Origin of the sequence: Mitsuokella jalaludinii (assembly GCF_928722185.1) — a bacterium.
In the GTDB taxonomy this organism is placed as follows: Bacteria; Bacillota; Negativicutes; order Selenomonadales; family Selenomonadaceae; genus Mitsuokella; species Mitsuokella jalaludinii.
The window spans coordinates 2,242,595-2,299,467 of record NZ_CAKMXA010000001.1 but is presented as its reverse complement, the minus strand read 5'-3'; the positions used below and the strand labels follow the sequence as shown (position 1 = coordinate 2,299,467).

The following is a 56,873-nucleotide window of genomic DNA, read 5'->3' as shown; positions in this document are numbered from 1 at the left end:
CATGATCGTCGCGATTTCCAAATGGAAGATCCATCCATTCCTCTCCTTGATGGGGACATCTCTCCTGCTGGCCATCGTCGTAGGCTTGCCTCTCGCGAAAATCCCGGGCATCATCGGTGCTGGTTTTTCCGGAACCTTCGCCAGCATCGGCATCGTCATCATCCTCGGTGCCTTGATTGGGCTCATCCTGGAACGCACCGGCGCCGCCATCCGGCTGGCCGACGTCGTCATTCACTGCGTAGGTGAGCGCCATCCACAGCTGGCCATGATGCTCATGGGCTGGATCGTCTCCATCCCTGTTTTCTGTGACAGCGGCTTTGTCATCCTGAACCCGATACGCAGGGCAATCTGCCGGAAGATCAAGGGAATCAGCCCTGTCGGCATGGCAGTCGCCCTTTCTGGCGGTCTCTACACCGCCCATGTGTTCATCCCTCCGACGCCCGGACCAATTGCGGCGGCCGGATCTTTGGGCATTGCCGACAATCTTGCCGCGGTCATTCTCGTGGGCATAGCAGCTTCAATCCCCGCACTCCTGGCCGTCTACCTCTTCTCCCTCTACATCGCGAAAAAGAACATCCCTGTAACCGAGAGCAGCGAAGAAAATGACGCAGATGAACGAGATTATGATGAACTCGTCAAGAGTTTTGGGCAATTGCCCAGTGCAGCCTCTTCCTTTGCGCCCATCGTAGTCCCGATCCTGCTCATGGCCCTGGGCTCCATCGCTTCCATGGTCGGCATGCAGGGGGCGATTGCAACCGGCATCAAGTTCCTCGGCACACCGATCATCGCTCTGACGGTCGGCCTGTTGTTTGCCGTTTACCTGCTGTGTGTGACCGGCAAGATGAAGGATTTCTACCATGTCACCGACGAGACGATGAAGACCGTCGGCCCCATCCTCTTCATTACGGCAGCCGGCGGTGTGCTCGGCAAAGTAATCACTGCAGCAGGTTTTGTCGAATTCATGAAAGCAAATGCTGATTTCCTCGCCAGCGTCGGCATCTTCTTCCCCTTCCTGATCTCAGCCATCCTCAAGACAGCACAGGGATCTTCTACCGTTGCCATCACGACGACGGCTGGTATCATGGGCATGTTCTCGGATTCCGCATCCATGATGACCGCCCTGGGGCTGAACAGTGAAATGGCTGCACTGCTCACCGTCATGGCAATCGGCGCCGGTGCCATGACCGTCTCCCACGCCAACGACAGTTACTTCTGGGTCGTCACGAATTTCACCGGCATGGATCCACAGGACGGCTACCGTACACAGACGATGATGCGGCATCGTTTCCATGATTGCCATCTTCCTCGCATCACTCGTCCTGCTCTGACAATACACCCATCCATATCTACGATCCACGACATGCTAGAAAGGACATATCATGAACATTGTAATTGCGATTGACTCATTCAAGGGTTGTATTTCCTCTGTCGACTCCGGCAGGCTCCTGAAGCAGGCCATCGAAGATGTCTATCCCGACGATGCCGTCTCCGTATTCCCGCTGGCCGACGGCGGTGAAGGGACGGTAGACGCTATGACACAGGGGCTGAATGGCCGCATTGTCAAGGTGCCTGTCACCGGGCCACTCGGCACGAAAATCGAGAGCCGCTACGGGCTCCTGCCGAACACGAATACGGCTGTCATCGAGATGGCGGATGCCTCGGGGCTTCCCCTTGTGCCGCCTGAAAAGCGCAACCCGCTCCACACGACGACGTACGGGCTCGGCGAGCTCATCCTCGCGGCTATCGACGCGGGTTGCCGCCATTTCATCATCGGCATTGGCGGCAGTGCGACCAACGACTGCGGCCTCGGCATGCTCACGGCACTCGGCTTCCGCTTCCTGAAGGCAGACGGCAGCCGTGCTGGGGTCGCAGGCGGAGACCTCGCCGATGTGGCGCAGATCGACGCGCGGCAGGCCGACTCCCGCCTTCAGGATTGCACATTCGAGATTGCCTGCGACGTCACCAATCCGCTCTGCGGGCCAGAAGGCTGCTCCAATGTCTTCGGACCGCAGAAAGGGGCCACGCGGGAAATCGTCGCACGCATGGACGACGACATCCATCACTTTGCCCAGCTGGCCGAAAAAGCCTGCGGCATCAAGGGACAGGAGATGGCCGGAGCCGGTGCCGCCGGCGGGCTTGGCTTTGCCTTCCACACCTTCCTGCATGGCACACTGACCCCAGGCAGCGAGCTCATCCTCTCGGCCATCGGCATCAAAGAGGCACTCTCCAAGGCCGACCTGCTCGTCACAGGCGAGGGGCGCATGGACAAGCAGACGGCTATGGGCAAGGGCCCGGCCGGTGTCGCCCAACTGGCAAAATCCTGCCAACCCCATTGCCTCACCGTGGCCCTCTGTGGCTCTGCCGCCCGAGATGCCGAGCGCATCAACCAACATGGGATTGATGCATACTTCCCCATCCTGCACGCCCCCATGACACTGCAGGAAGCCATGGACCGCGCGACGACCGAACAGAATCTCCGCCAAACCGTCCAGCAGGTCATGCACCTCATCCACCAAACAGTCGCATCGCGCGCATGAAAACAGCGCCGCCAAGATGAAACTCACCTTGACGGCGCTGTTTTTTGTCCAATCACAGCCATGCACGGCAGCTGTGCGCTCCATCCCAGGGGACAGACCGATGCAGTCAAACATCAAAATCCGTGACGATCTGGGATCCTGTGCGCTTCTTGGCCAGGTACATGTAGCGGTCGGCACGGGATACGAGTGACTCTATCGTATCCTCTTTGCGGACGGCTGTGATGCCGATCGAGGCACGGCAGACCACCGTCTGACCATCTTCGATCAACTCGCAGTTGTTGGCAATCTTCAAGAAGCGTCTCGCCGCACCCCGGATGTCGTCGAGCGTCTTCAGATGAAGCAGGCCCACGAATTCATCGCCGCCCCAGCGGCAGAACTTATCGGCCTTTCTGCCGTACTTCCGCAAAGCAATGCCGAGCCTGCGCAGGATGTCGTCGCCGACGCTATGGCCGTACGTATTGTTGATGTCGTGGAAATTATTGACATCGGTGAAGAGCACGGCAAACGGCTGCCCCGTCCGCCGATAGATCTCCATCGATTCATCGAGACAGACCTCCATGAATTTCCGCCCGGGCAGGCATGTGAGCGGATCCCGCGTCGCCGTCTCATAGATGGCCCGGATGAGTCCCTGATCATAATCCACATCCGTCAGCGGGACAAAGAACGAGATGAGCTTCTCGACCTTGCCATCTGCTCCCTTCAGCGGCGCCAACGTGTTGCGGATCAGGATATCCTTGCCGTTCTTGTGCCGCATGAACATCTCGAGCGACTTGGCTCTTCCCGTCGCACAGGCAATCATGGCCGGGCAGTGGGCCCCCTCAATACGATCACTGTTGGTAAACGAACAGCCCAAAGGCATGTCGACACACCGCTTCCCCTGCATTTCCGCAGCGGAGAAGCCAAGGATACGCTCGGCAGCAGGATTCCAATAGAGGACCGTGTGATTGGGGCGCAGGATATAGCAGCCGATTGGCACCGCATCCATCAATTCCTTCAGGATGCGGTTCTCCTCCGACAAATTGCCCAGATTTCCCCGAAAGGAATCCTTGACCGGCTCGAAGCGCTCCAGTTCCTCTCGGCAGCGGTCCTGCTCCTCAGTCGGGATGCGCAGCACCTGCATCGCCTTTGCCAAGGACCAGCCTGTACTCTCCATGAGGTGTTTCAGGTCTTCTCTTGCCCTGTCGTGAAGTCCATCGCGGTAAATCTCCTCGCTCAATTTGCACATCATGCCTACCCCTGCCTTTCTGTTGCCCTACACTCAATACTGTTCCAGGAAGGTGTGCTCCTCGCCTGCCTGCTTGTACTTCAGGACGGTGTCGAGATTGACATTCTCGAGCGCATGGAAGATATTGCCGGGAACCTGGCTGTTCGTCTCGGCAAGCCTTGCGATGAGCTTCTTGACCTCGAGGCGCTTGGAGTCCGTCGTGCCGTCCGTATGACAGGTCGAGCACGTCTCGGTGAACTTGCAGGCGCACTGGATGAAGTAGAGGCCATTGTCATCGCGCCAGCGCTTGATATCCGCCTCGTGGACGTAGTAGAGCGGGCGGATGAGCTCCATGCCGGGGCAGCTCGTGCTCTTGACCTTCGGCATCATCGTGCGGACGGCGCCGGAGTAGAGCATGCTCATGAGATTCGTCTCAATCACATCGTCGAAGTGATGGCCGAGCGCGATCTTATTGCAGCCGAGCTCGCGGGCCTTGCGGTAGAGGTAGCCGCGGCGCATCTTGGCACAGAGGTAGCACGGCGACTCCTCCACATGGAAGACCGACTCGAAGATGTCCGTCGAGAAGAACGTCAGCGGCACATGGAGGAGCTTCGCATTCTCCTCGATGATGCGGCGGTTCATCTCGTTGTAGCCGGGATCCATGCAGAGAAAGATGAGCTCGAACGGGAACTTGTTGTGGCGCTTGAGCTCCTGGAAGAGCTTCGCCATGAGCATCGAGTCCTTGCCGCCCGAGATGCAGATGGCAATCTTGTCGCCGGGGCGCACGAGGTCGAATTTGCAGACGGCTTCGACGAACTTCGTGGAAATCTTATGCTTGAACTTCTTGCGCAGCGAGCCCTCAATGCGCTTGAGGCACTCTTCATCCTCGGCCGCCTCAGCCGTCTCGCGCTCCAGCTTCCGCTGCAGCCAGAGCGCATAGCCGCCCTGCAGCGAAACGGCGGTATATCCCTGCTGCCGGAGATTCTGCGCGAGGCCCAGGCTGATTTTTCCCCATATGCAGATGCAGACGATGAGCTTGTCCTCGGGCAGATCGTATCCGCCCTGCTGCAGTTCCAACGGGTTGAGGTTCTGAGCCCCCGGCAGAGAGCCGCGCTCAAAGGCCACTTCATCGCGGATGTCGACGAGCTCGACCTCATTCTCAGGCAGCGCGGCCAATTCTTCCACAGTGATTTCCTGTTTCGTCTTCCAAGCATCAATAAAAGCGGTCATATCCATACATTCTTCCTTTTCGTTTCGCGATTGCACAATCCTGTGCCGTATCTTTATATTGTACCACAATGAGCCGCCAAATAGCCAGGATAGATGACCGAAATCGGGATGACCTCACCCGATGTGGATTCTACCCGCATGACGCCATTTCTCAGGCACAAGAGCGGCTGCGTCTGCATCGACCAGGACCGTTACCGCGCGATGCAGCTGCAGGATGGAAGCAGGCACCCGGGGCGTGACCACCCCGCAGACAGCCCGATGAACGGCCTCGGCCTTATCCGGGCCGCTTGCGAGCAGGACGACGTGCTTTGCCTTCATGATGGCTCCCATGCCGACACTGATCGCCTCGCGCGGCACGTCCGCAAGGCGCGGGAAGAAGCGTGCATTCGCCTGTATCGTATCGTCACTGAGATACGCCCGGTGCGTCCGGACCGCAAAGTGATCGTCCGGTTCGTTGAAGCCGATATGACCATTCCTGCCGATACCCAGGACTTGCAGGTCGATGCCGCCCGCCGCCTCGATCCTCGCATCATAGCGTCCCGCCTCAGCCAGGACATCTCCTGCCATGCCGTCCGGCAGGAAACAGCGGGCGGGGCAAAGATTGACCTTTGAAAAAAGATGCTCCTGCATGAAGGCGTGGTAGCTCTGCGGATGTGTCGGAGAAAGTCCGATATACTCATCGAGATTGAACGTGGTGACGGCAGAAAAATCCAGCTTGCCCGCTGCATACCATCGGCAAAGCAGATGATAAAGCCCCAGCGGCGTACTTCCCGTCGCCAGCCCCAGCACCGAATCCGGCTTCTGGCGAATCTGCCCGGCCACGATTTCCGCTGCCCGGCGACTCATCGCCTCATAATCCTCAACAAAAACGACATCCATTCTATCATCTTCCATCTTCACTATAACAATTCTCCAAGACATGCCTTACCCGAAGACATGGAAGACCTTTGCCATGCTCAGCCTGCATAGTGACGGATGATGCGCGTGACAGCGGTGAGATAGGCGCGGCCGAAGAGGTACAGATGGTTGAGCAGATGGTACAGATTGTACAGGTCGCGCCGCTCCGAATAGCCCGGTGCCAATGGTGCCGCCTCTTGATACGCATCGTAGAACGCTGGCTCAAATCCGCCGAAGAGCTGCGTCATCGCGATGTCGAATTCGCGATTGCCGACCGCCGCGGCCGGATCGATCAGCACAGCCTCGCCGTCCGAGCCGAGCATGACATTGCCGCACCAGAGATCGCCGTGCAGCAGGGACGGATACGCGGGTTCCTCCAGATACGCCTCGAGATGATCCAGCAGATAGCGCGCCCGGCGGCGGTCTTCCGGCGTGAAGTACTGCTGCGTGAGCTCCAGGCGCGGCAGGAGGCGCTGCGACCGGAAGAATTCCCCCCAGCTGTCATGGACCCGGTTCTTCTGCCGGATTGAGCCGCTGTAATTATTCTCGTAAAAGCCGAAGCGCCTGCCCTTCGTCCAGGCAGATGTGTCCGCCCGATGCATCGCGGCGAGCATGTGGCCGAGATTCTGCCAATAGTCGCGCCGCGGCCTGGACGGACGCACGTACGTCATGAGCAGGAAGGACTTGCCGTCTCCATTCCGGCCAAATGCCAGTACCTCCGGCGTCCTGGCCCCCGCCTCGCGCATCGCCTTCAGGCCGTCCGCTTCCACCGCAAAGAAATCATCCGCCACATCCTCATGGCACTTCATAAAGAGATCACGCCCATCCTGCAGCACCAGATGATACGCCTCATTGATATCGCCGCCCGAGACAGGTGACTGCGCTACAATCCTCGCCTCCGCGCCAAACAGCCGCTTCAGGCACGTTTCCAGATCTTCCTGCATAACGATTCATCCTTTCCTGCATGCTTCATCCAAACAGATATATCCTTCGCGACAAGCCCGCGTGATTCCTGCATACAAAAAGCCCCACCAGCTGATGCCGGTGGGACTTGTATGTTCGTGTAAAGCGAGTGATTAACGCTTCGAGAACTGGATAACGCCGAAAAGCCCTTATTTATAAGGATTCAACAGTCTCTTTGTATATTGTGCGTATAGTTTATCGCAACAAGCACAGTGCGATGGACGTTACTAGGATTCCAGATGATTGACAACGCAAAAATTACCACAGCACAATTTTGTTACCACATGCAAACGAATCTGTCGAACTTGTACGCAAGTCTCAGTCAAATAGTTTGATTGATTGGTATCCATCAATATACAACGCTCTCGCCATCGGCTGGCATATCGTAATTCACGACGCCACGAGAAGCCAGGCGGCCGCGCATCGCATGGCGAGTGATGGATGCATGAGCAACATTGTCCATATGCGTGATATAGAGTCTGGCATCAGGAGCTGCAAGTGACACATTCCAGACATCTTCATCCCCCATGATCAGACGGCCATTCTCGAGAGTCTCCGCTGCACAGGCATTGAGGGCGATTACTTCTGGTCGGAATTTCTCAATGGTTGCAGCGACTTCCTCATACCAGATGGTATCGCCAGCAAGATAGAATGTCTTTTCGTCTTTTGCTTCAAAGAGGACGCCCATGGCATTCCCGCAGGGGAGGTAGGTGCCGTGGCGAGCGGGAATCTGACGGATGATGGCATCTCCTATTTTCATCCATTCTTTCGGAAGGATGGTGATCTCCTGAAATCCAGATTTCTTCAGGACAACCGCATCTTCTTCGTTCTGGCAGAGAATGGGTACAGCCTTATCGAGTGGGGCGCCTACAGTACCGTCGGCGAAAGAAATGTCAATGTGGTCCGGATGGAGGTGCGTGACGATGACGCAGTCGACATCTTTCAGGATTTCTTCTGTAGACATGGGAAGGTCATAGAACGGCATCGGCAGATGCTCCTTCACCTGGTCAGGGATATTGTAGGGATGCCCGGGCACGTCGGCGACAGTGAACATGTGGCTCGGGGAAAGCCAGGGATCGATGAGAAACGTCTTACCGGCATATACCAGACGGTTAGTCGCGTTGCGGATCTGTGTGATTTTCATAGTATGCAAAACCTCCTCGTTCTTTATATGCCTCATTATAGCGGAGTCATGACACAGGGAAAAGAAGATAAAGAGTGGATTGAAGCAACGATATGGTTGCGCTATAATGAGCACAGGAGGTGCGCTATGAATCAGAAACAGCTTCAGTATTTCGTAACCGTCTATCAGACACAGAACATAAAGACAGCCGCAGACAGGCTATTTGTCTCAAGGCAAGGCGTGAGCAAGGTAATCCGTCTGCTTGAGGAAGAGCTGGGGCAGCCGCTTTTTGTACGCAGCATAAAAGGAGTCATGCCAACAGACTACGCAACAATCCTGCTGCCTCATGCAAAACGTCTCCTAGAGGAATACGACGCCATACGCGGCCTCCACACGCTCGCGGCGCAGTCAAAAAGTGTGGTCACCATTCATGCACTCGACCATGTGCTCGCCTATCTCGGTGCGCCCCTGATCAACGACTTCCATGAGGCGTATCCTTCCATCATTCTCAGCATCGTAGATACGACAGATGCCATGGCTCTAGCCGCATTGACGGCGCAGCAATGCAACTTTGCCATCGTAACGGGGCCGCTGGACGAGACGCGTTTTGAAGGAATCCCCCTCTTTTTCAGCAATTACAGTGTACGGATGCACAAATCACATCCTCTGGCGAAAAAAACATTTCTGACCTATGACGACCTAGACGGTCAGACCATCATCAGCAAAGGCCGTGCCTATGACTGCTTCCGCCACAATATCGACCAGCACATCCTCGTGCCCGGCCGACAGATCCACATCCTTGCGGAAACGGCTGATGAAAACATCATCCGCGCGCTTCTCCTTGAAAACAAGGCCATCAACATCGGCTACGACTATGCGGATGCCCTATACCCACATCCAGATATCGTGAGCCGAAGACTGAAAGCAGAAAATGGCGGGCAGATGATCTATCTCGTAGCAAACCTGCAGGTCCGCACGACAAAGGCAAGCCGCCTTTTCCGTGACTTTCTTTTAGAGTGGATACATAAAAAAAATCCCACCAGCTGATGGGATCTTGTGTGCTCGTATAAAGCGAGTGATCAACGCTTCGAGAACTAGATGTCGCTGAAAAGCCCTTATTTTGATGCGCAGCATCTCGATCAGGCTGTCCTAGGTCTTGCGATTGCCGAGGTACAGCATGACTACATTCAAGAGATTGTACTGCCACTGCTCCGCGCGATACTACAATACCTTTACAAGCTCGTCATTACTCCTACGCTGCGCGTGCTGAGGGGCAGCCTTTGCTCCTGCCGCGACGTAGCCAATAGGCAACAACAGCAAAGGCACTTCATTCAGTTCCAGCTGGAAGGCATCCGCCGTCTTCGTCACCGGGAAAAAGTTCACCCAGCAGGACCCGATACCAAGTTCCCAGGCTTCCAGCATCATGTGGGTGGCAACGATGCTGGCATCCTGCTCTCCGGCCCGGATGCTGTGTTCAAAAGGGTTGACCCATTCTTCGTCCTTGCGCACCGTCACCATCAGCACCACCGGCGCATTGAAGGCGCAACGCGTGAGACCCCGGATTTTCTCCAGTGCTTCTGGGCTCTGGAGGACATATACTCGATACGGTTGGTAGTTGTGGCCGGTAGGAGCTATGCGTCCCGCCTCCAGGATAGCGTCCAGTTTTTCCTTTTCGATTGGCTTGTCACTGAATTTCCGAACCGAATATCTTTCCTTGGCCAACTCCATGAATGTCATGTATTCTCATCCTTTCTTCTCATCGGCTTTGTCAGTCTCTTTACATATTGTTTTATCGCACCAGGCACAGTACGATATCTGCCGTTAATGCTGCTTCTTCAGCGCCTTCTCGTAATGATCTCTCGCCTCAAGCGGGATGCGCAATGCCTGCATCGCTTTCTCCAAAGACCAGCCCGTACTCTCGATGAGGTTCTGCAAGTCCTCTTTCGCTTTATTGAGGGTGCCAACATTGACTCCATCATTGAATCCACTGTTATAGACGCCTTCGCTTAAGTTGCACATCTTACTCAACTCCTTCGTTTCATACTCTGTCAGACAATGTCATTTATCCTGTCATTGATGATAGAGTTTTGTTAGCTCCTGTTTCAGTGACCCCTTCTCTGCATACGGAAGAGTATCGAACAAGCGAATATTATTCTTCTCAATGTGGATATCCTCACTGAAGCCAAGAATATAACGCAAACAAATACGATACAGCAGTTTACAGCTTTTAAGCCGCTTGCCCATCGCCCCAAGCCAAGGCTTGCAAGGCTTTGAGCAGAGCGCTTGAATTTATGCTACTTTGGGCTTTGGACACCAAAGTGGCGAAAAATACTTCCTTGTGGATCTGCTGACTCAGCGCGTGCCGCAGCTCCTGCGGGCTCTTGTCCCGGTAGGCGCTCAGCTTCTCGTCCTCGTATGGCAGGATCTTCATGAGAGCGTGCCCGGCATTCGTCAGGTTTAGCAGGTGCTCAATCGCAGTCTTCGTGCGAACTTTGTAGCTGCCGAGCTCCCAGAACATCTTCTGCTCGTAGTAGTTCGTCTCAATGCCCCAGCGGAGTTTGTAGAGCTTAAGCGGGTAAATCGCCATATGCTTGGAGCTGGTGTTGCGGAGCGTCTTGTTCTCCTGCCAGGCAATGCTCATGTGCAGGGCCATCGGATCTACGGTGCTGAAAAAGAGACGGTACGAGCCGCTCTTGCTCAGCGTCACATAGGCATGAACGGTGCGGTCACCGAAGATGCGTGTCTTCACCAGACGGTGGGCGACAAAATAGTCGTCCATCCGACAAAGATAATTTTTGAGATCATCGGCAATCTCATCCAGCATCAGTCGCTTGCCGTACTTCGGCGGACGGCCTCGGCGGCCTGCCGTCGGACCCGGCAGTTCGAACATCGCCGTATCATGACGTGCATTGCAGATCACGTTGAGATTCGGGTAGCGGAGTGCATGCGCGAGCAGCTCACGCTTGGCATACCAGCTGTCGAAGAGCAGGATGACCTGGCGCTTTTCAAGGATTGGCATGACTTCATCGAGAAGCTGGCAGGCAAGCGTCAGCTTCGAGGCTTCGCCGTTGCTCATGACGTAGCCAATCGGCACCGCGATATAACGGATCTGCTGCTTGCCTGCGTTCTCATGGAGGACCGGCACGCTCATCGTCAAGCTGACAAATGCATGGCCATTGAAATAGGACTTGCCATCGTGTTTGGCGTGGTCGTACAGGATCCCTACACCGTCGAAGTGCTTGCCTCACTTGGCAATGGACGTGTCGTCCACGCTGAGCAGGATAGGCTCCTGCCGCAGTGCCTCTGGCACTATGGCAAACGCCCGCAGCGCCAAGGCCTGGCGAATGGATGCATCCGTGACGAGGCCGTTGCCAAGGGCACGGTAATAGCTGTTGAGCGATGTGTCCGTCTGCTTCGACAGGAACTGCCGGAACAGGCAGCGCACCGACGAAGCCGACTCCAGAGCCAGCTGAGCAATGAGAAGCCACGCCAGCAAATGGCGCGTCGGTCTCGTTGCAGCGAGAAACAAGGAAGAAAAAATCGTCAAGAGTTTGTCAACTGTTGACTGACTGGTGTATAATTGAGACATCACGTAGCACCTCTCGTGTTTGGTTTGTGGTGAATCTATTATACACCAGCAGGGGCTACGTGATTTTATTATGTCTCAAAAGCTGTAAACTGCTGTCAATCATCAAGTCTTATCTGTCGATCATAGTTTTCGATCCAGTCCTGACTTCTATGGTCGAATGTCCGAATATCGATATGATCGCCATAAATATACAGCGAATTCGTCCAGATATGTTTCCTGTCCATATCGCTATTGTGTATATTCATGATCCGCAAGCCATACATATTGATTTCTGGAGCCGCAAAGCTGTCATTTGTAGCCGGTGTATGCGTATGTCCCGAAATCCAGAGACGCACTTGCGGATTGGACATGAGCAAATCATGCAGCTCATTGACCGGTTGAGCCACGGTCGATTTCTTGTTCACCGAGTTGTTATAGTTCAGCAACGTCCCCATGAGTGGTCCATGGAAGAATATCAGCGTAGATTGCGGGTGCTCTGTCAAATCGTTCTTTAGCCAGGCGAACTGTTCAGCACCTATCTGCGTAGGCAATGGCCCCTCTGTCGCCAAGAATATCAGATGACATCCGCCAAGCTCAAGACTGTAATAGGGTTTCGAAAGTTGCCAGAACTCGCAGAAATGCTGCAACTTGCGCCGCCTGGATTCGGCATCACCTTTCACGAGCTTGCCGTTCTCATTCGGTTCATCCTCATACAGAATCTCATGATTGCCATCGATGACGTACAGTGGCACCTTGACACTTGAAAAATACTGACGAATGAAATCATACTCACTCGGGATACTATAGCGGGCCACGATATCGCCCACAACCGCTATGCTATCGACATCCGGCCAGGAATTTATATCGGCTATGGCGCGCAGTTTAGCCGCTACGATAGCCTGACGCTTCGCTTTGTCCGGATGCTTCTCCACGCGCACCGGCAGATGTGGGTCACCGAGCACAACGAGACGTTTATAGGCACGCTCGCTCCCCCACACTGGCATCCAAGATTGCCACGGCCACAAATACAAGGCTCCAGCTCCCAATAGTGCTCGTTTTATGAATGTACGCCTGTTCATCATGCATCTATCCATCTCCCCAACAAGTGATAAGACAGTAGTTTACCACTAAGCAGCTACTTCATCATCCCGCGCCAATGTCTGCGAAGCCTCCAACTTTTATCAATTATACCATACCGTCTTTTAGACGTACAACCACAGCTGTGAAAAGCTGCGACTCTTGCAGGATAAAGTTTTTTGTGTTATGTTGGCGATATAACGTACGATTTGGAGTGATATAAAATGAATAAAAGCCAGCTACATGGTGAGCCAGGACGGTCTGGCAAAGGCTTACGGGGAGCGCTAACAGGCCTGCTTGGAGCAGCGTTGCTATGTATTCCTGTGCCAGCATTGGCCTGTACGCTTTATGCGGCGCAAGGAACGGCTGTGGCAGACGGCGGTACGATAGCAGCAAAGAACCGCGACTGGCGGCCGCAGGAACAGTCACTGCATCTATCGGAACCTCGCCAGCCAGGCGGTTATCGTTATTATGGTCTCTATGGTGGGCCGTTCGAGCGTCATCAGCTGCGTGGCGGTGTCAATGAGGCGGGACTCGTGGCCTATTCGGCGGCAGTCAGCTCGGTGACGAAGAAGCAGAAGGCCGCAGCTGCTGAAGCTCATCCGCCGGTCCAAGGAACACTGCGCAAGGTGCTGGAGCGCTATGCAACGGTCGAGGAGACGGTGCAGCATCCGGAACTATTCCAGGGCGTGCGATTCGTCATGCTGGCTGACCGCAGTGAGGTCGCCTGGATAGAGGGGGGGCTGGACGGAGAAGTGCGCATAGAGAGGCGTCAAAATGGCGTCCTGGCCCATACCAACCACTATCTGATCGCCGATCTGGCGGCGCAAAATGAGAAGTATTATGAGAGCAGCCATAAACGCTATGACCGGGTCATGGAACTGCTGCAGACTCAAAAACAGTATACGCTCGCTGATTTCATTCGCATCGGCGAGGATCAGACCGCCGGTCCGGTCAATTCGCTATGGCGTACAGGCGATGAGACGAGCCATACACAGACAGTGGCTCAAATGGTAGTCTGGCTGCGTCCGGACGGAGATTTCACGGTCTATGTGAAATACCGGGCCGCAGCTGACGCTGCCGGACATGAGCAGACGGTCCGACTCACGAAACAGGAGATATTCGACAATATCACACCCCAATAAAATAAAATTTCACCACAGTCAGTGCTTTTTGATGAGCCGTCTGTAATGCGCTTCCTTATTGGGTGGAATCTTCAATACGCGCATTGCTTCATTCAAGGACCATCCTGTATTCTCCATGAGGTTTTTTAAATAATCTGCCCGAATTCTCTCATTCCCCTCTTCAAAGCCTCTTCGAAATCCTTCCTCATATAGTCCTTGAGTCAGCTCGCCCATATTTCTATATTTCTTCAACTCATCCTCTGTCATCCAGATGCCATATTCTTCTTCAAATGGACTTTTTTTGCTCAATACAATCACCCCAAGCTCTCATAAAACCTGCGAATAAATCCTGCCATCAGAATGCGCCGCTTCTCAAGGAAGGCCTTGTAATCATTGCTATCCATGTTCATGAACTCCTCTGGCACACAGTTTTCGGCAAGGTTTTTCTTGAGGTCATCTGCATCGGTGATTCCACCATACTGCAACTCGCCGTTGGCAATTTGCTCCTTCATTTTTGCCATGTACACGCATGGTGCATCATTCTTGATCTTGATGTTGATTTCCGACTGCGTATAGACGTAATTAGCAATCTGATTGTAGTCCCTGCGGTTGTTGATGCCGTTCTTCTGAAGATACCTCTTCGGGAAAATATGGTGAATGTCGCCACACTGCTGAATCAGCGATGATACATCGATCTGCTCAGACAGAAAACCTCGGGAGCCCGCTTTCACCTGTGCCATCAGGAACAACAAGAAGTACGGGCTGCTGGATACGGAAGTATCCAATCTCTGGACAAGCACCGTATTCCAGAAGGCATCCGACATCTCGCCTTCTTCCGTAGTTGCAACAAACTTTTCGGGATTCATTTCTGTAAAGCGCTTGATATCGTAGTCCATCGCGGATTCAGGTGAGCTAGAATAACGCCCCGTCAGCATGGAAAGAACAATCCACTTGCGCACCAGCTTCTCGATTAGCGCGGCGTTCATGCCTCTGTCCCTCAACGTGAGATACAAGATATATCCGAAATTCAGCACGTTCTGTGAACGGACGAGCGATGTATCAATAATCCCAGTAGACTTGACAATCATGATGTAGCGCTTGAAGTTAGTTTCGTTTACAAAATTCTCTACGCCTTGACGAAGCTTATGAAATGAATCTTCTGCGATGCTTTCCAGATTCTCTCTCGTCTCAAAATCACGGCCAGATAAAAGACTGACCAGATCTGCAATCTTTCCTCGCATGAACTTGTGCGTAAAGGAAACCCGCAGTACATCAGTATAATCTGGGACATAGATGTCCTCTGTCTCATTGACAACCCATTTTATTTTCTGCATTCCACCAGATTCGACAAATTCTGTATCGTTGGCGGCGATTGCATCATAGTCCACCGGACTCCGCATAAAATAGTAGAAATAATCAATCATCTTTCTGGTATCATTTCCGCCGTAAAAATCATCGGCTGAAATCTTCGACATGGCAAAGTCAGCCTGCGACAAAACGACGCCCTGCGAATTGATTCGGATAAAAATATCGGTCACTTCATCGATTGTGAGTGTCTGGCTCAAGTCCGTAACGCCTATGCTGATATTGTAGATGGATTTCAGCTTGTTGATTGCAGACGCTACTTTCTGTTCCTGTCCGGCCAAATTGTTCACTTGACAATAATTTGGGATAAAGGACCACTCCGAAAAAGTTGGTGTGAATATCTCAGCTATGTCAGGAATCCATCTGCAGCAGTTTACAGCTTTTTGAAGCACAATAAAATTGCATAGCCTCCTGATGGTGTATAATGAAATCGCTAAACCACACTAACACCCAAGAGAAAGGCTATGCGATGACTTCATTATACACCGAGAACTCCGTGATTGGTAGACTCCTGACGATTTTTTCTTCTTTGTTCCCAGCTGCGACGAGGCCGACGCGCTATCTGCTGGCGTGGCTCCTCATCGCTCAGCTGGCTCTGGAGTCAGCTTCGTCGGTGCGTTGCCTGTTCCGGCAGTTCCTGTCGAAGCAGACGGATGCGTCGTTGAACAGTTATTACCGCGCTCTTGGCAATGGGCTCGTCACGGATGCATCCATTCGCCGGGCCTTGACGCTGCGAGCGCTTGCCATAGTGCCGGAGGCGCTACGGCAGGAGCCTATCCTGCTCAGCGTGGACGACACGTCCATTGCCAAGTGGGGCAAGCACTTCGACGGTGTGGGCATTCTGTACGACCATGCCAAGCACGATGGCAAGTCCTATTTCAATGGCCATGCCTTTGTCAGCCTGACGATGAGCGTGCCGGTTCTCCACGAGAACGCGGGCAAGCAGCAGATCCGGTATATTGCGGTACCGATTGGCTACGTCATGAGCAACGGAGAAACTTCAAAGCTGAAGCTTGCCTGCCAGCTCCTCGATGAAGTCATGCCAATCCTTGAAAAACGCCAGGTAATCCTGCTCTTCGATAGCTGGTACGCCAAGCGCGAGTTGCTCGCACATGCTCTCAGCTATCCGGATCTCAACGTAATCTGCAATGCACGCCACGATACGGCCATGTTCGAGTTGCCGGATTCGACGGCAGGCCGTCGCGGCCGTCCACCAAAGTATGGTAAACGCTTGATGCTGGACGAGATTGCCAATGATCTCACGAATTAACTTTGCCGGATGGACAACTATTTTGTTGCTCACCGTCTGGTGAAAACGCGCATCTTTGACGACCATACCGTCCATGCCTATGTGACGTTGAGCAAGAGTGGCTCGTACCGTCTCTTTTTCAGCACAATAGATCCGATGGCGCTGCATATGAGCATTGCTTGGCAGGAGAACAAAGGACTCCGCAACACCAGTTCCAAGCATATGGCGATTTCCCCGCTCAAGCTCTACAAGCTCCGCTGGGGCATTGAGACGAACTACTACGAGCAGAAGATGTTCTGGGAGCTCGGCAGCTACAAAGTTCGCACAAGGACTGCGATTGAGCATCTGCTGAACCTGACGAATGCCGGACACGCTCTTATGAAGATCCTGCCGTACGAGGACGAGCGGCTGAGTGCCTACCAGGACAAGAGCCCGCAAGAGCTGCGGCACGCACTGAGCCAGCAGATCCACAAGGAAGTATTTTTCGCCACTTTGGTGTCCAAAGCCCAAAGTAGCATAAATTCAAGCACATTGCTCAGGGCCTTGCAAGCATTGGCTCGGGGCGATGAGCAAGCGGCTTAAAAGCTGTAAACTGCTGTATTCTAATCACGAGCCGCATCTTCGTCATCATCTCGGATGCCATGCGCTACGAGGTCGCCGCGACGCTCGCGCAGGAGCTCGAGCGCGACATCCCGAGCGAGGTCCAGCTCACGAGAGCTACCAGTCCATGTTCCCGAGCATCACGAAGTTCGGCATGGCAGCGCTGCTGCCGCACAAGGAGCTGACAGTCGCGCCAGCGGGAAGCGGCCTCGCCGTACTCGCCGACGGCCAGTCGACCGAGGCTCCGAACCGCGACGCTGTGCTCAAGGCCGCCAATCCGAAGAGCGTCGCCCTCAAGGCCACGGACATCATCGCCATGAAGCGCAGCGAGCGCTCTGCCAAGGTGCGCGGCATGGATGTCGTCTACATCTACCACGACACCATCAACGCAGCCAGCCACACGGACGACAAGAAGGTCTTCCCCGCCTGCGAAGAGGCCATCGCCGAGCTCAAGAACCTCGTGCGCATCATCGTCAACGAGTTCACCGGCACGAGCATCCTGCTGACAGCCGACCACGGCTTCCTCTACACGATGAAGCCCCTCACCGAGGACAGCAAGGCAGGGAGCGGTCTGCAGAAGGACCAGGTCATCGAGCAGGCCCGCCGCTACGTCATCACCACACCGGACGCCGAGTCCGATCACCTGCTGCCCGTGAACTTCATGAAGGGCGCTGCGCCCTACAAGGCCTTCGCGCCACGCGAGCAGAGATCCGCCTGAAGATCAAGGGCAGCGGCCTGAACTTCGTCCACGGCGGCGCCAGCCTGCAGGAGATGGTCGTGCCCGTCATCGACTTCAAGCACATCCGCTCCGACTCGGCCGCCTACAAGAAGCACGCCGAGCAATACGCCATGAAGCCCGCGAGCGTCCGACTGCTGAGCTCTGGCCACAAGGTCAGCAACATGAGCTTCAGCCTGAACTTCTACCAGGTCGAGGCCGTCGGCACAGGCTTCATCCCCGCGAACTTCGACGTCTACTTCACCGACGCCTACGGCAACGTCGTCAGCGACATCCAGAAAATCATCGCCGACAAGGTCAGCCAGGAAAATGCCGACCGCATCTTCCGCTGCACCTTCAACCTCAAGGCAGGCGACTACAACCGCAATGCCGAGTACTTCCTCGTCATCCACAACACCGACAACGGCGAGATCGTGCAGAAAGTCTCCTTCCAGATTGACACCGTCTTCCAGAAGGATGACTTCAACTTCATGGAGTGATTCTCTGCAAAAATCAAGGAGCCGCATGACAGCACGTCATGCGGCTCCTTTCTTGCACAAAAAGTCCCACCGGCCAAGGACCGGTGGGACTTGTATGTTCGTGTAAAGCGAGTGATTAACGCTTCGAGAACTGGGAAGCCTTGCGGGCTTTCTTGAGGCCATACTTGCGGCGCTCTTTCTCGCGCGGATCACGCGTAACGAAGCCAGCCTTCTTGAGGGCCGGACGGAGCTCTGCGTTCATTTCCATGAGCGCGCGGGTGATGCCGTGGCGGATTGCGCCAGCCTGGCCCGTGACGCCGCCACCAGCAACGTTTGCGATGACGTCGTACTTATCAACCGTCTCCGTGAGGTTCAGCGGCTGACGAACGATGAGTTCGAGAGTCTTGAGACCAAAATACTCTTCCATGTCGCGACCATTGATCGTGACTTTGCCCTCGCCTGGAACCAGACGAACACGGGCAACGGACGATTTTCTGCGGCCAGTGCCGTAGTAGATGACTTCTGCCATGTGTTATGTTCCTCCCTTTCCAGATTAGCGGATGTTCAGCTCAAGCTTCTCCGGCTTCTGAGCTGCATGCGGATGCTCCGGGCCAGCGTAAACGCTGAGCTTGCGGTACATCTGAGCGCCGAGACGGTTCTTCGGCAGCATGCCCTTGATTGCATGCTCGAGAACGCGCTCCGGGAAGCGCTCCAGCATGTGGCCAGCCGTCGTGAACGTCGTGCCACCCTGGTAACCGGAATGACGGAAATACGTCTTATCCGTGAGTTTCTTACCCGTGAACTTTACTTTCTCTGCATTGATGACGATGACGTAATCACCCGTATCAACGTGCGGAGTAAAGGTCGGTTTATTTTTACCGCGAAGAACTTTTGCGACTTCAGCTGCGAGGCGGCCGACAGTCTGGCCTTCAGCGTCTACAACGTACCATTTGCGCTCGATATTGGATGCATTTGCCATAAACGTTGTCTTCATGCGATTTCCCCCCTAGAGTTTTTTCAATGTCAATTATTCATGTAGTATGATGTATCGAAACAGGCTTCCGGGGCTAATGGAAACGCTCGTCCATGACATCACATAGAATTATTCTAAAGAAAAGTCCCGAGAAAGTCAAGGGATTTTTCACCAGAAAATAAAATTAATCCACAGTCCCCTGTGCATACTTCAGATGTCCTGTGCCATTGAGCAGTTCGACTGTCGTGCCGTGCTCGGTGTACGTCACGATGTTGACGGCCGTGTTGAACTGGCGGATGGTCCAGACGTACTTGAGGTCCATGTGCAGGGCGGCCGTCAGGATGGTGCGCAGGATGGCGCCGTGCGCAAAGACGGCAACGGTCTGCTCAGGGTGGCAGGCCACGATCTTCTCGACGGCATCGAGCGCACGCTCGCGCAGCTTCGGGAAGCTCTCACCGTGCGGGATCTCGAGGACGTCGGGATGCTGGAAGAAATTATTGAGGGCATCGGGCCACTTGGCGACGATTTCGTCGTACGTCAGGCCCTCCCAGTCGCCGAAGTTGAGCTCGCGCAGCTCGGGGCGCGGCTCGACTGTCAGGCCGAAGCGGTCGGCGACGCAGCGGGCCGTCATCATGGCGCGCACGAGGTCGCTCGAGTAGACGGCCTCCACCTTGTCCACGGGGAAGTGTGCCGCAAGCTTCTCAGCCTGCTCGATGCCGAGCGGCGAGAGTGCGATGTCCGTCTGGCCCTGGTAGCGGCCGAGCACATTCCACTCGGTCTGGCCATGGCGCACAAAAATGATCTTTGTCATAGGAACTCTCCAATCCATCCAGAATCTATCCAAAAATAAGGTCATGGGTCCATGCGGTCAAAATCCCGCCAGGCGGCGAGCAGTGCCTCGTTCTCTGCGCGCGTGCGCACGGCGAGGCGCAGGAAGCCCGGCGCTAGACCGGGGTAGTGCTGGCAGTCGCGCACGAGGATATGGCGCGCGCGCAGATACTTTACGAGCCGTTCTGCCCGCTCCGCGGGAGCAAGCTTCACGAGGATGAAGTTGACGCTCGGCGGGAAGACGGTGACACCGTGCAGAGCGGCCAGTGCCTGAGCCAGGCGCGCCTTCTCCCCTGCGATGAACGCGCGCGACTCTACCTGATAGGCCGTGTCGGCAAGCGCCGCCACGCCCGCGGCCTGCGCGAGCACGTTGACATTCCAGACGTCCTTGGCTGCCTCCATCCGCGCGAGCAGCGCGGGGCTGCCGATGGCGAAACCGAGGCGCAGGCCGGGGATTGCGAAGAACTTCGTTAAGGAGCGCACGAGAAAGAGATTTTCTAGACGCTCTTGGCGCACGGTAAAGCGCGCCTCATCCTCGCGGAAGTCGAGGAAGGACTCGTCGACGACGAGCTGTGTGCCGAGCGGCAGGAGCTCCCGCGCGAGGTCTGCAATGGCCTCGCGCTCCACGAGCGTGCCCGTCGGGTTGTTGGGGTTGCCGATCACGATGCAGTCGGCCTCGACGCGCCGCGCTTCCTCTGCCAGGAAGATGAGGTCCGGCTCGAAGCCCTCCCTCTCCTCGAGCGGGCTGTACGACACGGCAGCGCCCGCGGCATGCGCGGCCCGCTCGTACTCGCTGAAGGCGGGCACAGGCAAGAGGACACGCTTCGGCCGCGTGACGAAAGCGTAGAGGTAAAAGAGTTCCGCCGCGCCGTTGCCGAGGATAAAGTCGCCGGGAGCCCTGCCATAATAGGCAGAGAGGGCCGTCCGAAGCTCGCGCATCGCGGGGTCGGGATAGTGGATGACCCCGTCGAGATGCGCCGCGAGGGCCTCTTTCACGCGCGGCGAAAGGCCGAGCGGATTGATGTTGGCCGAAAAGTCAAGCCATGGCTCTCCATCTGCCGTCGGCTCATAGACATTGCCGCCGTGGACAAAGCGAAGTTCTTCCTGCATCATGCATCATCCTTTCTCATATATTCTATACCACCGCTGCGCATCAAAGAGATGCCGAGGCAGGTGAGCTCGGGAAACTGCCGGACAAGGTGTGCCGAGCGGCACTCGATCTGCCCGCGCGCCATCTGCGATGGCCAGATGACGCCGATGACCGTGCCGCTGTGCGCGGCCACGAGCCCCAGAGCACCAATGTCCCTCGCCTGCTGCAACAGGGCTTCGAGGCAATGTTTTGGCAGTCGTGCCTGATTCCAGAGCGCACTCTGCGTCGCGGCCTCTGCCATGCGCCTCTCTCCCTCTGCCAAAGCTTCGAGCAAGTCCGTCCAGGGACGGCTGCCGCGCTCTCCCGCTATTGCAGCACAGGCATGGCAGTCGGCCGTGTCGACCGTGCCGCCCGTATCGAAGATGGTCAGGTACGGATGCGAGAGACGACGGTAAACGCGCTGCACGCGCCCCGTCACCTGATTGAGGCAGACGATGCCCGGGAGGAAGACGGCGTCCGTCGGCTCGACCTGCACGGCAAGGTGCAGGATGGCCTCGGGCGCGAGCGGCCGCCCGAGCGCAAGCGATGCGGCCGCGAGGACGGCGGCGATGTCGGCGCTCGACGAGGCCATGCCCTTGCCCCGCGGCAGCTCGGACGTGAGCTGCATGCCAAAGGGAAATTTCTCGATGCCCGCCTCGCGCAGGTAGAGCTGCAATGCGCACCGCGTCTTCTCACCGAGGCCGATGAGCCCCTGCAGGGAAGTTGCGGCCCTGACTGTCGTATAGCGCGCGATCGGGCAGGTCACGAGGAAAGGCTCGCCGCGATGCCAGCCCTGCAGCAGCTCACCGCAGGACCCCGGCACTCGCACTGTGACATCCAACACTTCCATCACGTCCATCGAATCCATCACATCCAGAGGAAGCAGCCCGCGCGGTCAAATGGGAGCACGGCGAAGAGGAACAGGACGAAGAGCACGAGCACCTCTGTCATGAGCTCGATGGCGCCGTAGACATCGCCCGTCAGGCCGCCGAGCTTCTTTTCCGCATAGCGGCCAAACAGGAAGGCAAAGAGCAGCCCGATAAGCAGGGCGGCGATGGCGGCAATACCCCACGGCGCGACAAAGACTAGCGAAGTCACGAGGCCGATGAGGACTGCCCTGCGGTCGGCCATCGCCGCAAAGGCCTGCCCCATGCCGCTCGGACGCGCGTACGGGAAGTGCGCGACGGCAAGAAGCATGGCCATGCGGCCGATGATGGGCATGATGAAGATGCCGATGAGCAAGACGGGCGCCGGCAGGTCGAGCAGCAGCGACCAATTGAGCAGCAGCAATCCGGCAAACGCGGCGACGCCAAATGAACCCGTGCGGCTGTCCTTCATGATCTCGAGCATGCGCTCGCGGCTGCGGCCCGAGAAGAGGCCGTCCACCGTGTCCATGAAGCCATCGGCGTGCAGGCCGCCTGTCAAGAGGAGCGGCAGCAAGACGAGGATGGCCTTGCCCGTGTAGGACGGCAGGCCGAGGAAGGCCAGGCAGGCGAGTGCAGCCAGCAGGTAGAGCGCGCCGAGCACGACGCCGACGAGCGGGAAGAAGCGCGTGCTGCGGCCGAAATCCTCCGCCGTCAGGTTCTCCTGCCGGACGAGATGGATGCGCGTGAGGAACTGAAGTGCAGTCAGAAAGCTTCGCAATGTGATTCTCCTTTAATATCCCATGCACTTCAAGAGCGCATAGGCAAAGATCAGAAAAAGGACGGTCGCCGTGTACATCATGCGGATGGCCTCCATGATGTGCTTGGGGGCCGTGCGCTCGATGGCCTCGCCCATGTAGGCGCGGAACGACTTCTTGCCGAAGTACGAGTTGATGCCGCCGAGCCGGATGTGCAGTGCACCGGCCACCGTCGCCTCCGCATAGCCGCCGTTCGGGCTCGGGTGCTTGGCGGCATCGCGGCGCATCATCTGCATGGCATTGCGGGAGTCGAAGCCCAAAAGCCAGGCTGAGATGATGAAGAGCACCGCGGTGATGCGCGCGGGGATGTAGTTGAGCACATCGTCGAGCTTCGCCGCGGCCTTGCCAAAATAGAGATACTTCTCGTTCTTGTAGCCGATCATCGAATCCATCGTGTTGGCCGCGCGATAGAGGAAGGCCAGCGGCACGCCGCCGATCACGAAGAAGAAGAGCGGCGCGATGACACCGTCGACCGTGTTCTCGGCGATTGTCTCGACGGTCGCGCGCGCGACCTCCGACTCATCGAGCTCCTCTGTGTCGCGCCCGACAATCCAGCCGACGGCCTTGCGCGCCTTGTCGAGCTCATTCGTCAGGAGCAATGCGTAGATGCCGCGGCCGGCCTTCGCGAGGCTCTTGGGCGAGATCGTGAAGGCGAGCAGCAGAGCCTCGACGGCCATCGTGCCCCACTCCCACGGAATGGCGTACGAGAGGTAGATGATGCCCGCCGCCACATCGTAGGTGATGAAGAGCACGAGCAGCACGAGGATGGCACCGCAGAGGAATTTCTTCTGGTCGCCGTCCGCCTCGCGGTAGTAGAGCCGCTCGAGGAAGGAGATGAGCTTGCCGATCAGCACGACGGGATGGAAGCGCGAGCGCGGATCGCCGATGATCGTGTCGATGATAAAGGCAAAGATCGCAACGTTCATTCGCACTCCCCCCTATCGCACTGCTCTTCTGCCATCTCCGCCATAATGGCTCTGACTCTTTCCATATCCAAGGCGCTCTCGACGACGTCGGCCAGATGCTCGTAGGCGCGCTCTTTCTGCTGGCGGCGATTGCGCTGGATGGCGAGCGGCGGCAGGCCCTTCTGGATGCGCAGCGTGTTGATGAGCTGGCGGCGGAAGGCATCGTCGTCGAAGAGGCCGTGGATGTAGGTGCCGAAGACAAGGCCGTCCTCGCGCAGCGCACCGTCCCAGCGGCTCGTCTCCCCCCTCTCCGCATGGATGTAGAAGGGATGGCGCACGGGCGCAGTGAACTCCGTCTCGCCCATATGGATCTCGTAACCGGCCATCCCGCGGCCCAGAAGCGTGCAGCCAAAGAACTCCATGCCCGGGCAGTCGGCCGTGACCTGGCGCGTGTGCTTCTGATCGGCAAAGGTCGTCTTCATCGGCAGATAGCCGAGTCCCTTGACCTCGCCGTGCTCCGACTCCACGCGATGCGGGTCGGCAATTGCTTCGCCGAGCATCTGGTAGCCGCCGCAGATGCCGATGAGCGGCGTGCCCGCCTCGACGCTCATGCGGATGGCCGCCTCGAGGCCCGACTCGCGCACGAAGAGCAGGTCCTCCGTCGTGTTCTTCGAACCGGGCAGGATGATGAGGTAGGGGCTGCCGAGCTCTTCTGGCCGGCGCACATAGGTGACTTCGACGTCCGGCTCGTCGGCGAGCGCGTCGAAGTCCGTGAAGTTCGAGAGCTTCGGCAATTCGATGACGGCGATGCGGATCTCGGCCTTCTTCTCCTGCTTTTCCTCACGCTCTTCGAGCGAGACGGAATCCTCGTCATCGATGCCCATGTCCTCGATGTAGGGCACGATGCCGAGCACTGGCTTGCCCGTCTTCTCCTCGAGGAAGTCGATAGCTGGCGTGAAGAGCGAGACATCGCCGCGGAACTTGTTGATGACGAGTCCCTTGACGAGCGCGCGCTCTTCCTCATCGAGGAGTTCCAGCGTACCGACAAGCGAGGCCAGTGCGCCGCCGCGGTCGATGTCCGCGATGAGCAGCACGGGTGCGTGCAGGTATTTTGCCACGCGCATGTTGACGATATCGTGCGACTTGAGGTTGACTTCAGCGGGGCTGCCGGCCCCTTCGACGACGAGCGTGTCGAAATCCTGCTGCAGGCGCGCGAGGGCCGCCTTGACCTCGCCGAATGCCTCGAGCGAATAGCCGGCATGGTACTCCCGCGCGCTCATCGTGCCGATGGAGCGGCCCGCGAGGATGACCTGCGAGCGGGAATTGCCCGTCGGCTTCAAGAGCACGGGATTCATGTCCACCATCGGCTCAAGGCCGGCTGCCTCCGCCTGCGCGACCTGCGCCCGGCCCATCTCCAGGCCATCCTTCGTGACATACGAGTTGAGCGCCATGTTCTGCGCCTTGAACGGCACGACGCGCCGCCCTTCGCGGTAGAAGATGCGGCAGAGCGCCGTCGTCAGGATGCTCTTGCCAACGTGCGAACTCGTGCCCATGAGCATAATGGATTCCAAAACCATGCCTCCTATCTGTCTTATCTGTCTCACTGGAACATATCACTTGATGCGCAGCGGGATGCCGCAGAGAACGGCGTAGACTGCATCGGCAGCCGCGGCGAGCTGCTGGTTCGCGAGGCCCGCGAGGTCGCGGTAGAGACGCGCGAGGCGGTTCTCCGGCACGATGCCGGCCCCGACCTCATTCGTCACGAAGATGACTCCCGTCTCTTTTGGCAGCCCTCGTACCGCCTCGACAAGTGCTGCCATCTCGCCCTGCACGAGCACGGTCAGGTGCGCCTCATCATACGGCTCCGCCTCGCGGCAGAGCATGTTGCTGAGGTAGATGGTCACGCAGTCAAAGAGGATAACGCCGTGCTCCCGTCCCGCCTCGCGGATGACTGTAGCTGCCTCGCGCGGTGCCTCGTACGTCTTCCAGTCAGCGGGCCGTCGGCTGCGGTGCAGGGTGACGCGGTGCGCCATCTCCTCATCCCAGACCTCGGCCGTCGCGATGTAGGCCACGCTGCCACCGCTCTCGCGGGCCAGCTGCTCGGCAAACGCGGACTTGCCGCTGCGCGCGCCGCCCGTGACGAGGATCATCTTGCCCATGAAGTGCAAGCCTCCACAAAGTGAGCAGCGGCCTCCGGGCAGCCGGCGAAGTGCAGGTGCAGGTAGCTGCCGAGCACGTTCCCGCGGCTCGCGCCCGCCTCATAGCGCTCGCCCGTGCGCAGCTTCTCGAAGCGAAGCGGGCGCTTGCCCTCGACAGCGTCCTCCGAGAAGTGGAACTCGTGGCCACGCAGCTTCGTGCCGGCCTTGCCGAGCACCTTATCCCCCATGAGCTCGGCCTCGACGTAGCCGACCATCTGGAGCTTCTCTTTCATCGCTGCCTTGCCGGGCAGCACATCGCACATCGCGTATTCCGTGCCCGTGAAATCCTGGAGCGAGTGCATGAGGTACATGTAGCCGCCGCATTCTGCGTAGATGGGCATGCCCTTTTCCGCGGCCTTCTTGATGGAAGCGCGCATTGCGGCATTTTCCTGCAGCTTCGCGGCGAACATCTCGGGAAAGCCGCCGCCGAGGAAGAGGCCGTCGACATCCGGGAGCTCTGCGTCGTGTAGCGGGCTAAACGGCACGAGCACCGCACCTTCATGCTCGAGCACGGCGAGGCTGGCCGGGTAGTAGAAGGAGAACGCCTCATCGCGCGCGATGCCGATGCGGCACGAGCGCTCCGCCACCTGCCCGAGGTCAAACGGCTCGGCCTCGAGCTCCGGCGCGAGGCAGGCGAGGTGCAGGATGGCCTCGATGTCGAGCGACTTGGCGACGGCCGTGCCCATCGATTCAATGGCCTGCCGTTCCTCTGCATTCTCGGCGACGGGCACTAGGCCGAGGTGGCGCTCCGGCATCTTGAGCGAGTCATCGCGGTGCAGCGCGCCGAGCACACGGATGCCCGCATCCTTCATGGCGCTGCGGATCATCTCCTCGTGCGTCGCGGAGCCGAGGCGGTTGAGGATGACGCCGGCGAAGTCGACCTCGTGGTCGTAGTCGCGGAATCCCTGCGCGATGGCCGCGGCCGACGCGCCCATCGACTTGACATCGAGTACGAGCACGACAGGCGCCTTGAGCAGCTTGGCGATGGAAGCCGTCGAGCTTATGCCCTCGCGGCCGCCGTCATAGAGGCCCATGACGCCCTCGATGACAGCGATATCCGAGCCGTCCATCGCCTTGGCGAAGAGCTTCGGCAAGACCTGCTCCGGCACGAGCCAGCTGTCGAGGTTGTGAGCGGGCCGGCCGCTGGCCATCGCGTGGTAGCCCGGGTCGATGTAGTCGGGGCCGACCTTGAAGGACTGGACCGCAATGCCCTGCTCGCGCAGCGCCGAGAGAAGCCCCGTCGCGATCGTCGTCTTGCCAGAGCCGGACTGCGTCGCGGCAATCACTAAGCGTGGAATCGAATAGCGCATGATAAACCTCCTGATGAATGACTGAATCCTATCGAGACGTGCATCTGGTACATCTTACACAAGAAAAATCAATCGCGGCTGTTGTCGATCTCATAGAGCATCGCGTTGACAGCTGCGGCGGCAATCGGACTGCCGCCCTTCGTGCCCTCGACCGTGATATAGGGCACGAGACGATTCTCGGCTAGTGCCTTCTTGGAGTCGGCCGCGCCGACGAAGCCGACGGGGATGCCGACGATGCAGGCGGGGCGCACGCCCTCTTCGCGCACAAGGCGCAGGACCTCGAAGAGCGCCGTCGGCGCATTGCCGATGGCGACGACGCTGCTCGTCAGCGCTGCGCCAAAGCTGCGCATGGCGGCAAGCGAGCGCGTCACGCCCTGAGCCTTGGCCTGCGCCGCGATCTCCGGGTCCTGTATCCGGCAGTGGACCGCTCCGCCAAATGAGGCGAGCTTGCGCTTGTTGATGCCCGTGCGGACCATCTCGACATCCGTGTAGATGTCCGCACCGCCGCGCAGAGCCGCGATGCCTTCCTCCACCGCCGTCTCTGAGATGCGGATGATCGGCGCGTATTCGACGTCGCCGGCCGCGTGGATGATGCGCGAGTATACCTTCTTCTCGGCTTCGCTCAGGGAAAGTCCCTCGATGTACGGCGCGATGAGCTCCATGCTGCGGCGCTCGATTGCCATCGGCTGCTTGATAAATTCCATCATCAATCCTCCAGATTGTTCACAAAAGAAAGGACATCCTCATAGCAATGCACGAGGCGGTCGTACGCGAGGACAGGTCGGTCGATGACGACGACGGGCAGACCGAGCTCGACGGCCGCCGCGATCTTCGTGTCCGTACCACCGATCGCGCCGCTGTTCTTCGTCACAATGACGTCCGCCCTGTACTGGCGGAACATCTCCCGATTGAGCGCTTGCGAGAATGGCCCCTGCATGGCGACGATCTGCTTCGGCGAAAGACCAAGACCCTCACAGAGCGCGATGACTTCGGCCGTCGGCAGCACGCGCGCGATCAGCGTGCAGTCCGAGAGGGCCGGCGACTCGGTGAACTGCTGCAGGTTGCGGCTGCCCGTCGTCAGGAAGACGACCCGTCCGCGCCGCGCCGCCGCTTCAGCCGCCTCCTCGTACGAGTGGACGAGGCATATCGCCGCACGCCACGTATCCTCGAGCTCTGTCAGCGACCGCTCGTAGCGCAGATACGGGATGGCGAGCGCACGGCAGGCCGCCATTGCGTTCTCTGAGACGTTCACGGCATAGGGATGGCTCGCGTCGACGAAGCAGGATGCCCGGTGCTCGCGCAGGTAAGACTCCAGCGCCTCACGGTCCAGTGGCTTGTCGTTGATGGTCAGTCTCTCGCTGCCGCAACGCTTGAGCAGCTGCTCGCCGTAATGGCTGACGACAGAGGCCGTCACACGATGGCCCGCGTCGAGCAGCAGCTTCGTGAGTTCGCGCCCATCCTGTGTCCCCGCTGCGACAAAGATCATAGACCGCTCTCCTTCCTGCCGTAGCCGCGCGGCGTCAGCATCCATCCTTCCTTGACGTATGTCTGGGAGTTGCCGATGATGACGAGCGAGAACATGTTGATCGTCTCCTTCGTGAAATCCGCGAGCGTCGAGATGGCCTTTGACTGCTCCGCACGGCTCGCCGCCGTCACGATGCCGACAGGCGTCTCAGGAGCCCGGTGCTTCAGCACGATGCGGCGGATCTCCTCGATCTGCTGCACGCGCTTCTTGCTCTTCGGGTTGTAGAGCGCGATGACGAAGTCGCCGGCCGCCGCCATCTCCGCGCGCTTGCAGATGGTCTCCCAAGGCGTCAGAAGGTCCGAGAGGCTGATGACGGCGAAGTCGTGCATGAGTGGTGCGCCGAGCACAGAGGCCGCTGCGTTGACAGCCGATACGCCGGCGATCACGCCGCCGAAGTTTGGCCTCTTTGCTGCATCTTTCTGCAGCACGAGTTCGAGCACGAGGCCCGCCATGCCGTAGACGCCGGCATCGCCGCTCGAGACGACGACCGTCTCCTTTCCCAAAGCAGCCGCTTCGACTGCCATGCGGCAGCGGTCGATCTCCTGCATCATGCCCGTGCCGATGATCTCCTTGTCCGATTTGCCCGCGAGCAGCGGCTCAATCAGGCGGATGTACGTCGTGTAGCCCGCGACGACCTCCGCGCGCTCGATTGCCGCGCGCGCCCGCGGCGTCATGTCGAGAAGACTGCCCGGGCCAATGCCCACTACTGTGATTCCTGCCATATTTACTGCTCCTTGTTCTGCCATACGAGTGCCACCGTCACTCTCTCAAATCTTGTCTTGCCGAGCGCCATGCGCCCACCTCCTGCCGCAAGAGCCGCCGCCTCACAGACGTTGCCGATGCCGATTGTCTGCCGCACGAAATCGGACTCCGCGAGCCCGTACCGCTCGATGACGGGCTGCAATTCTTCATTCGTGTAAAAGGTCAGCGGGATGCAAAGCTCTGCCGCTGCTTCGTGAAGCCCCCTCTCCTCCTGTTTGAACACAGTCGACGAGAGCGAGCTGATGGCCGCGAGCGGCATGGCGATGCGCGAGACGGCCTCGCGAAGTGCCGCGAGTATCGCGTCCCTCGACGCCCCCTTGCGGCAGCCAACGCCCGCGCGCAGCATCATCGGGTGCAGGAAGAGTCGGCCTGCCCGTCTCCCGCAGGAATCAGGGCTGATGATGACCTGCATCCCTTCATCCTGCTCTGCCGCGCCAAAGTCGCAGACGGAAAGGCCGCGCTGCCGCAAGGCCCCTTTGTAGAAGCTGGCCAGATGACAGCGGGGATCGACGTAATAAGCGACAGACCTTCCGCGCAACAGGGCGCTGTTAACGGCCTGGATGGCCTCGTGCGGCTCGGGAAAGAGACCGAGTTCCATGCCCAGCGCGTCAGGCGCCACGATTCCCTCGACATCGGTCGCCGTCGTGATGACAGGCTCTGCGCCGAGCGACGCTGCGAGCTCACGCGCCAGGCGGTTCGCCCCGCCGACATGGCCTGAGAGCAGGCTGATGACGTGCTGCCCGCGCTCGTCGAGCACGAGGACGGCGGGGTCCTCGAGTTTGCTCACGAGGTGCGGCGCGATACTGCGCACGGCGATGCCAGACGCCATGATGAATACGAGCGCATCGTAGCGCGCAAAATTCTCCTGCACCGCCGCGCGCAGGCGCCCGAAGGTCTGCGCCCCCTCGACGGGATGGCGGCTGCTGACAAAGAGCACAGCCGAACCTCCTAAGGCAAGCTTCACCCGCATTGCCATCTGCGCGCCCGCCTCTGTCAGCGCAAAGACGGCCGTCCTCATCGGCTCGCCTTGCGGAACATGTGCGAGAACTCCGGCGCGTAGAGGCGCGAGAGCTCGTAGTCCGCGCCGAGGCAGCGGCTGACAACGATCATCGCCGTGCGGTCAATCTTGGCCTCAGCTGCCTGCTCTGCAATCGTCGCGAGCGTGCCGCGCACGATCTTCTGCTCAGGCCACGACGCCTTCTGCACGATGGCAATCGGCGTGTCCGCCGCGTAGCCGCCCGCCATCAGTTCAGCGATGACCGTCTCGAGCATCGTGATAGAGAGGAAGATGCACATCGTCGCCTGATGCGCGGCGAGTGCGCGCAGCTGCTCGCGCTCCGGCACAGGCGTGCGCCCGGCCTGACGCGTGATGATGACCGTCTGCGAGATGCCGGGTAGCGTGTACTCCTGGCGCAGAGCAGCGGCCGAGGCAAGGAACGAGCTAACGCCCGGCACGACGTCGTAAGCGATGCCTTTCTTCGCCATCGCATCCATCTGCTCCTGGATGGCCCCGTAGATGGCGGGATCGCCCGTATGCAGGCGCACCGTCATCCTGCCCGCGGCCTCAGCCTCCTCGATGACCGCAAGGACTTCCTCGAGCGTCATCTTCGCCGAATTGTGGATGACGGCGTCCTCGCGGCAGACACCTAATAGCGCCGGGTTGACGAGCGAGCCCGCGTAGATGACGACATCCGCTTCTTCGAGATAGCGCCTGCCCTTGACCGTGATGAGCTCCGGGTCTCCGGGGCCGGCTCCAACGATGTGTACCATGAACTAGACCTCCTTCGTGCAGGTGATGATGTAGACGGGATTCTGTGCATCGGCCATGTCGTAGGGTCCCACACGGCGCAGGCGGCTGACCTGCACTTGGATGGCCTCGTAGCGGTAGACCGCCTCATGCGCATGGAGGTAGTCGAGCGCCGCCGCCAATGTCTGCACAGTGATGCAGTTGAGCACGAGGCGGCCGCCCTCGCGCAGCTTTTCTGCCACACAGTCGAGTATCGATGCGAGATGGCCGCCGCTGCCGCCGATCAGCACGGCGTCGGCCAGCGGCAAGTTCTCGAGGCCAGCTGGTGCCTCCGCCTCAATGACGGATAGATTCTCGAGGCCGAAGCGCTCGCCATTCGCCTCAATGAGGCGGATGGCTTCTTCTTTGCGCTCGACGGCATAGACATGGCCCTCTGGCGCGAGACGCGCCGCCTCGATGGAGAGCGAGCCCGTCCCCGCGCCGATGTCGTAGACGATATCGCGCGGCCCGATCTGCGCCTTGACGAGCGTCAGGATGCGGATCTCCTGCTTCGTCATCGGCACCTTGCCGCGGACGAATGCCGCATCCGGCAGTCCCAGCTTCATTTGCAGTCCCCCTCTTTCTTTTCCGTCTCGTCCACCGCGATCAGGATGACGCCGCCCAGCTCAGGCAGTTCCTGCGCCTCGGACAATCGCGTCGCCACGATCTGCTCGTCCTCATAAGAAAGACGCGCACAGATGAAGAGGCGCGTCTCTGGCGGCCAGCCGTGCGCGAGCAGCACAGCCGGTATGGTCTTCGATGTGAATGTCCTGTCGGTCAGCATGCCGAGCACACTGCCGGGATGATAGGCGAGGCGCTCTGCCGCGGGCTTCCTGCCGTGGAACGACAGCAGGCGCGCCTCATGCCACGGCAGTGCAAGCCGCGCAAAGGCCAGCTGCATGGCGCTGAGCCCCGGTATCACGCGGAGGCACGCGGGCGGGAAATGGCGGCGCAGCGCGTCGAGCAGCGAGAAGTAGCCCGGATCGCCCGAAACCATCACCACGACGGATGACAGCTCCAGCTTCTCGCGGATGAACTGCATGACAGAATCGATGTCGCCCGTCACGGCCATCGTCAGCTGTCCTTCGCCCTGCGGCCGCGCGAACTGCGCGAGCGCGCGCCTGCCGCCCACGAGGACCTTCGCCTCGCGGATGGCGCGCTCTGCCGCCGGCAGCATGTAGTCGGGATGGCCCGGGCCGATGCCGGCCACGATGATCTCATTCATGTTTCTCTCCTGCTCCTATTTGCTGATATGCCAGTGATACTTCTCCCCGATCTCGCGCGCCGTCTCATCCATGCCGAGCAGCCTGCCCTGCAGTGTCACCATGGCGACGCCCACCTTCATCTTGCCGAATAGGTAGCGCTCGGCGCGCACCGAGGCGCGCTCCGCGATGGCACGGCAGACTGCCTGCTCGAGTCCCGCTTCGCGCAGGACAGTCAGGGCGTCCTCCGTCGTATTGCTCGCGAGCACGCGGCGCGCGCCTTCGGTGCTGAGCCCCGCGGCTGCCGCATAGGCGGCAATCGTCTCGAGGCGCGCATCTGCGATGCGGTTGTGTGTGTAGAAGACGCCCGCTGCCACCTTGCTGAGCTTGCCGATATGTCCAAAGAGCATGACGCGGGCAATCCCGCGCTCCGCAGCCCTCTCGAGCATGAAGCCGATGAAGTTGCTCGTCTGCACGAGCCGATCCTGCGGCAGGCCCCATGCCTTCGCCAAGTTCTCGCCGATCTTGCCGGGCACGAAGATGAGCTCCTCTGCCCCAGCCGCGCGCGCGACATCGATCTGCGGCACGAGCGAGTTCTTGAAACCCTCTTCTGACATGGGCCGCAGGACACCCGTCGTGCCTATGACAGAGATGCCGCCCTTGACGCCGAGCACGGGGTTCAGCGTCTTCTCGGCCAATCTTTTCCCCGCCGGGATTGCAATGGTGACATGCAGGCCGTCGCTCGTGCCGAGGACATCAGAGGCCGCGCGGCGCATGAGCTCGCGCGGCCCGGGATTGATGGACGGCTGGCCGACGGGGACCGAGAGGCCCGGCTTTGTCACCGTGCCGATGCCCTCGCCTGCGGCGAACGTCATCGCACCTCCGTCCTCGTGACGGACCGTCGTAAAGACGGAAACGCCATCCGTAATGTCGGGGTCATCGCCCGAGAACTTGACGACCTCTGCACAGATGCCACCCTCCGTCTGCGTGACTGCCTTGACGGGAATCGTCAGCTCCGTGCCGTCGAGCGCCGTGAGATGGACTGTCTGCCAGGGTCTCCCTGCTTCGAAGAGCAGTGCCGCCTTGACGCCGGCCGCCGCACAGGCGCCTGTCGTATAGCCGTTCTTCATGACAATCACCTCAGCGCAGCTGACGGTTGAGGAAGTCGCGCCCGAATACCGTCAGCGTGTAGTAGAGTCCGATGAGGAACGGGATGTACTCTGCAATCAGGCGCCAGCAGACCGCGATGATGCCGACTGTGCCCGCAGGCACTGTGTCGCTGAACAGCAACACGAAGCCGCCCTCAGCGATGCCCGAACCGCCCGGCGTCGGCGTGAAGTAGAGCAGCATGTTCAGGAAGATCATGCGCCCCATGACGCTGTACCAGTCGGCATCCGTGACGCCGAGGCCCAGGAGCAGGCACGGCACGATGGCGTAGATGCAGAGCAGGTTGAGCCCCGACTCCGCAAAGACGAGCAGCATGGCCTTCGGCGAGGCTGCGAGCAGCGCGATGGCGCTCTTCGTATCGCGGTAGAAGGCGATGATCTTGCAGCGCCGCTCCTTCTTCGTGTGGCGGGCGATGCGGACGACGAGGTAATCGAGATAGCCGCGCCTTGCGCCCACGACGATGGCGACAATGACAACGAAGGCCGTCAGCGTGATGGCCATGAGCGTGTCGTTCGAGATGCCCGGCACGATGCCCGCATCGTGCATGAAGATGAACGGCATGCAGAGGACGAGGAACAGGATGGAGAGCAGCGTGCGCACGATGACGAGCACGGCTGCCTTGCCTGTCGGCACGCCGGCATGGCGCAGGAACATCAGCTGCGCCACCGCGCCGCCCGTCGCCCCCGGCGTCAGGAGCGCGAGGAAGTAATTGCCGAAGATGACCTGCACGGCCTGATACAGCGTGATCTTCTCGTCCGATATCTTGACGAGATGCATGAGTCGGCTGCCGTCAAAGAAGAGCCCGAGTGACACGGCAAAGATAGCCAGCGCAATCGACCACGTCTTGAACTGAGTCAGGTTTTTAAGCGTGTTGATGTCCACCGTCGTGTAGATGACGGTCCCGGAAATCACGAGCACCAGGACGATCAATATCAGGAATCGCTTGTAAAACTTATTCATGAAAACTCCAATCCAGCTGTCGTGCCGCCTTCTCTTCAGACGACCGTTTCTTCATGAGCCGCAAACGCATTGTGGTTGTGGATGGACTCGTAATTCTCACATTCGATCGAGAACCAGGCGATGCCCGGCAGACTGCGCAGGGCGAGCACCGTGTCGCGCAGGATGTCCTCGACGAACTTGGGATTCTCGTAGGCAGCTTCCGTCACGTACTTCTCATCCTCGCGCTTCAACAGCGGATAGATGGGCGAAGAGCCTTGCTTCTCGATGAGCGCGGCGAGGTCTTCGATGAAGATGCACTCCGTACCCTCCTGGAAGCGCACGGCCGTGCGGCAGACGGAGCGCTGGTTGTGCGCGCCGTACTTTGAGATCTCCTTGCTGCACGGGCAGAGCGAGGTGAAGGGAACGTCGACGCCGAGCGTGAACGCCATCTTCTCCCCGCGCGCCTTCGTGCCGCGGAAGAAGCAGTCGAGGTCCAGGACGGACTTGCGGCCGCTGACGGGCGCCTCCTTGTCGATGAAGTACTTGAAGGAGAGCTCGACTTCAGCTGACTGCGCGTCGAGGCGCTCGAGTGCCTCTTCGAGCATGGCCTCCATTTCCGGCTCTGCCAGCGGCTTCTTGCTCCACGGCATGAGAATCTCGAGGAAGCGGCTCATGTGCGTACCCTTGTACTCCATCGGCAGCGCGACCGTGAAGAGGATGCGCGCAAGGACCTGCTGGAAGCCGCCGTCCTTTGTCTTGATCAGGAAAGGCAGCTGCGCATCCTTAATGCCGACGCGCTGGATGGCAATGCCGCGCGCATCTGCCTGGTTCTGTACGTCGCGCATCAGATTTCCCTCGTCTCGTAGTCGATGGGATCTTCGACACCCGCCTCAGCGAAACCGCGCAGGCGCAGCTTGCAGCTGTCGCAGATGCCGCAGGCCTTCTCGCCGCCCTTGTAGCAGCTGTGCGTGAACTGGAACGGCGCGCCGAGCTTCGTGCCGAGCAAGACGATGTCCTTCTTCGAGAGGTCCTGCAGCGGCGTCTCAATCGTGATCTTCCTGCCCTCGACGGCCGTCGCTGTCGTCGCGTAGTTGGCGAGCGCCTGGAACTTCTGGATGAACTCCGGGCGGCAGTCCGGGTAGCCCGAGTAGTCGACGGAGTTGACGCCAATGTAGACGTGCGTCGCACCGAGCACCTCCGCGTAGCCCATCGCGTACGAGAGGAAGATCAGGTTGCGCGCCGGCACGTACGTCGGCGGCACCGAGTGGCGATTGACATCGCCTTCCGGCACCTCGATCTTCTCGTCTGTCAGCGCGGAGCCGCCGATGGCCTCCATGTTCGTCTCGATGATCAGATGCTTCTTGACACCGTAGTACGCGGCAATCTTCTTGGCGCCCTCAAGCTCGATGCTGTGGCGCTGGTGGTAGTTGAAGCTGATCGGGTATACGTCATACCCCTTGCTCTTGGCCACGGCCATGCACGTGCAGCTGTCGAGGCCGCCCGAAAGTAAAACGACTGCTTTTTCCATGATGATTACTCCCTATCGTCTAGAGCGGCTGTCAGCCGCGGATCTTCTTGATGGCTTCTGCGACATCCTCTGCACCGTAGATGGCCGAACCGGCCACGAGCACATTGGCGCCGGCCTGGCGGACGAGCAGGCTCGTCTCCTCATTGATGCCGCCATCTACCTCGATGTCACACTCAAAGCCCATGTCCTGGATCGTGTGACGCAGCATGTGGATCTTGTCGAGCTGCGACTCGATGAACTTCTGGCCGCCGAAGCCCGGGTTGACCGTCATGATGAGGACCATGTCGAGATCCTGCAGGAGCTCCTCAATCATCGCGAGGCTCGTGCCCGGATTCAACGCGATGCCCGCCTTGCACCCGGCAGCCTTGATCTGCTGCACGATGCGGTGGCTGTGCTTAGCCGCCTCGACGTGGAAGGTGATGATGTCGGCACCGGCCTCAGCAAAGGCCTCGATCTGCGTCTCGGGATGCTCGACCATCAGGTGCACGTCAAAGACGGCATCCGATGATTTGCGCAGGCTCTTGACGACAGGCGAGCCCAGCGTGATGTTCGGCACGTACGTGCCGTCCATGACATCGATGTGGATGTAATCCGCGCCAGCATCCTGGACGCGCTTGACCTCATCGGCCAGGTGGGCAAAGTCGGCGGAAAGGATGGACGGTGCAATCTTGATCATTTGTATTCCTTCTTTCTGGCAAGCATCTGTGCTTCCTTGACTTCTTGGAGTATCTGTTCGTAGGCATCGTAGCGCTCTCGCGCGATACGCCCTTCTTCGACGGCCGCCTTGACGGCACAGCCCGGCTCGTGCGTGTGGCTGCAGGGCGAGAAGCGGCAGGCGCCCTCGTAGGCGCGGAATTCCGGGAAATAATGCGGCAGGTCCGTGACTGAAAGCTCGGTCATCTCCATGGCGCTGAAGCCCGGCGTATCGACGATGTAGCCGCCTTCGTAGGGAAGGAGCTCCGCGACACGCGTCGTGTGGCGGCCGCGCTTGATCTTCTCGCTGACATGACCTGTTGCGAGCGTCAGCGACGGATCGATCTCGTTGAGCAGCGAAGACTTGCCGACACCGGATGGCCCGGCAAAGACGGAGACTTCGCCGCTGAGGCGGCTGCGCAGCGCTTCGATTCCCCGCCCCTCATGGGCAGAGACGCGCACGACGGGATAGCCGATTGCCTCGTAATCGTGCAGGAAATCCTGCCAGGGGCCTTCATGAAGGTCCATCTTGTTGACGCAGATGACGATCTTCGGGATGCCCGACCACTCCGCGAGCACGAGGAAGCGGTTCAGGAGCAGCGGATGGAGATTGGGCTCTGCCGCCGCAAACGTCAGGACGACCTGCGTGAGATTGGCCACCGCCGGGCGGCGCAGCAGGTTCTCGCGCGGCAGCTGCTGCTCGATGACGCCCGTACCGTCGGGCAGCTGGTCAATGACGACGCGGTCGCCCGGCACGACACCGGCACTCTGCCGCCGTTTCTTGAACTTGCCACGCAATTTGCAGCTCACAAGCCCCGACTCGGTCATGACATAGAAAAAACTGTTGTAGGCCTTGATGACGCGACCTTCTAGCATAAAGCCTCCTACTCTCTGTACACAGGCAAAGGCGGCTTGTCACCGCTCTTTGCCATTCTCATTCTGTTTGGAGGGCACTTTCGCCTCGCTGTTGCTGTTCTTCTCCGGGTCTTTCTTGTCCGGTTTCTGGACCTGCTGCTTGACTGGCTCTGCGATGACGAGACTGATGCTCGAGCCCTCTTCTACCTCACCGCTTGCCGGCGACTGGCTGATGACCGTGCCCGCTGCCTGGCGGCTCTCCTGCTTCGAGACGCTGCCGACTCTGAGGCCGCGGTTCTGCAGAGCGGCCTTCGCTGCGTCGAGTGAGACACCCGTCACATCCGGCACGCTGACCTTGTGGCTCTGCTTGCCCTTGCTGACTGTAATGTCAACCGTCTGGCCGCGGCTGATCTTCGTGCCGGCCTTCGGGTCCTGCTTGATGACAGTGCCCGCCTCTTCATTCGAGTACTTCTCGTAAACGGAGCCGAGCTTCAGGCCCATCTTCTTGAGCTGTGCCTCTGCATCTGACTTTGAGAGGCCCGTGAGGTCCGGCATCTCGATCTCTTCGCCGCCCTTGCTGACGTAGATCGTGACGAGGCGCTGCTCCTTGACCTTGGAGCCAGCCGTCGGATTCTGCGAGACGACCTGTCCGGCTGGCACGTCGGCGTTGTACGTCTCCGCTACGTTGACGCGCAGCTTCTTGTCCTCGAGGATCTGGCGCGCGAGTGTCATCTGCTTGCCCGTGACATCTGGGACCGTGACTTCTGCCGTGCTCCAGAACTTGCCGTAGCTCATGAAGGCGCCGATGAAGAAGCCGGCTAAGAGGACGACGAGCAGTCCTGCTATGAATTTTTTCGACTTGAAGATGGACTTCTCCTGCTCGGGTTCATCCTGTTCGTACACCTCATTCTGCGGCGCACGGCGCGGCGGGATGGACTGCTGCACAGGCTGGACGCGCGGCAAGACCTGCGTTGCGTCGGGGTCCTGCGCCATCATGGCAGGAGTCTGCGGAGTCCCTGCCATGAGCATGCGCTCCGCCTGGCTGATGTCCTGCACGAGCTCTGCGCTCGTCGGGCGCATGGCCGGGTCCTTGCTCATCGCCTTCGAGACGATGGCCTCGACGACTGGCGGGATGGCGGGGTCGATCTGGCGCACTGGCACAGGCTCTTCCTGCAGGTGCTTGACGGCAATGCTGACGGGGTTTTCCCCGGTGAACGGCAGCTTGCCGGTCAGCATCTCGTAAAGCACGACGCCTAGAGAGTAGACATCCGACTTCGGCGTGATCATCGTGCCCTTGGCCTGCTCGGGCGAGAAGTAATGCACCGAGCCGATGACATTGCCGCTGTACGTCATCGTGGACTCGGTGACGGCGCGCGCGATGCCGAAGTCAGCTACCTTGGCGTGGCCGTCGGCCATCATGAGGATGTTGTGCGGCTTGATGTCGCAGTGCACGAGGTTGTTGGCATGCGCGTGGGCGAGTGCCTCTGCGATCTCTCGTGCGACCCGCAGGGACTCGCTGACGGAAAGATGGCCTTCCTGGCGGATGCGATCCTTGAGGGTACGGCCCGGCACGTATTCCATGACGATGTAATGGTCGCCATCGGCCACGCCGACATCGTAGATATTGACGATATTCGGATGCGAAAGACGTGCTGCCGCCTGGGCTTCACGCTGGAATTTATCGATGAATTCCTTGTCCTGCTTGAATGCCTCATGCAGGATCTTGACGGCCACAGGCCGGTTGAGCAGGCGATCCTTTGCCCTGTAGACATCGGCCATGCCGCCTCCGCCGATCAGCTCCTCGAGTTCATAGCGCTGATCTAAGATACGCTGTACCATATCCGTTCCCCCTACTATACCAGGAATAAAGTTACATCAGACTCTCTATCATTTGTTTCGCGATTGGTGCGGCCTCGATACCGCCGCCACCGCCGTTCTCTACGATGATGGCGAAGACGATCTTGCGCTCCGGCAGCTCGGCCGAACCGATGAACCAGGCGTGATCCTTGCCCGCTGGATTCTCGGCCGTGCCGGTCTTGCCCGTCACGCGGACGCCCTGCACCCTTGCCGCCGTGCCCGTGCCCTTCGTCACGACATCTTCCATATAGCTGTCGATGAGAGCCGCCATTTCTGGCGTCGTGGCCGTCAGCCAGCGCGAGGGCTGTGCCTTGTAGACGACTGTGCCGCCCGGCGTGATGACGTCCTGCACGAGGTACGGCTTCATGATCTTGCCGCCATTGGCGAAGGCGTCAGCGAGCAATGCCATGTGCATCGGCGTGACGAGCAGGGCGCTCTGGCCGATGGCCGTCTGCGCTTGATCGCCCTTGGAGAGCGTGCCGAAGTCGGGGAAATGCGACTTCGTCATGAGGATCTCGTCGCCGATCTCGCGGTCAAAACCGAAGCGCGAGAAGGCTTTCTTGAGCTTCTCGTCACCCATGCGCATGCCGAGCGTGCCGAAGGTGATGTTGCACGACTCCGTGACGGCCTGCCTGAGGTCGACGCGGCCATGGACTTCGCCATGGCTCTCGCGTATCGTGTGGCCGCCACCGACGTCGAGCACGCCGTCGCAATCAAAGACCTCCGACGTGTTCGTCACGCCGTCCGTCAGCGCCGCATCGGCAATCATCGCCTTGATGGTCGAGCCCGGCGGGTAGAGCCCCTGGACGGCGCGGTTGAGGAGCGGGCTGTCCTCCTGCCCCGAGAGCGCCTTCCAGTTCGACTCGATGTCATTCGGGTCATACGAGGGCGAGCTCACCATCGCAAGCACGGCTCCCGTCCGCGCGTCGAGCGCGACGACGGCGCCGCGGCGCTTGCCGAGAGCTGCGGCGGCTGCCTTCTGGGCGGACGGCTCGATGGTCAGCTTGACGTCATTGCCGCGCTCCGACTGCAGGAGCTGCGAGAGCGGGCCGAGGCGGCTCATATCGGCCGTCAGGCCGAGCAACGCCTGGTTGGCGTGACCCTCGATGCCGGCGCTGCCGATGTTCTCGCCGTTGTAGCCCGTGACGGCAGCCATGGTCGTGCCGAACGGGTAGACGCGGCTGCCGTCCTGGCGCGTCTCGGCCAGGATCTGGCCATCGGCCGCGAGGATGGAGCCGCGCTGGATGTCGGCCCGAGCCGCCGCACGCCTCATGTTGAGCGGGTTCTTGGCGAGGTCGTCCGCCTCCCAAGTCGACAGGTAGATGATATAGACAGCCAGCAGTCCGAACAGGACCATCGCAAAAGATGCCGCCCTGAGGACCTGCCGCTTGATTTTCCAATCAGACATTTTTCCTCTCCTTTGACAGAGACAGGAGCATGCCGAGCAAGATGAAGCCCGACACCATCGAGCTGCCGCCGTAGCTGATGAACGGCAGCGTGATGCCCGTCAGCGGCAGGAATTTCGTCACGCCGGCAATGATGATGAAGGCCTGCATGAGGAGCAGCGCACTGCATCCGGCCGCGAGCAGCAGCTCTTTCTCCTGCGGGCACGAGAGCGCGATGCAGATGCCGCGCCAGAAGGCCATGACATAACAGGCCATGAGCATCAGCGAGGCGATAAGGCCCATCTCCTCCGCGATAGCGGCGAAGATGAAGTCCGTGTGTACCTCGGGGATGAAGCCCGGGTGGCCGTAGCCGAAGCCCGTGCCCCAGACACCGCCCGTACCGAAGGCGAAGAGCGACTGGACGACCTGATAGGCCATGCCGTTGGGGTCCTGCCAGGGGTTGAGCCAGATGTCGAAGCGCACGCGCACGTGGGCAAAGCCCATGTAGCAGATGGTCGCGGCAAGGCCCATGAAGAGCAACGCCAAGAAGACATAGGACTTGCTCCCCGTCGCCATGTACGTCATGAGCACGGCAATGCCGAAGAAGAGCAGTGCCGAGCCGAGGTCCTTCTCCACGACGAACATCAGCACCGCGATGCTCCAGATGCAGATGAGCGGCGCGATGAAGCGCAGCGGCGGCAACTGCAGGAAGAGCAGGCGGCGCTTCGGCAGGGATAGGACCTTGCGGTGATCCGAGAGGTACGCCGCGAGGAACAGGACGATGAGGATCTTGCCGAATTCCGACGGCTGCACCGAAAACGGCCCGAGCACGAGCCAGTTGCGGCTGCCGCCGATCTCTGTGCCAAAGAGAATGGGCAGGAAGAGCACGACGACGCAGCAGATCCCCGTGATGTACGGGTAGTCGACGAGCCTGACGATGCGGCTCCAGAAGCGGATGACGAGGAACATCAGGACCATCGCGATGAGCAGCCAGCGCAACTGCGGTATGAGCAGCGCGGGCTTTAGGCGGGCGATCTCGACGACGCCGACACTCGCGAGCAACATGACGAGCGGAAAGAGGCACGTGTCCATGTGCCGGCGCACGAGGACGCCCTGCAGGATGACGGCCGCGACGATGACGGCTGCGAGCCACGGCAGGTACGCGATGCCCAGGAGGTCCTGCGTGTGGACGACGCCCGGCTGCGGATGCGCCTTGAGGTAGAGCACAGCGAGTCCGGAAATCAGGATGCCGAACGGCGGTAAGAGAAGACTCCAGTTCTTCATACGCCGTACACCACCACGACTGCCGTGACATTGTCGCGCCCGCCCGAGCGCAGTGCCGCCTCGATGAGGGCCCTGGCCGGGTCCTGCTGCCCCTGCTGCAGGATGGATGCGATCTCTTCCTCTCGGACCATGTTCATGAGGCCATCTGTCGCCAGGAGCAGGATATCCCCCGTCCGGACGTCAAAGCGGCCGCTGTCCACCTCGAGCGCTTCCGCGACGCCGACGGCGCGCGTCAGCATGTTCTTCTGCGGATGGATGCGCGCCTCTGCCTCCGTGAGCTCGCCGTGCTCGACGAGGTCCTCGACATACGAATGGTCGCGCGTGACCTGATGCAGCACACCGTCGCGCAGGAGGTAGAGGCGGCTGTCCCCGACATGGGCCCAGAAGGCCAGCCCCTGCTCCGTGTGCAACAGCGTCGCCGTCGTCCCCATGCCCTGGCAGTCAGGATTCTCTGCCACCGTGGCGAGGATCTCGCGGTTGGCGCGGTGGATGGCGCGGCAGAGCGCCTGCTCCTCAATCGATCCGCAGTCAGCGAGATCGTCCCGCACTGCCTTGACGAGGATGTGGCTCGCGACTTCTCCGGCCGCATGGCCGCCCATGCCGTCTGCCACGACGTAGACCTCCGGGTCGAATACCGCAGCGCTGTCCTCATTGATCGGCCGCACACAGCCGACATCGGTCGCTTCATAAACCTTACTCAAAATTCTCACCTCTCGAACCGAAGGGTGACGAGCCCGATGCGGATCTTGTCACCAGGGCGAAGGTACGCCCTGCCCTCCAGGATTTGACCGTTCACATACGTATGGTTGATGCTGCCGAGATCTTCGATGACGTACTGATTGCCATGGCGATAGATCTGCGCATGATGATGCGAGACATAGCCCTCGGGTATCACGATGTGGTTGTCGCGGCCGCGCCCCACCATGAGCTGTTCGCCGAACGCAAAGCGCTTGCCCGCGAGTTCCGGCTCCGGCGCCTCCAGCACAGAAACGACGGCCTCCTGCGGTTTCGTCTCCGGCCTGCGTATGGCCGCTGACTGCTTGCGCACCGCCCCGAAGAGGCGCCTTGAGAGCGTCACCGTGAACCACAGGAGCCAAAGGAGCATGCCATATTCGAGCACCACGCGGATGCCTTTGAGAAAAACGGCTGTCACCGCCAATTATATCACCTCATATCGCAGGACCGTCATGCCGATCCGTATCTTGTCCCCATGCTGCAGGCGGCAGGAATCGATGCGCCGCCCGTTGACGAACGTGCCATTCGTGCTCTGTGCATCGTAGAGCTCGTGGCGATGGTGCTCGTACGAGATCCAGGCGTGGAGCCGCGAGGCATTCGTGTCTGTCAGGATGAACTCGTTCTTGTCACGCCGGCCGATGTAGACCTGCTTCTCCCCGATCTCGAGGTAGGCATCGAGGTCGGGACCCTCGACGACAGTCAGCGAAGCCATCGCGTGGAAGGCCGGCAGGTTGAGCGGTACGCGGCCGTCAAGCGACGGCCGCTTCTGGAGGACGAGCGTGTTAGCCGAGATGTCCTCCACCTCGTCGGAGCGCCCGCAGCGCAGCTTGTAGACACCGCGACTCAGCTTGCCGCTCTGCTCCATGCGCACAGTGATGACGCCGTCCGCCGCGCAGTCCTGCAGGATGATCTGGCGCGCTGCCAGCGTCCTGAGGTCCTCGATGACGCGCCGCGCACAGAGGCGGTGGTAGTCCTCCGGATTCAGCGAGAAGATGAATGCCGTGTCGATATCCTGCCGTCTCTTGCCAGAGGACTGGCGCTTGACCTCACGCTCAAGGCCGTTCATGAGCTCGACAGCCTCAAGGCTGCTGCTGAACTTCTTGTTGAAGAAGCCCTCGATATGATTTGCCAGATACGATTCCCATGTCCCTAGACCCATGGTTTTCGCCTCCGTTTCTTTTGCTATGACCACTATCCGTACATTATAGCAGATATCGGATGAAAAAGCTGTGAATTTATTGGGAAATGGTCACTCTTCCAGGTGCTTATTGCGGAGCTGGCCGCAGGCTGCCTGGATGTCCGTCCCCATCTCGCGCCGCACCGTGACCGTCAGATGATGCGCCGTGAGGTAGTGCTCGAACCAGTCGATGCGTGCGGCAGACGGGCGCAGCAGATGACGCTCAGCCACAGGATTGATGGGGATGAGATTGACACTGGCCAGCTGGCCGCGCAGCAGTGAGACGAGTTCTCTTGCCTGCGCCTCCCCGTCATTGACGTGATCGATGAGGATGTACTCGTACGTCACGCGGCGCTTCGTCGTCTCCGCGTAGTGGCGCGCCGCGCGCACGACATCAGCGAGCGGGTACTTGCGATTGATTGGCATGAGCTCGCTGCGGAGTTCCTGGTTCGGCGCGTGCAGCGAGACAGAGAGCGAGATGGGGATTCCCTCATCTGCGAGCTTGTACATCTGTGGCACGATGCCGGAAGTCGAGATCGTGATGCTGCGGTAGCTCAGGCCGAGGACGTATTCCTCATGCAGCAGTCGGATGAAGCCGAGCACGTTCTCGTAGTTCATCAGAGGCTCGCCCGAGCCCATGATGACGACGGTGTCGACCTTCTCCCCGCGCCCTTCCCCGCGCAGCATGTCGTTTATCGCGATGGCCTGCGAGAGGATCTCGCCCTTCGTCAGGTTGCGCGCCATGCCGTGCAGCGTCGATGCGCAGAAAGCACAGCCCATGTTGCAGCCGGCCTGCGTCGAGACGCAGATGCTATTGCCGTAGGGCTGGCGCATGAGCACTGTCTCTACGGCCGTGCCGTCAGCAAATTCCAGCAGGAACTTCGTCGTGTGGCCGTCGGCCGAATCGAGGCGGTCCTTGAGGCGCGGGCGGCCAATCGCCAGCGAAGATGACAGCTCTTCGCGCAGCTTCTTCGAGAGGTTCGTCATATCACCGAAGCTCGTAGCACCGCGCTGGTACATCCACTCCGCGATCTGCTTGGCGCGGTACTTCGGCAGCGAGAACGGCTGCAGCGCTGCCTGGAGTTCCTGGCAGGTCAACCCAAAAATATCGTTCAACGTCTTATCCTTTCTTGTCTGTCTTGCTTGTCTTTTTCATGCGGCAGATGAAGAAGCCATCCGTGCCGTCGACATGCGGCAGCAGCTGAACCATCTTCGACTCCGCATGCTTCGTCGGCAGCGGCAGGTAATGGCCCGTCGTCTCCAAGGCGAACTCCGGATGCGCTTCGAGGAAGCGGCTGACGGCGCCCTGATTCTCGGCGAGCTCGATCGTGCAGGTGCTATAGACGAGCACCCCGCCCGGCTTGACGGCCCTCGCTGCGCTCTCGAGAATGGAAAGCTGCAGGTCAGGCAAGGCCGCGATCTCGTCTGCCGTCTTGCGCCAGCGGGCATCCGGCTTGCGGCGCAGCACGCCGAGACCGGAACACGGCGCGTCGACGAGGACGCGGTCAGCCATCGCCTCATACTGCTCGCCGATCTCTCGCGCGTCAATCTCCTCCGTCTCGATGATCTGGATGCCGAGGCGCGCGGCATTCTCCTCGATGCGCTGGAGCTTGTGGTCGTAGATGTCACCGGCGAGGATGCGGCCCTTGTCGTGCATGAGCGCCGCCATGTGCGTCGTCTTGCCGCCCGGCGCCGCACAGCAGTCGATGATGAACTCTCCAGGCTGCGGCCCTACGACATGTGCGACGAGCATCGAGCTCTCATCCTGCACCTGACAGCGCCCCTGCTGAAGCGGTGCGAGCGCATCGAGTGCGCCGTGACGGCGCACGAGGATGCCCTCGGGAGCCCAGAGCGAAGGCTCGACTTCCGCGCCTGCCTGCCTGAGCTCTTCGAGCAGCGCATCGCGGTCCGTGCGCAGCGTATTCGTGCGCACGGAGAGGAGAGGCTGCTCATTGTCAAAGCGGCAGAGTCTCTCCGCCGCCTCAAAGCCGAACGTCTTGACCCAGCGGCGCACGAGCCACTCCGGATGCTGGCTGGAGAGGGCGAGGTTTTCCGTCGCATGGCCCTTCCCGCTCGGGAATGCGGCCTTCTCCGGCTCGCGCACTGCCGTGCGCAGCACGGCATTGACAAAGCCCGCGAGCCCTTTCATGCCCATGCCCTTGGCCAGCTCTACAGCCGTGTTGCAGGCTGCCGAAACCGGCACCTTGTCGAGGTAGAAGAGCTGGTAGAGACCGAGCCGCAGGATCTCGCGGACGAGCGGCTGGATCTTGCGCACGGGTCGGTTGACGTAGCGGCGCAGGATCCAGTCGAGCGTGCCGCCGGCCTTGACCGCGCCGTAGACGAGCTCCGTGACAAAGCGGCGGTCCTGCTCGCCAAGCTCTGCCTGGCGCAGTGCCTTGGCAAGCGCCACATTGGCATAGGCGCCATTCTCATGTACTTCGTATAGGATGCGGACTGCCGTCTCGCGCGCTTTATCCATAGATCCACCTCATTTGTCTTGACTCTTGACTACGTATCGTATCACTCATTGTTTCTCTTTTGGTTTCGGTATGATGATCTTCTCGAGCTGTGCCCGCACCTCCTCGATGTCGACGTGCGTGTTGTAGCACGGTCCGTTCGGACGGATGTTGAGCACGCCGACGGCCGGCAGCGGGTAGACGTCCTGGATGCCGCTCATGAGGTCACGCTCGCAGGCAATGGCCAGCACGGCTTTCGGCTTCGTCTTGTAGACGATCTGGCGCGCGAGCGTGCCGCCCGTCGCCACGAAGAAGTGGAAGCCCATCTCATGCGACAGCGTCACGAGGGCGCCGATATCGCAACGGCCGCAACGCTTGCAGTTCTCCGGGTCCCGCGTGATCTTGTGCGGGCATGAGGCGAGCTGCAGGCAGTGCGGTGTCACGACGAGCAGCCGGTCGGCTGGCACGCGGATGCCCATGCGGTTGAACAGGAGATTGCTCACCGCGATGAAGGAGCCCTCGAGCTTGCGGCGCCGGATGCCGAAGATGCTGCCGAGGCGCACGGCCAGCGGGAAGAGCAGGTTGATGAGCTCATACGTCTGGCGCTGCAGGAACGGCAGGTACGGCAGATGTGCGACAGCGAGGACCATGTTGAAGATGCTGAAGAACGCCCCTGCCACCAAGAAGGTGAACACAGCGCCGATGAGCCAGGGCAGCATGGGCTGGATGGCGCGGAGCCCCGGCACGCCGATGTACCAGATGGCGTAGAGGATGACCGCCATGAGGACGGCCGTCAGAGAGAGCATGCCGATGAACAGCCGCTTCTTCGGGCGCCCCGTCAGCACGTAATCATTCTTTGCTTTTGTCATATTCAATCCTCAAACGTTGCGGGCAGAGCAATCGCGTGACCATTGAGGTAATCCTTCGCGGCCATACGCTTCTTGCCAGGCGCTTGGAGCTCCGTAATCTCGAGCACGCCGTCGCCCGCTGCTACAAAGAGGCCTTCTTTCTTGTCGGCCCTAAGGATGGTGCCCGGCTGCGCTTCCGTCTTCTCAGTCGTACAGCGCGTGCGCCAGATCTTGTATTTCTTGCCTGCAAGGAAGGTGTAAGCCCCCGGCCACGAGTCGAGGCCGCGCACGAGATTGTGTATCTTCTGTGCACGGTCCTGCCAGTGGATGTGGCCCGTCTCTTTCGTCAGCATCGGCGCGTAATTCGACTCGCCCGTCTGCGGGATGCGCTTGAGCGTCCCGGCCGAGAGCTCCTCGAGCGTATCGATGAGCACCTTGGCGCCGAGCGCCATGAGGCCGTCGTGCACCTCCTCGAGCGTCGTGTCCGGACCGATCGGGAACTCCGCCTTCAGCAGCATGTCGCCCGTGTCGAGCCCAGCGTCCATGAACATCGTCGTGATCCCCGTCTTCTTCTCTCCGTCGATGACGCACCACTGCATCGGCGCCGCGCCGCGGTAACGCGGCAGGAGTGAACCGTGTACATTGATGCAGCCATAAGGCGGGATGTCGAGGATGCGCTGAGAGAGAATCTGGCCGAAGGCCACGACGACCATGAGGTCGGGCTTCTGCTCTTCGAGGAAGGCCGTGAAGTCTTCCTCCTTGATTCTCTTCGGCTGCCAGACTGGCAGGCCGTGCGCCTCCGCCCAGGCCTTGACCGGCGACGGCACGAGCTTCTGGCCGCGCCCTCTCGGCTTGTCGGGCTGCGTCACGACGCCGATGACGTCGCAGTGCTCATACAGAGCTGCGAGGCACGGCACGGCAAATTCCGGCGTGCCCATGAAAATGACTCGGAACTTTTTCACGCCTGATTCCCCCTGTGCAGACTCTTTGCGATATCGATGAAGAGCTGGCCCTCGAGATGGTCGAGCTCATGCTGGATGCAGCGTGCCAGAAGGCCCGTCGCCGTCAAATGCTGCTTCTTGCCGCGGCGGTTGAGGAACTCCACCTTGACCTTCGCTGCGCGCTCCACCTCGCCGTAGATGCCCGGCACGGAGAGGCATCCCTCGGTATCCGTTGCCGTGCCCTCGCGGAAGGTGATGACCGGGTTGATGAGCTCGATGAGTCCGTGGTCGTCCTGGCAGTCGATGACGACGACGCGGATGGGACGGCCGATCTGCGGCGCAGCGAGGCCGACGCCGTCGCTCTCGTACATCGTGACGGCCATGTCGTCGAGCAGCTTGCGCAGTCCCTTGTCGATCTTCTCCACCGGAGCGCAGACCTCCTTGAGGACCGGCGCCCCTGCTTTCTTGATTTCCAGTATTGCCATAAAGAAAAATCTCCTTTTATCTGTCTGATTGCTTGTCTCATCAGTCGGATATCCACATATCCATAACACTGACGCGCCAGGTTGCCTGACGCGTCAATTCATTGCTGCATTCTCATTTGCCAGCCTTGCCCTTGCAGGAAGCTGCCTTGACCATGATCGCAAGGACGAGCTCCGCCGCCTTCTTCAGGGATGGCAGCGGCAGGTACTCAAAGCGGCCGTGGAAGTTCGCACCGCCCGTGAAGAGATTCGGGCACGGCAGACCCATGAACGAGAGGCGTGCGCCGTCAGTGCCGCCGCGGATGGGCTGGACATCCGGCTCGATGCCAATCTCCTCCATCGCCTCGCGCGCGAGCTCCACGACATAGAGATTGCCATCCTCGATCTTCTCGAGCATGTTGTAGTAGACATCGCGGTGATGCACCTCGACGGAGCCCTCGCCGTACTTCTTGTTGAAGAATGCGGCCATATCGTCGAGCAGTGCCTTGCGCCGCTCGAAGTGCGCGCGGTCGTGGTCGCGCACGAGCATCTCCATCGTGACGAGCTCGACACTGCCCGCGACGGTGTGAACATGGAAGAAGCCCTCATGCCCCTCCGTGTACTCCGGCTTCTCGCCGGCCGGCAACATCTGCTGCCACTCCGCAGCCATCGAGACGGCATTCTTCATCTTGCCCTTCGCGTCGCCCGTGTGGACGCTGCGGCCATGGAAGAGGATGGTCGGGTTCGCCGCATTGAAGTTCTCGTACTCCAGCCCGCCGATCTCGCCGCCGTCGACCGTGTAGGCAAAATCCGCGCCGAACGCCTTGACATCGAAGCGGTCTGCACTGCGGCCCGTCTCCTCATCCGGCGTGAAGCCCAGGCGGATCTTGCCGTGCGAGATTTCCGGGTGCGCCATGAGGTATTCCGCAGCGCTGACGATGGCCGTGACGCCGGCCTTGTCATCTGCACCCAAAAGCGTCGTGCCGTCTGTCATCATGATGTCCTGGCCCTTGTAGCGCTCGATGCCCGGGAAGTCCGCGACCGAGAAGACGATTCCCTTCTCTTCGTTCAGCACGATATCGCCGCCCGCATACGCGTGGATGATCTGCTCGTGGATCGGGCCGCCCGCCGCATCAGGACTCGTGTCGAGATGCGAGATAAAGCCGACGACAGGCGAATCGTCCCCGTTGTTCGCCGGCAGCGTCGCCATGACGTAGCCGTGCTCGTCCACCGTCACCTCCGTGAGGCCGATGGAGCGAAGCTCGTCAGCCAAGTGCTTGGCCAACACCATCTGGCCGGGCGTCGACGGGCATTCCTTGTCGTTTGCCTCATCCGACTGTGTATTGAAGGAAATATAGTCGCGGAACCGCTTCACGACGGTTTCCATCTTGATCTCCATTGTCATTCCAATCACCTCATATGATAGTCATCATATAATTATATCAATATTACGGAACATCGACAAGTCAGCGCGCCGCGTTTCCTCTGCCATCGGGCTGCGTCAGTGGAATATCCCCCTCGTGCACGAAGTGGTGGATGGTGAACTGCTGGAAGGTCATAGCTGCCGGCGAGAGTGGCCGCGAAGTGTTCCAGGCGATGCCGACGGCGCGCTTGCAGAGCGGGAAGGATATCGGCACGAAGACGACGCCGAGGTGCTCTGTGCATGGCACGTGCGGCAGGACGCTGACGCCGAGATGCGCCGCGACGAAAGAGACGAGCGTGTGGACTTCATCGCCCTCGAAGATGATCTGCGGATGGCTCTCTGCGAGGTCGAGGAACTGGTTGACCTGCTGGCGCAGCGTGTACTCGGGCTTCAAAGCGACGAACGGCTCATCCCCGACTTCGCGCAGGCTGACGCGCGACTTCTGCGCGAGCGGATGGTCCTCCGGCACGACGAGGAACATTTCTTCCGACCAGAGGTACATCCAGGCCGTATCCGGTTCATTCATCGTCGAGCAGAGGCAGATATCCGTCTCGCCGCTCGTCAGCTGCTCGGCGAGCATCGAAGAACTCTGCTGGTTGAGCTTGACATCGATGTGCGGGTAGCGCTCATGGAACTGGCGCAGGATCAGCGGCAGGAACGTGTCGCCGAGCGAGTGCAGGAAGGAGAGATGCACGACGCCTGCACCGCCGTTATCGAGTTCGATCTCCTGTTCCGCCAGCGCAAGCTCGCGGATCACGCGGTCGACATGGAACAGGAATTTCTGCCCGGCCTCCGTCAGATCCGAGGTGCGGCCATGGCGTTCAAACAGGGTGACGCCGAGCTCCTGCTCCAATTTCTGGATGGAGCGAGAAAGAGCCGACTGCGAGACGGCCATCTCTTCGGCTGCCTGCGTGAAGTGACGGCACTTGGCCATCGCCTGGAAGTACTTCAGTTGTGTCAATTCCATTTTGTTCCTCGTTTCTTGCATATCGTGCATAATTACTTTAGGTTATAGTCTATTATATGCACGGTAACCTAGGCTGACAACGTTTTCCTGCTTCATTTCCATGATTATTTTGCATTGTATTCATGTATACAAGGAATCTCGCATGCATTTTCTGCAAAAAACGGCAGGGATCGCCATGGTTATGCACAATTTGCATCCTATTTGTGAAAATTATACATTAGACGTGCTCTCTGAAGATGACTATACTAAGTTTCAGATTTCATTCATAGATATTTTAGATAAGCAGGTGAACGCATTGAATTATCGGATTCCCTCGGATTATGTTGAAGCGCTCTGTGCAGAGACTGGCATGTCAGCGAGCGATGCCCATCGCATGCTGACGGTCGCGCACTGCACGGCGGTCCATCATCCGCGCCATCATCATAAGAAACAGGTTTCGCTTGGAAAGGAGTCTTCTGTCATGGCAGATTCAGCTGCCCCGACGCGCCTCTGGACGCGTGACTACGTATTTGACATCGGTGTCAACTTCCTCGTCTACTCGGTCCACTTCCTCTTGATGCTCTGGTCTACGGCCTATGCCATCTACACCTGGAATGCTTCCATCAGCATGGCCGGCCTCGCCTCTGGCCTCTTCATCGTCGGTGCCCTGTTCGCCCGCATCCCAGCTGGACGCTTCATCGATTTCGTCGGCCGCCGCAAGATGTTCCTTGCCGGCACGCTGATGTTCTTCCTGCTCGTCCTCTGCTACGAGCTCGCGCCGTCGCTCGAGGTCTTCATGCTCGTCCGCTTCCTGCATGGCCTGTCTTTCGGCACGACCTCGACGGCAGCGAGCACGGTCGTCGCCGCACTCGTCCCGCTCAAGCGCATGGGCACGGGCATCGGCTACTTCACGCTCGGCGTCACGATGGCTTCGGCCATCGGCCCCTTCATCGCCATGAACCTCACGTCCGCCAAGGAATTCACGCTCGCCATCGAGATCTGCGCGGCCGCAACCTTCTTGATCTTCGCGCTCTCCTTCTTCATCAAGGCGCCGGAGCGCACGATCCTGCCAGAAGAGAAAGCAGATCTCCACAAGATCTCGTTCGACCGCTTCTTCTCCATCAAGGCACTCGCCATCTCCTGCATCGCCCTGATGGCCGGTGTCTGCTACTCCACGGTCCTGAGCTTCCTCGGCGCCTACACGGCTCACATCGGCATCACGGGCATCGGCGCAACGGGCTTCTTCCTCTGCTTCGCCGCTACTTCCTTCATCAGCCGCCCGCTGACTGGCTACCTGCTCGACCACTTCGGCGGCAACATCGTCATCTACCCGGCACTCATCTGCATGGCCGTCGCCATGGGCTTCATCGGTACGGCCAGCACGGACGCAGCCATGCTGATCGGCGCACTCTTCCTCGGCTTCGGCTACGGCACGACGACGGCTTCCTGCCATGCTCTTGCCGTCCACTGCGCACCGATGCATCAGGTCGGCGTCGCGACGAGCACTTACTTCGTCCTGCTTGACTTCGGCATCGGCGTCGGCCCATACACGCTCGGCAGCTTTGTCCCGGCCTTCGGCTTCTCCTTCGTCTACATCGCAGCTGGTGCCATCTCCCTCATCGGCATCGTCCTCTACTACTACCTGCTCGCCCGCCATCACCGCTTCACGCGCCATCAGATGGACCGCGACAGCGAAGCCAAGACGATCATCGCCCAGCGCCGCCAGCGCTTCTACGAGAAGCGCCTTGCCGGTGCACACTGAGATCTGCATCCCATGCTCAACAGAAATACGGTATCCTAGACGGATACCGTATTTTTTGTTGCCGATTCACTTTGTCCGATATGCATCAGCTGTCGAGCATCGCTTCTGGCTTCAGATGGTAGATGCGCATGGCATTCTTGTAGAATACCTCATCCCAATGCTCCTCTGGGATGATTTCCTTCGTGAAGGCGATGTAGTCCCCGAGATTGGCAAGCGGCCAGTCCGTGCCGAACATGAAGCGGTCGTAGAGGTCGAGGTATTCGAGCCAGCCCTTGAGGCGCTCGATGTAGAAATGCTTCTTCTCGCAGAAAGCCCCAAAATCCGGGATCTTGCGCTCTAAAAGGCCCGAGAGGTCTGCCGACACATTGGGGTTCTTCTCAATGACGGCTGCCGCATCCGTAAACCACGGCTCGCCAAAGTGGCACATGACGAACCGCACCTTGCGGAACTTCGTCGCCGCCTCATCCATGACGAGCGGATGGCTGTACTTCAAGAGCGCGTTGTCTGTCGCCGTCAGGCCCGTATGGACCGCGACCGGCTTGTCGTAGCGCGCGGCGAGCTCGTAGACTGGCGCGAGCCTGTCGTCGTAGAGGTAGAACGAAGCGTAACCCGGGTAGAGCTTGATGCCGACACAGCGATCGCTCCTCAAATGCTGTTCGATGAGATGGAGCTTCTGCGGCAGCTTCTCCATGTCGAATACCTGGCTGTCAAGCCCGATGCAGTACGAAAGGAAGGACGGATACGCTGGCGCGAGCACTTCGACGGGCAGATTGCCCATGACGATGCCGTGCACCATGCCGCGCATCCTGTACTGCTCGAGCAGGTGGTCGGCGCTGTTCTCGTGCTCGGCTGCCTTCGCGATCTCGTCAAAGTAGGCATCCGACCCAAAGTGAAGATGTGCATCGATGATTTTCATTGCTTACCCCTTATCTTGGCGCATCGCCTCAGAGGCGCGCAAAGGCCTCCACGGCGAGTCTTGCCATATATCTGGCAGCCGGTCCGAGTGCTGCCGGATCAACGTGAAATTTCGGATTGTGGTTAGCCGGCGACTTGCCCGTGCCGACAAGCACGAATACGCCGGGGATCTCCTCCTGGTAGTAGGCGAAATCCTCGCCGGCCAGATTGACGGGCGCGGGCACGACGTCCAGCTCCGCCTCCTTCGCCACCTCGATGGCAAAGTCCGTCCAGTCCGGCGTGTTATCCGTCGCCGGCGGGCCGGCATACCAGGTGAGTTCTGCATGACCGCCAAAGGATGCGGCCTGCCCCTCTGCCAGCTCGTAGATGCGTTTCTTGATGAGCTTCCGGTCCTCTGCCGTCAGGCAGCGCACCGTGCCCTCCAGCCACGAGGATTCAGGGATGACGTTCCAGGTATTGCCGCTCTCGATGTGCGTGATGGAGACGAGGCCCGGGTGTGCCGGGTCGATATTGCGCGAGACGATGCTCTGCGCAGCCGTGACGAAGCTCGCGGCCATGACGATGGGGTCGATGCCGCGCTCCGGATGAGCTGCATGCGTGCCCTTGCCGTGGAACGTCACGGTGAACTTGTCGACAGACGCCGTCACCGCGCCCGAGCGGATGCCGAGCGTGCCGACATCGTAGAGCGGCGAGGTGTGCAGGCCAAAGATGGCCTGTACGTCCTTGAGCACCCCCGTCTCCATGACCTTGCACGCGCCGCCCGGCGCCTCTTCTGCCGGCTGGAAGATCAGGTAGACTGTGCCGCGAAGCTCGCGCTCCTTCGCCTTGAGCAGGTACGCCGAGCCGAGCACCGCACTGATGTGGAAGTCATGGCCGCAGGCATGCATGCGGCCCGCGTGCTCAGACGCATAGGCAAGACCCGACTCCTCCTGGATCGGCAGGCCGTCGATATCGCAGCGCAGCGCGATGAACGGCGCCTCACCTGTGCCAACCTTGGCGACAAGGCCCGTCTTGAGCGGCAGGTCGAGGACCTCGATGCCAGCAGCCGCGAGGTCCTCTCGGAGGCGCTTTGTCGTCTCGACTTCCTCGTAGGAGAGTTCCGGGTGGCGGTGGAACCAGTAAAATTCATCGGTTATCTTCTGGAAGATGTCCTGTTCGTTCATATCTATCCCTCGCTATCTATATACATAGTTAATTAATATGTTTTACTGACATTGTAATATAGAGCGATGATACTGTCAATCTCTGCAAATAGAAAAACTCCTGGCACCAGAAGGCGCCAGAAGTCTGCCAAGTCTTATTCAGAGAGCGGCTTCATCGTCGGGAAGAGCAGGACGTCGCGGATGGACGGCGCGTCCGTCAGCAGCATGACGAGGCGGTCGATGCCGATGCCGACACCACCCGTCGGCGGCAGGCCGTACTCCATGGCCGTGATGTAGTCGCGGTCCATGACGTGAGCCTCATCGTCGCCGGCTTCGCGCTGCTTGAGCTGATCGAGGAAGCGGCCTTCCTGGTCGATCGGGTCGTTGAGCTCCGTGAAGCCATTGGCCAGCTCGCGGCCGTAGATGAAGAACTCGAAGCGGTCGGTGATGCGCGGGTCTTCCGGATTGCGCTTCGCGAGCGGCGAGATCTCCGTCGGATGGCCCGTGATGAACGTCGGCTGCATCAGTGTCTCCTCGACCTTCTCCTCGAAGGCCTGGTTGAGGATGCCGCCGATGCCGTGGCGCGGCTCGTACGGGACGCCGATCTCGTCAGCCATCTTGCGGGCCTCTTCGACGGTCTTGCAAGAGAGGAAATCCTTGCCCGTCGCCTCTTTGACGGCATCGTTCATGCTGATGCGCTTGACCTTCGAGAGATCGATCTCGACGCCCTGGTAATTGATGACCGGCGTGCCGAGAACGCTCTTGGCGGCATTGACGACAATGCCTTCCGTGATGTCCATCATGTCCGTGTAGTCAGCGTACGCCTGGTAGAACTCGATCGTCGTGAACTCCGGGTTGTGGCGGACATCCATGCCCTCGTTGCGGAAGACGCGGCCCATCTCGTAGACGCGGTCGAAACCGCCGATGACGAGGCGCTTGAGGTTGAGCTCCGTCGCGATGCGCAGGTAGAGGTCGATGTCGAGTGCATTGTGGTGCGTGACGAACGGGCGCGCTGCTGCGCCGCCGGCGATCGTCGAGAGTACCGGCGTCTCGACCTCGAGGTAATCGCGATCATCGAGGTACGTGCGGATGGACTGGATGATCTTCGTGCGCTTGCGGAAGGTGTCGCGGACCTCCGGGTTCATGATGAGATCGAGGTAGCGCTGGCGGTAACGGATGTCGACATCCTGCAGGCCGTGGAACTTCTCCGGCAGCGGGCGCAGCGACTTCGAGAGCAGGTCGAAGTCCTCGACGCGGACCGTCACCTCGCCGCGGTGCGTCTTGAAGACGATGCCGCGGATGCCGACGATGTCGCCGATATCGAGCTTCTTGAACTGGTTCTTGTACTTGTCCTCGCCGAGCACATCGATCTTGAAGTAGACCTGGATGTTGCCCGTGCGGTCGTTGAGCGTGCAGAACGACGCCTTGCCATGGCCGCGGATGGCCATGAGACGGCCGGCGATGCGGACCTCGCCGCCCTCTTCATCGCCTTCAAGATGTGCGTATTTCTCCTTGATTGGCTCTGCATAATCCGTGACTTCGTAACGATGGCCAAACGGCGGCACGCCCATCGCGCGGAATTCTTCCATCTTTTCGCGGCGGACCTTCATCATCTCATTGAGGTCTTCCACAGGAGCCTGCTGCCCCTTCTGCTTCTTATCTGCCATACTTTCCATTACTCCAATCTAAACGATCCGCTGCGCTCTCAGCCCTTGATTGCGAGGATCTCGTACTTGATGATGCCGGCCGGAGCGTGCACGTCGATGACGCTGCCGCTCTTCTGTCCGAGAAGTGCCTGACCGAGCGGGGACTCATTCGAGATCTTGCCCTCGTCCGGGTCAGCCTCCGTCGAGCCGACGAGCATGAAGGTGTCCTCATCGCCGAACTCGATGTCCTTGACCGTGACCTTGCTGCCCATCTGGACGATGT

Annotated in this window: 57 protein-coding genes and 3 pseudogenes (2 of these 60 running past the window's edge); 9 read left to right on the top strand and 51 right to left on the bottom strand. The window is 59.6% G+C overall.

What is annotated here, in order from left to right:
- Both QDI87_RS10785 and QDI87_RS10780 read left to right on the top strand, forming a co-directional pair.
- A protein-coding gene (locus QDI87_RS10785; RefSeq protein ID WP_341460093.1) for a GntP family permease crosses the window boundary here: on the top strand, positions 1–1,402 show its 3' portion. The gene continues 47 nt to the left of window position 1, outside the view; only the last 1,402 of its 1,449 coding nucleotides appear in the window; its start codon lies beyond the left edge, outside the window; the stop codon is at positions 1,400–1,402.
- Entirely contained in the window at positions 1,380–2,537 is a 1,158-nt protein-coding gene (locus tag QDI87_RS10780; protein WP_278743283.1) for a glycerate kinase, read from the top strand. Before QDI87_RS10785 ends, QDI87_RS10780 begins: the two co-directional genes overlap by 23 nt.
- A gap of 106 nt (positions 2,538–2,643) precedes the next feature.
- Here QDI87_RS10780 and QDI87_RS10775 read toward each other — a convergent pair whose 3' ends face one another.
- The 5 genes from QDI87_RS10775 to QDI87_RS10755 form a co-directional block, all read right to left on the bottom strand.
- Positions 2,644–3,765: a sensor domain-containing diguanylate cyclase gene (locus QDI87_RS10775; RefSeq protein WP_278743282.1), complete on the bottom strand. Its 1,122-nt coding sequence runs from the start codon at positions 3,763–3,765 to the stop codon at positions 2,644–2,646.
- A gap of 30 nt (positions 3,766–3,795) precedes the next feature.
- Positions 3,796–4,971, bottom strand: a complete 1,176-nt coding sequence (locus tag QDI87_RS10770) for an ATP-binding protein (RefSeq protein ID WP_278743280.1) — start codon at positions 4,969–4,971, stop codon at positions 3,796–3,798.
- Positions 4,972–5,085: 114 nt separating this feature from the next.
- Complete coding sequence (gene nagB / locus QDI87_RS10765; protein WP_278743393.1) at positions 5,086–5,850, bottom strand: glucosamine-6-phosphate deaminase; 765 nt, start codon at positions 5,848–5,850, stop codon at positions 5,086–5,088.
- 77 nt (positions 5,851–5,927) lie between these two features.
- Entirely contained in the window at positions 5,928–6,812 is an 885-nt protein-coding gene (locus tag QDI87_RS10760; protein ID WP_278743278.1) for a fructosamine kinase family protein, read from the bottom strand.
- 368 nt (positions 6,813–7,180) lie between these two features.
- A complete protein-coding gene (locus tag QDI87_RS10755; protein WP_278743277.1) occupies positions 7,181–7,975 on the bottom strand; it encodes an MBL fold metallo-hydrolase in 795 nt (264 codons plus the stop codon).
- 126 nt (positions 7,976–8,101) lie between these two features.
- On the opposite strand from QDI87_RS10755, the gene QDI87_RS10750 reads away from it, so the two are divergent.
- A complete protein-coding gene (locus QDI87_RS10750; RefSeq protein WP_270528114.1) occupies positions 8,102–9,001 on the top strand; it encodes a LysR family transcriptional regulator in 900 nt (299 codons plus the stop codon).
- Positions 9,002–9,175: 174 nt separating this feature from the next.
- On the opposite strand, the gene QDI87_RS10745 is transcribed toward QDI87_RS10750, so the two are convergent.
- The 4 genes and pseudogenes from QDI87_RS10745 to QDI87_RS10725 form a co-directional block, all read right to left on the bottom strand.
- A complete protein-coding gene (locus tag QDI87_RS10745; RefSeq protein ID WP_278743275.1) occupies positions 9,176–9,691 on the bottom strand; it encodes a nitroreductase family protein in 516 nt (171 codons plus the stop codon).
- An 84-nt stretch (positions 9,692–9,775) separates the two neighbouring features.
- Complete coding sequence (locus QDI87_RS10740) at positions 9,776–9,973, bottom strand: hypothetical protein (RefSeq protein ID WP_278743274.1); 198 nt, start codon at positions 9,971–9,973, stop codon at positions 9,776–9,778.
- 208 nt (positions 9,974–10,181) lie between these two features.
- Positions 10,182–11,543, bottom strand: a pseudogene (locus QDI87_RS10735) (IS701 family transposase).
- Between the two features lie 95 nt (positions 11,544–11,638).
- Positions 11,639–12,604 carry a metallophosphoesterase family protein gene (locus QDI87_RS10725; protein WP_278743271.1) on the bottom strand — a complete coding sequence of 322 codons (966 nt, stop codon included), beginning with the start codon at positions 12,602–12,604 and terminating at the stop codon, positions 11,639–11,641.
- A gap of 219 nt (positions 12,605–12,823) precedes the next feature.
- On the opposite strand from QDI87_RS10725, the gene QDI87_RS10720 reads away from it, so the two are divergent.
- Positions 12,824–13,744, top strand: a complete 921-nt coding sequence (locus tag QDI87_RS10720; RefSeq protein WP_278743270.1) for a C45 family autoproteolytic acyltransferase/hydolase — start codon at positions 12,824–12,826, stop codon at positions 13,742–13,744.
- An 18-nt stretch (positions 13,745–13,762) separates the two neighbouring features.
- Here the strand turns inward: QDI87_RS10720 and QDI87_RS10715 are convergent, their stop codons facing one another.
- Together QDI87_RS10715 and QDI87_RS10710 are read right to left on the bottom strand one after the other, a co-directional pair.
- Positions 13,763–14,041, bottom strand: coding sequence for a hypothetical protein (locus QDI87_RS10715; RefSeq protein ID WP_148485454.1), 279 nt, complete (start codon positions 14,039–14,041; stop codon positions 13,763–13,765).
- The gene (locus tag QDI87_RS10710; protein ID WP_278743268.1) at positions 14,038–15,369 is read right to left on the bottom strand and encodes a hypothetical protein; all 1,332 of its coding nucleotides are present in this window, start codon (positions 15,367–15,369) and stop codon (positions 14,038–14,040) included. Before QDI87_RS10710 ends, QDI87_RS10715 begins: the two co-directional genes overlap by 4 nt.
- 188 nt (positions 15,370–15,557) lie before the next feature.
- Here QDI87_RS10710 and QDI87_RS11790 point away from each other — a divergent pair.
- The 4 genes and pseudogenes from QDI87_RS11790 to QDI87_RS10690 all read left to right on the top strand — a co-directional run bounded on the left by QDI87_RS11790 (position 15,558) and on the right by QDI87_RS10690 (position 18,152).
- Positions 15,558–16,919, top strand: a pseudogene (locus tag QDI87_RS11790) (IS701 family transposase).
- A gap of 17 nt (positions 16,920–16,936) precedes the next feature.
- Complete coding sequence (locus QDI87_RS11785) at positions 16,937–17,122, top strand: PglZ domain-containing protein (RefSeq protein WP_368075791.1); 186 nt, start codon at positions 16,937–16,939, stop codon at positions 17,120–17,122.
- Positions 17,062–17,655: pseudogene (locus tag QDI87_RS10695) on the top strand (PglZ domain-containing protein); the annotation flags it as partial. The gene QDI87_RS11785 and the pseudogene QDI87_RS10695, both read left to right, overlap by 61 nt.
- Before the next feature lie 59 nt (positions 17,656–17,714).
- Positions 17,715–18,152 (top strand): hypothetical protein, encoded by a 438-nt coding sequence (locus tag QDI87_RS10690; protein WP_148485451.1) that lies wholly within the window; start codon positions 17,715–17,717, stop codon positions 18,150–18,152.
- A 115-nt stretch (positions 18,153–18,267) separates the two neighbouring features.
- Here QDI87_RS10690 and rpsI read toward each other — a convergent pair whose 3' ends face one another.
- The 36 genes from rpsI to QDI87_RS10510 form a co-directional block, all read right to left on the bottom strand.
- Positions 18,268–18,660 (bottom strand): 30S ribosomal protein S9, encoded by a 393-nt coding sequence (gene rpsI / locus QDI87_RS10685; protein WP_005838873.1) that lies wholly within the window; start codon positions 18,658–18,660, stop codon positions 18,268–18,270.
- 24 nt (positions 18,661–18,684) lie between these two features.
- Positions 18,685–19,125: a 50S ribosomal protein L13 gene (rplM, locus tag QDI87_RS10680; RefSeq protein WP_036377963.1), complete on the bottom strand. Its 441-nt coding sequence runs from the start codon at positions 19,123–19,125 to the stop codon at positions 18,685–18,687.
- A gap of 163 nt (positions 19,126–19,288) precedes the next feature.
- Positions 19,289–19,915 (bottom strand): histidine phosphatase family protein, encoded by a 627-nt coding sequence (locus tag QDI87_RS10675; protein WP_036377965.1) that lies wholly within the window; start codon positions 19,913–19,915, stop codon positions 19,289–19,291.
- 41 nt (positions 19,916–19,956) lie between these two features.
- Complete coding sequence (gene cobD / locus QDI87_RS10670) at positions 19,957–21,042, bottom strand: threonine-phosphate decarboxylase CobD (protein WP_211248197.1); 1,086 nt, start codon at positions 21,040–21,042, stop codon at positions 19,957–19,959.
- The gene (locus QDI87_RS10665) at positions 21,042–21,920 is read right to left on the bottom strand and encodes a GHMP kinase (protein ID WP_036378109.1); all 879 of its coding nucleotides are present in this window, start codon (positions 21,918–21,920) and stop codon (positions 21,042–21,044) included. The genes cobD and QDI87_RS10665 overlap by 1 nt, the downstream gene beginning before the upstream one ends.
- 8 nt (positions 21,921–21,928) lie before the next feature.
- The gene (gene cobS, locus QDI87_RS10660; RefSeq protein ID WP_036377969.1) at positions 21,929–22,705 is read right to left on the bottom strand and encodes an adenosylcobinamide-GDP ribazoletransferase; all 777 of its coding nucleotides are present in this window, start codon (positions 22,703–22,705) and stop codon (positions 21,929–21,931) included.
- A 12-nt stretch (positions 22,706–22,717) separates the two neighbouring features.
- The gene (cbiB, locus tag QDI87_RS10655; protein ID WP_036377971.1) at positions 22,718–23,668 is read right to left on the bottom strand and encodes an adenosylcobinamide-phosphate synthase CbiB; all 951 of its coding nucleotides are present in this window, start codon (positions 23,666–23,668) and stop codon (positions 22,718–22,720) included.
- Positions 23,665–25,224, bottom strand: a complete 1,560-nt coding sequence (locus QDI87_RS10650; RefSeq protein WP_278743266.1) for a cobyric acid synthase — start codon at positions 25,222–25,224, stop codon at positions 23,665–23,667. Before QDI87_RS10650 ends, cbiB begins: the two co-directional genes overlap by 4 nt.
- A gap of 36 nt (positions 25,225–25,260) precedes the next feature.
- On the bottom strand, positions 25,261–25,806 hold the full coding sequence (gene cobU, locus QDI87_RS10645; protein ID WP_278743265.1) for a bifunctional adenosylcobinamide kinase/adenosylcobinamide-phosphate guanylyltransferase: 546 nt from the start codon (positions 25,804–25,806) through the stop codon (positions 25,261–25,263).
- Complete coding sequence (locus tag QDI87_RS10640) at positions 25,794–27,155, bottom strand: cobyrinate a,c-diamide synthase (RefSeq protein WP_278743264.1); 1,362 nt, start codon at positions 27,153–27,155, stop codon at positions 25,794–25,796. Before QDI87_RS10640 ends, cobU begins: the two co-directional genes overlap by 13 nt.
- 68 nt (positions 27,156–27,223) lie before the next feature.
- Positions 27,224–27,859: a precorrin-8X methylmutase gene (locus tag QDI87_RS10635; RefSeq protein ID WP_278743262.1), complete on the bottom strand. Its 636-nt coding sequence runs from the start codon at positions 27,857–27,859 to the stop codon at positions 27,224–27,226.
- A 2-nt stretch (positions 27,860–27,861) separates the two neighbouring features.
- On the bottom strand, positions 27,862–28,641 hold the full coding sequence (gene cobK / locus QDI87_RS10630; RefSeq protein WP_278743261.1) for a precorrin-6A reductase: 780 nt from the start codon (positions 28,639–28,641) through the stop codon (positions 27,862–27,864).
- Complete coding sequence (gene cobJ / locus QDI87_RS10625) at positions 28,638–29,402, bottom strand: precorrin-3B C(17)-methyltransferase (RefSeq protein WP_278743259.1); 765 nt, start codon at positions 29,400–29,402, stop codon at positions 28,638–28,640. The genes cobK and cobJ overlap by 4 nt, the downstream gene beginning before the upstream one ends.
- A gap of 2 nt (positions 29,403–29,404) precedes the next feature.
- On the bottom strand, positions 29,405–30,379 hold the full coding sequence (locus QDI87_RS10620) for a cobalt-precorrin 5A hydrolase (protein WP_341460092.1): 975 nt from the start codon (positions 30,377–30,379) through the stop codon (positions 29,405–29,407).
- A 77-nt stretch (positions 30,380–30,456) separates the two neighbouring features.
- Complete coding sequence (gene cobM / locus QDI87_RS10615; protein ID WP_036377993.1) at positions 30,457–31,212, bottom strand: precorrin-4 C(11)-methyltransferase; 756 nt, start codon at positions 31,210–31,212, stop codon at positions 30,457–30,459.
- A 3-nt stretch (positions 31,213–31,215) separates the two neighbouring features.
- Positions 31,216–31,794, bottom strand: a complete 579-nt coding sequence (gene cbiT, locus QDI87_RS10610) for a precorrin-6Y C5,15-methyltransferase (decarboxylating) subunit CbiT (RefSeq protein WP_270528100.1) — start codon at positions 31,792–31,794, stop codon at positions 31,216–31,218.
- On the bottom strand, positions 31,791–32,453 hold the full coding sequence (cbiE, locus tag QDI87_RS10605; RefSeq protein ID WP_278521028.1) for a precorrin-6y C5,15-methyltransferase (decarboxylating) subunit CbiE: 663 nt from the start codon (positions 32,451–32,453) through the stop codon (positions 31,791–31,793). Before cbiE ends, cbiT begins: the two co-directional genes overlap by 4 nt.
- Before the next feature lie 15 nt (positions 32,454–32,468).
- Positions 32,469–33,560, bottom strand: coding sequence for a cobalt-precorrin-5B (C(1))-methyltransferase CbiD (gene cbiD / locus QDI87_RS10600; RefSeq protein WP_278521023.1), 1,092 nt, complete (start codon positions 33,558–33,560; stop codon positions 32,469–32,471).
- 10 nt (positions 33,561–33,570) lie between these two features.
- A complete protein-coding gene (locus QDI87_RS10595; RefSeq protein WP_278743255.1) occupies positions 33,571–34,557 on the bottom strand; it encodes a lysylphosphatidylglycerol synthase transmembrane domain-containing protein in 987 nt (328 codons plus the stop codon).
- 35 nt (positions 34,558–34,592) lie between these two features.
- A complete protein-coding gene (gene folE2, locus QDI87_RS10590) occupies positions 34,593–35,381 on the bottom strand; it encodes a GTP cyclohydrolase FolE2 (RefSeq protein WP_270528097.1) in 789 nt (262 codons plus the stop codon).
- The gene (gene queC / locus QDI87_RS10585) at positions 35,381–36,064 is read right to left on the bottom strand and encodes a 7-cyano-7-deazaguanine synthase QueC (protein ID WP_036378010.1); all 684 of its coding nucleotides are present in this window, start codon (positions 36,062–36,064) and stop codon (positions 35,381–35,383) included. Before queC ends, folE2 begins: the two co-directional genes overlap by 1 nt.
- A 31-nt stretch (positions 36,065–36,095) precedes the next feature.
- On the bottom strand, positions 36,096–36,740 hold the full coding sequence (gene rpe, locus QDI87_RS10580) for a ribulose-phosphate 3-epimerase (protein WP_036378015.1): 645 nt from the start codon (positions 36,738–36,740) through the stop codon (positions 36,096–36,098).
- Positions 36,737–37,633: a ribosome small subunit-dependent GTPase A gene (rsgA, locus tag QDI87_RS10575; protein ID WP_278743254.1), complete on the bottom strand. Its 897-nt coding sequence runs from the start codon at positions 37,631–37,633 to the stop codon at positions 36,737–36,739. The genes rpe and rsgA overlap by 4 nt, the downstream gene beginning before the upstream one ends.
- Before the next feature lie 39 nt (positions 37,634–37,672).
- On the bottom strand, positions 37,673–39,451 hold the full coding sequence (gene pknB, locus QDI87_RS10570) for a Stk1 family PASTA domain-containing Ser/Thr kinase (protein ID WP_278521007.1): 1,779 nt from the start codon (positions 39,449–39,451) through the stop codon (positions 37,673–37,675).
- Between the two features lie 31 nt (positions 39,452–39,482).
- Positions 39,483–40,877, bottom strand: coding sequence for a peptidoglycan D,D-transpeptidase FtsI family protein (locus QDI87_RS10565; RefSeq protein WP_270528094.1), 1,395 nt, complete (start codon positions 40,875–40,877; stop codon positions 39,483–39,485).
- Positions 40,870–42,138, bottom strand: coding sequence for an FtsW/RodA/SpoVE family cell cycle protein (locus QDI87_RS10560; RefSeq protein WP_036378031.1), 1,269 nt, complete (start codon positions 42,136–42,138; stop codon positions 40,870–40,872). Before QDI87_RS10560 ends, QDI87_RS10565 begins: the two co-directional genes overlap by 8 nt.
- The gene (locus QDI87_RS10555; protein WP_036378035.1) at positions 42,135–42,839 is read right to left on the bottom strand and encodes a Stp1/IreP family PP2C-type Ser/Thr phosphatase; all 705 of its coding nucleotides are present in this window, start codon (positions 42,837–42,839) and stop codon (positions 42,135–42,137) included. The genes QDI87_RS10560 and QDI87_RS10555 overlap by 4 nt, the downstream gene beginning before the upstream one ends.
- 5 nt (positions 42,840–42,844) lie before the next feature.
- On the bottom strand, positions 42,845–43,297 hold the full coding sequence (locus QDI87_RS10550) for an FHA domain-containing protein (RefSeq protein WP_148485450.1): 453 nt from the start codon (positions 43,295–43,297) through the stop codon (positions 42,845–42,847).
- Entirely contained in the window at positions 43,298–44,032 is a 735-nt protein-coding gene (locus QDI87_RS10545) for an FhaA domain-containing protein (RefSeq protein WP_278743252.1), read from the bottom strand. It abuts the gene before it with no gap.
- A gap of 90 nt (positions 44,033–44,122) precedes the next feature.
- A complete protein-coding gene (gene rlmN, locus QDI87_RS10540) occupies positions 44,123–45,166 on the bottom strand; it encodes a 23S rRNA (adenine(2503)-C(2))-methyltransferase RlmN (RefSeq protein WP_036378041.1) in 1,044 nt (347 codons plus the stop codon).
- Between the two features lie 4 nt (positions 45,167–45,170).
- Positions 45,171–46,529, bottom strand: coding sequence for a 16S rRNA (cytosine(967)-C(5))-methyltransferase RsmB (gene rsmB / locus QDI87_RS10535; protein ID WP_278743250.1), 1,359 nt, complete (start codon positions 46,527–46,529; stop codon positions 45,171–45,173).
- A 45-nt stretch (positions 46,530–46,574) separates the two neighbouring features.
- Positions 46,575–47,375 (bottom strand): DUF116 domain-containing protein, encoded by an 801-nt coding sequence (locus QDI87_RS10530; RefSeq protein ID WP_278743249.1) that lies wholly within the window; start codon positions 47,373–47,375, stop codon positions 46,575–46,577.
- Between the two features lie 2 nt (positions 47,376–47,377).
- Positions 47,378–48,316, bottom strand: a complete 939-nt coding sequence (gene fmt, locus QDI87_RS10525) for a methionyl-tRNA formyltransferase (protein WP_036378049.1) — start codon at positions 48,314–48,316, stop codon at positions 47,378–47,380.
- Positions 48,313–48,780 (bottom strand): peptide deformylase, encoded by a 468-nt coding sequence (gene def / locus QDI87_RS10520; protein WP_036378051.1) that lies wholly within the window; start codon positions 48,778–48,780, stop codon positions 48,313–48,315. Before def ends, fmt begins: the two co-directional genes overlap by 4 nt.
- A gap of 112 nt (positions 48,781–48,892) precedes the next feature.
- Positions 48,893–50,155, bottom strand: a complete 1,263-nt coding sequence (gene pepT / locus QDI87_RS10515; protein ID WP_270528257.1) for a peptidase T — start codon at positions 50,153–50,155, stop codon at positions 48,893–48,895.
- Between the two features lie 67 nt (positions 50,156–50,222).
- The gene (locus QDI87_RS10510) at positions 50,223–51,146 is read right to left on the bottom strand and encodes a LysR family transcriptional regulator (RefSeq protein ID WP_036378053.1); all 924 of its coding nucleotides are present in this window, start codon (positions 51,144–51,146) and stop codon (positions 50,223–50,225) included.
- A gap of 295 nt (positions 51,147–51,441) precedes the next feature.
- Between QDI87_RS10510 and QDI87_RS10505 the strand changes: the two genes are divergently transcribed.
- Entirely contained in the window at positions 51,442–52,887 is a 1,446-nt protein-coding gene (locus tag QDI87_RS10505) for an MFS transporter (RefSeq protein ID WP_278743248.1), read from the top strand.
- A gap of 85 nt (positions 52,888–52,972) precedes the next feature.
- Here QDI87_RS10505 and QDI87_RS10500 read toward each other — a convergent pair whose 3' ends face one another.
- From QDI87_RS10500 to greA, 4 genes are all read right to left on the bottom strand, one after another.
- Positions 52,973–53,803: an amidohydrolase family protein gene (locus tag QDI87_RS10500; protein WP_270528087.1), complete on the bottom strand. Its 831-nt coding sequence runs from the start codon at positions 53,801–53,803 to the stop codon at positions 52,973–52,975.
- Between the two features lie 28 nt (positions 53,804–53,831).
- A complete protein-coding gene (locus QDI87_RS10495; protein WP_055160855.1) occupies positions 53,832–54,965 on the bottom strand; it encodes an amidohydrolase in 1,134 nt (377 codons plus the stop codon).
- Between the two features lie 134 nt (positions 54,966–55,099).
- Entirely contained in the window at positions 55,100–56,611 is a 1,512-nt protein-coding gene (gene lysS / locus QDI87_RS10490) for a lysine--tRNA ligase (RefSeq protein ID WP_036378061.1), read from the bottom strand.
- A gap of 38 nt (positions 56,612–56,649) precedes the next feature.
- Positions 56,650–56,873 carry the final stretch of a transcription elongation factor GreA gene (gene greA, locus QDI87_RS10485; RefSeq protein WP_036378063.1) on the bottom strand. Its footprint extends 247 nt past the window's final position, so only the last 224 of its 471 coding nucleotides appear in the window; its start codon lies beyond the right edge, outside the window — the gene reads right to left on this strand; it ends in the stop codon at positions 56,650–56,652.

Excerpts from the sequence above, each read along its gene's own strand:
- QDI87_RS10780 (WP_278743283.1), top strand. The coding sequence starts at position 1,380 with ATGAACATTGTAATTGCGATTGACTCATTCAAGGGTTGTATTTCCTCT.
- QDI87_RS10775 (WP_278743282.1), bottom strand. The coding sequence starts at position 3,765 with ATGATGTGCAAATTGAGCGAGGAGATTTACCGCGATGGACTTCACGAC.
- QDI87_RS10770 (WP_278743280.1), bottom strand. The coding sequence starts at position 4,971 with ATGACCGCTTTTATTGATGCTTGGAAGACGAAACAGGAAATCACTGTG.
- nagB (WP_278743393.1), bottom strand. The coding sequence starts at position 5,850 with ATGGATGTCGTTTTTGTTGAGGATTATGAGGCGATGAGTCGCCGGGCA.
- QDI87_RS10760 (WP_278743278.1), bottom strand. The coding sequence starts at position 6,812 with ATGCAGGAAGATCTGGAAACGTGCCTGAAGCGGCTGTTTGGCGCGGAG.
- QDI87_RS10755 (WP_278743277.1), bottom strand. The coding sequence starts at position 7,975 with ATGAAAATCACACAGATCCGCAACGCGACTAACCGTCTGGTATATGCC.
- QDI87_RS10750 (WP_270528114.1), top strand. The coding sequence starts at position 8,102 with ATGAATCAGAAACAGCTTCAGTATTTCGTAACCGTCTATCAGACACAG.
- QDI87_RS10745 (WP_278743275.1), bottom strand. The coding sequence starts at position 9,691 with ATGACATTCATGGAGTTGGCCAAGGAAAGATATTCGGTTCGGAAATTC.
- QDI87_RS10740 (WP_278743274.1), bottom strand. The coding sequence starts at position 9,973 with ATGTGCAACTTAAGCGAAGGCGTCTATAACAGTGGATTCAATGATGGA.
- QDI87_RS10725 (WP_278743271.1), bottom strand. The coding sequence starts at position 12,604 with ATGATGAACAGGCGTACATTCATAAAACGAGCACTATTGGGAGCTGGA.
- QDI87_RS10720 (WP_278743270.1), top strand. The coding sequence starts at position 12,824 with ATGAATAAAAGCCAGCTACATGGTGAGCCAGGACGGTCTGGCAAAGGC.
- rpsI (WP_005838873.1), bottom strand. The coding sequence starts at position 18,660 with ATGGCAGAAGTCATCTACTACGGCACTGGCCGCAGAAAATCGTCCGTT.
- rplM (WP_036377963.1), bottom strand. The coding sequence starts at position 19,125 with ATGAAGACAACGTTTATGGCAAATGCATCCAATATCGAGCGCAAATGG.
- QDI87_RS10675 (WP_036377965.1), bottom strand. The coding sequence starts at position 19,915 with ATGACAAAGATCATTTTTGTGCGCCATGGCCAGACCGAGTGGAATGTG.
- cobD (WP_211248197.1), bottom strand. The coding sequence starts at position 21,042 with ATGCAGGAAGAACTTCGCTTTGTCCACGGCGGCAATGTCTATGAGCCG.
- QDI87_RS10665 (WP_036378109.1), bottom strand. The coding sequence starts at position 21,920 with ATGGACGTGATGGAAGTGTTGGATGTCACAGTGCGAGTGCCGGGGTCC.
- cbiB (WP_036377971.1), bottom strand. The coding sequence starts at position 23,668 with ATGAACGTTGCGATCTTTGCCTTTATCATCGACACGATCATCGGCGAT.
- QDI87_RS10650 (WP_278743266.1), bottom strand. The coding sequence starts at position 25,224 with ATGGTTTTGGAATCCATTATGCTCATGGGCACGAGTTCGCACGTTGGC.
- cobU (WP_278743265.1), bottom strand. The coding sequence starts at position 25,806 with ATGGGCAAGATGATCCTCGTCACGGGCGGCGCGCGCAGCGGCAAGTCC.
- QDI87_RS10640 (WP_278743264.1), bottom strand. The coding sequence starts at position 27,155 with ATGCGCTATTCGATTCCACGCTTAGTGATTGCCGCGACGCAGTCCGGC.
- QDI87_RS10635 (WP_278743262.1), bottom strand. The coding sequence starts at position 27,859 with ATGGAATTTATCAAGCAGCCGATGGCAATCGAGCGCCGCAGCATGGAG.
- cobK (WP_278743261.1), bottom strand. The coding sequence starts at position 28,641 with ATGATCTTTGTCGCAGCGGGGACACAGGATGGGCGCGAACTCACGAAG.
- cobJ (WP_278743259.1), bottom strand. The coding sequence starts at position 29,402 with ATGGCAGGAATCACAGTAGTGGGCATTGGCCCGGGCAGTCTTCTCGAC.
- cobM (WP_036377993.1), bottom strand. The coding sequence starts at position 31,212 with ATGGTACACATCGTTGGAGCCGGCCCCGGAGACCCGGAGCTCATCACG.
- cbiT (WP_270528100.1), bottom strand. The coding sequence starts at position 31,794 with ATGAAGCTGGGACTGCCGGATGCGGCATTCGTCCGCGGCAAGGTGCCG.
- cbiE (WP_278521028.1), bottom strand. The coding sequence starts at position 32,453 with ATGAATGAGATCATCGTGGCCGGCATCGGCCCGGGCCATCCCGACTAC.
- cbiD (WP_278521023.1), bottom strand. The coding sequence starts at position 33,560 with ATGAAGAACGGCTATACGACAGGCGCCTGTGCGGCGGCCGGCGTCAAG.
- QDI87_RS10595 (WP_278743255.1), bottom strand. The coding sequence starts at position 34,557 with ATGAATAAGTTTTACAAGCGATTCCTGATATTGATCGTCCTGGTGCTC.
- folE2 (WP_270528097.1), bottom strand. The coding sequence starts at position 35,381 with ATGCGCGACGTACAGAACCAGGCAGATGCGCGCGGCATTGCCATCCAG.
- queC (WP_036378010.1), bottom strand. The coding sequence starts at position 36,064 with ATGGAAAAAGCAGTCGTTTTACTTTCGGGCGGCCTCGACAGCTGCACG.
- rpe (WP_036378015.1), bottom strand. The coding sequence starts at position 36,740 with ATGATCAAGATTGCACCGTCCATCCTTTCCGCCGACTTTGCCCACCTG.
- rsgA (WP_278743254.1), bottom strand. The coding sequence starts at position 37,633 with ATGCTAGAAGGTCGCGTCATCAAGGCCTACAACAGTTTTTTCTATGTC.
- pknB (WP_278521007.1), bottom strand. The coding sequence starts at position 39,451 with ATGGTACAGCGTATCTTAGATCAGCGCTATGAACTCGAGGAGCTGATC.
- QDI87_RS10565 (WP_270528094.1), bottom strand. The coding sequence starts at position 40,877 with ATGTCTGATTGGAAAATCAAGCGGCAGGTCCTCAGGGCGGCATCTTTT.
- QDI87_RS10560 (WP_036378031.1), bottom strand. The coding sequence starts at position 42,138 with ATGAAGAACTGGAGTCTTCTCTTACCGCCGTTCGGCATCCTGATTTCC.
- QDI87_RS10545 (WP_278743252.1), bottom strand. The coding sequence starts at position 44,032 with ATGGGTCTAGGGACATGGGAATCGTATCTGGCAAATCATATCGAGGGC.
- rsmB (WP_278743250.1), bottom strand. The coding sequence starts at position 46,529 with ATGGATAAAGCGCGCGAGACGGCAGTCCGCATCCTATACGAAGTACAT.
- QDI87_RS10530 (WP_278743249.1), bottom strand. The coding sequence starts at position 47,375 with ATGACAAAAGCAAAGAATGATTACGTGCTGACGGGGCGCCCGAAGAAG.
- def (WP_036378051.1), bottom strand. The coding sequence starts at position 48,780 with ATGGCAATACTGGAAATCAAGAAAGCAGGGGCGCCGGTCCTCAAGGAG.
- pepT (WP_270528257.1), bottom strand. The coding sequence starts at position 50,155 with ATGGAGATCAAGATGGAAACCGTCGTGAAGCGGTTCCGCGACTATATT.
- QDI87_RS10510 (WP_036378053.1), bottom strand. The coding sequence starts at position 51,146 with ATGGAATTGACACAACTGAAGTACTTCCAGGCGATGGCCAAGTGCCGT.
- QDI87_RS10500 (WP_270528087.1), bottom strand. The coding sequence starts at position 53,803 with ATGAAAATCATCGATGCACATCTTCACTTTGGGTCGGATGCCTACTTT.
- QDI87_RS10495 (WP_055160855.1), bottom strand. The coding sequence starts at position 54,965 with ATGAACGAACAGGACATCTTCCAGAAGATAACCGATGAATTTTACTGG.
- lysS (WP_036378061.1), bottom strand. The coding sequence starts at position 56,611 with ATGGCAGATAAGAAGCAGAAGGGGCAGCAGGCTCCTGTGGAAGACCTC.